This is a genomic window from Desulfobacterales bacterium (genome assembly GCA_029211065.1).
GTDB lineage: Bacteria > Desulfobacterota > Desulfobacteria > Desulfobacterales > JARGFK01 > JARGFK01.
The window spans coordinates 1-43,736 of the sequence record JARGFK010000030.1; the positions used below are offsets into that span (position 1 = coordinate 1).

At 53.0% G+C, this 43,736-nt stretch carries 35 protein-coding genes; 17 read left to right on the top strand and 18 right to left on the bottom strand.

The window, feature by feature from the left end; all coding sequences use genetic code 11:
• Positions 1-366 precede the first annotated feature (366 nt).
• From P1P89_08640 to P1P89_08650, 3 genes are read left to right on the top strand one after another with little or no spacing between them, the layout of a single operon-like run.
• Positions 367-792: a hypothetical protein gene (locus P1P89_08640; protein ID MDF1591564.1), complete on the top strand. Its 426-nt coding sequence runs from the start codon at positions 367-369 to the stop codon at positions 790-792.
• Positions 789-3,896: a type I restriction endonuclease subunit R gene (locus P1P89_08645; GenBank protein MDF1591565.1), complete on the top strand. Its 3,108-nt coding sequence runs from the start codon at positions 789-791 to the stop codon at positions 3,894-3,896. The genes P1P89_08640 and P1P89_08645 overlap by 4 nt, the downstream gene beginning before the upstream one ends.
• Positions 3,893-4,027, top strand: coding sequence for a hypothetical protein (locus tag P1P89_08650; GenBank protein MDF1591566.1), 135 nt, complete (start codon positions 3,893-3,895; stop codon positions 4,025-4,027). The genes P1P89_08645 and P1P89_08650 overlap by 4 nt, the downstream gene beginning before the upstream one ends.
• 287 nt (positions 4,028-4,314) lie before the next feature.
• Here P1P89_08650 and P1P89_08655 read toward each other — a convergent pair whose 3' ends face one another.
• From P1P89_08655 to acs, 10 genes are all read right to left on the bottom strand, one after another.
• Positions 4,315-5,172, bottom strand: a complete 858-nt coding sequence (locus tag P1P89_08655) for a peptidylprolyl isomerase (GenBank protein ID MDF1591567.1) — start codon at positions 5,170-5,172, stop codon at positions 4,315-4,317.
• A gap of 67 nt (positions 5,173-5,239) precedes the next feature.
• Positions 5,240-5,461 carry a hypothetical protein gene (locus P1P89_08660; protein ID MDF1591568.1) on the bottom strand — a complete coding sequence of 74 codons (222 nt, stop codon included), beginning with the start codon at positions 5,459-5,461 and terminating at the stop codon, positions 5,240-5,242.
• Between the two features lie 44 nt (positions 5,462-5,505).
• Positions 5,506-6,492 carry a hypothetical protein gene (locus tag P1P89_08665; protein ID MDF1591569.1) on the bottom strand — a complete coding sequence of 329 codons (987 nt, stop codon included), beginning with the start codon at positions 6,490-6,492 and terminating at the stop codon, positions 5,506-5,508.
• Between the two features lie 386 nt (positions 6,493-6,878).
• Positions 6,879-7,070 carry a ferredoxin gene (locus P1P89_08670; GenBank protein MDF1591570.1) on the bottom strand — a complete coding sequence of 64 codons (192 nt, stop codon included), beginning with the start codon at positions 7,068-7,070 and terminating at the stop codon, positions 6,879-6,881.
• Positions 7,071-7,101: 31 nt separating this feature from the next.
• Positions 7,102-7,464, bottom strand: coding sequence for a PAS domain-containing protein (locus P1P89_08675; GenBank protein MDF1591571.1), 363 nt, complete (start codon positions 7,462-7,464; stop codon positions 7,102-7,104).
• Between the two features lie 188 nt (positions 7,465-7,652).
• Positions 7,653-10,172 (bottom strand): hypothetical protein, encoded by a 2,520-nt coding sequence (locus tag P1P89_08680; protein ID MDF1591572.1) that lies wholly within the window; start codon positions 10,170-10,172, stop codon positions 7,653-7,655.
• A complete protein-coding gene (locus tag P1P89_08685; GenBank protein MDF1591573.1) occupies positions 10,172-11,365 on the bottom strand; it encodes a hypothetical protein in 1,194 nt (397 codons plus the stop codon). Before P1P89_08685 ends, P1P89_08680 begins: the two co-directional genes overlap by 1 nt.
• A 159-nt stretch (positions 11,366-11,524) precedes the next feature.
• On the bottom strand, positions 11,525-13,018 hold the full coding sequence (locus P1P89_08690) for a TM0106 family RecB-like putative nuclease (protein ID MDF1591574.1): 1,494 nt from the start codon (positions 13,016-13,018) through the stop codon (positions 11,525-11,527).
• Entirely contained in the window at positions 13,015-13,755 is a 741-nt protein-coding gene (locus tag P1P89_08695) for a dienelactone hydrolase family protein (GenBank protein MDF1591575.1), read from the bottom strand. Before P1P89_08695 ends, P1P89_08690 begins: the two co-directional genes overlap by 4 nt.
• A 28-nt stretch (positions 13,756-13,783) precedes the next feature.
• On the bottom strand, positions 13,784-15,769 hold the full coding sequence (gene acs / locus P1P89_08700) for an acetate--CoA ligase (protein MDF1591576.1): 1,986 nt from the start codon (positions 15,767-15,769) through the stop codon (positions 13,784-13,786).
• Positions 15,770-16,152: 383 nt separating this feature from the next.
• Between acs and P1P89_08705 the strand changes: the two genes are divergently transcribed.
• The 4 genes from P1P89_08705 to P1P89_08720 all read left to right on the top strand — a co-directional run bounded on the left by P1P89_08705 (position 16,153) and on the right by P1P89_08720 (position 20,755).
• Positions 16,153-16,680 (top strand): DUF192 domain-containing protein, encoded by a 528-nt coding sequence (locus tag P1P89_08705; protein MDF1591577.1) that lies wholly within the window; start codon positions 16,153-16,155, stop codon positions 16,678-16,680.
• Between the two features lie 8 nt (positions 16,681-16,688).
• Complete coding sequence (locus P1P89_08710) at positions 16,689-17,867, top strand: MFS transporter (protein ID MDF1591578.1); 1,179 nt, start codon at positions 16,689-16,691, stop codon at positions 17,865-17,867.
• Positions 17,868-18,114: 247 nt separating this feature from the next.
• The gene (locus P1P89_08715) at positions 18,115-18,858 is read left to right on the top strand and encodes a hypothetical protein (GenBank protein MDF1591579.1); all 744 of its coding nucleotides are present in this window, start codon (positions 18,115-18,117) and stop codon (positions 18,856-18,858) included.
• A gap of 85 nt (positions 18,859-18,943) precedes the next feature.
• Positions 18,944-20,755, top strand: coding sequence for a VWA domain-containing protein (locus P1P89_08720; protein MDF1591580.1), 1,812 nt, complete (start codon positions 18,944-18,946; stop codon positions 20,753-20,755).
• Positions 20,756-21,262: 507 nt separating this feature from the next.
• On the opposite strand, the gene P1P89_08725 is transcribed toward P1P89_08720, so the two are convergent.
• Positions 21,263-21,760 (bottom strand): response regulator, encoded by a 498-nt coding sequence (locus P1P89_08725; GenBank protein ID MDF1591581.1) that lies wholly within the window; start codon positions 21,758-21,760, stop codon positions 21,263-21,265.
• A 202-nt stretch (positions 21,761-21,962) separates the two neighbouring features.
• Here P1P89_08725 and P1P89_08730 point away from each other — a divergent pair, with 202 nt between their 5' ends.
• From P1P89_08730 to P1P89_08750, 5 genes are all read left to right on the top strand, one after another.
• The gene (locus tag P1P89_08730) at positions 21,963-22,901 is read left to right on the top strand and encodes a MoxR family ATPase (protein ID MDF1591582.1); all 939 of its coding nucleotides are present in this window, start codon (positions 21,963-21,965) and stop codon (positions 22,899-22,901) included.
• Between the two features lie 6 nt (positions 22,902-22,907).
• Positions 22,908-24,110, top strand: coding sequence for a DUF58 domain-containing protein (locus tag P1P89_08735; protein MDF1591583.1), 1,203 nt, complete (start codon positions 22,908-22,910; stop codon positions 24,108-24,110).
• Positions 24,110-25,255 (top strand): hypothetical protein, encoded by a 1,146-nt coding sequence (locus P1P89_08740; GenBank protein ID MDF1591584.1) that lies wholly within the window; start codon positions 24,110-24,112, stop codon positions 25,253-25,255. Before P1P89_08735 ends, P1P89_08740 begins: the two co-directional genes overlap by 1 nt.
• Positions 25,256-25,721: 466 nt before the next feature.
• Positions 25,722-26,594 carry an SDR family NAD(P)-dependent oxidoreductase gene (locus P1P89_08745; GenBank protein ID MDF1591585.1) on the top strand — a complete coding sequence of 291 codons (873 nt, stop codon included), beginning with the start codon at positions 25,722-25,724 and terminating at the stop codon, positions 26,592-26,594.
• Positions 26,591-27,481, top strand: coding sequence for a DMT family transporter (locus tag P1P89_08750; GenBank protein ID MDF1591586.1), 891 nt, complete (start codon positions 26,591-26,593; stop codon positions 27,479-27,481). The genes P1P89_08745 and P1P89_08750 overlap by 4 nt, the downstream gene beginning before the upstream one ends.
• On the opposite strand, the gene P1P89_08755 is transcribed toward P1P89_08750, so the two are convergent.
• Both P1P89_08755 and P1P89_08760 read right to left on the bottom strand, forming a co-directional pair.
• Positions 27,478-28,686: a PP2C family protein-serine/threonine phosphatase gene (locus tag P1P89_08755; protein MDF1591587.1), complete on the bottom strand. Its 1,209-nt coding sequence runs from the start codon at positions 28,684-28,686 to the stop codon at positions 27,478-27,480. The two genes, P1P89_08750 and P1P89_08755, sit on opposite strands and share 4 nt — an antisense overlap.
• A 232-nt stretch (positions 28,687-28,918) precedes the next feature.
• Positions 28,919-29,689 carry a metallophosphoesterase gene (locus P1P89_08760; GenBank protein ID MDF1591588.1) on the bottom strand — a complete coding sequence of 257 codons (771 nt, stop codon included), beginning with the start codon at positions 29,687-29,689 and terminating at the stop codon, positions 28,919-28,921.
• A gap of 184 nt (positions 29,690-29,873) precedes the next feature.
• On the opposite strand from P1P89_08760, the gene rhlB reads away from it, so the two are divergent.
• Complete coding sequence (gene rhlB / locus P1P89_08765; protein ID MDF1591589.1) at positions 29,874-31,400, top strand: ATP-dependent RNA helicase RhlB; 1,527 nt, start codon at positions 29,874-29,876, stop codon at positions 31,398-31,400.
• Positions 31,401-31,438: 38 nt separating this feature from the next.
• Here rhlB and P1P89_08770 read toward each other — a convergent pair whose 3' ends face one another.
• Together P1P89_08770 and P1P89_08775 are read right to left on the bottom strand one after the other, a co-directional pair.
• Entirely contained in the window at positions 31,439-32,173 is a 735-nt protein-coding gene (locus P1P89_08770; GenBank protein ID MDF1591590.1) for a hypothetical protein, read from the bottom strand.
• Complete coding sequence (locus P1P89_08775; GenBank protein MDF1591591.1) at positions 32,118-32,804, bottom strand: cyclic nucleotide-binding domain-containing protein; 687 nt, start codon at positions 32,802-32,804, stop codon at positions 32,118-32,120. The genes P1P89_08770 and P1P89_08775 overlap by 56 nt, the downstream gene beginning before the upstream one ends.
• A 385-nt stretch (positions 32,805-33,189) precedes the next feature.
• Here P1P89_08775 and P1P89_08780 point away from each other — a divergent pair, with 385 nt between their 5' ends.
• The 3 genes from P1P89_08780 to P1P89_08790 all read left to right on the top strand — a co-directional run bounded on the left by P1P89_08780 (position 33,190) and on the right by P1P89_08790 (position 38,177).
• Entirely contained in the window at positions 33,190-33,552 is a 363-nt protein-coding gene (locus tag P1P89_08780) for a hypothetical protein (GenBank protein ID MDF1591592.1), read from the top strand.
• 238 nt (positions 33,553-33,790) lie between these two features.
• Positions 33,791-37,453, top strand: coding sequence for an AsmA-like C-terminal domain-containing protein (locus P1P89_08785; protein ID MDF1591593.1), 3,663 nt, complete (start codon positions 33,791-33,793; stop codon positions 37,451-37,453).
• Between the two features lie 55 nt (positions 37,454-37,508).
• Positions 37,509-38,177 (top strand): SOS response-associated peptidase, encoded by a 669-nt coding sequence (locus P1P89_08790; protein ID MDF1591594.1) that lies wholly within the window; start codon positions 37,509-37,511, stop codon positions 38,175-38,177.
• Between the two features lie 217 nt (positions 38,178-38,394).
• On the opposite strand, the gene P1P89_08795 is transcribed toward P1P89_08790, so the two are convergent.
• The 3 genes from P1P89_08795 to P1P89_08805 all read right to left on the bottom strand — a co-directional run bounded on the left by P1P89_08795 (position 38,395) and on the right by P1P89_08805 (position 42,566).
• Positions 38,395-39,717 carry a DUF362 domain-containing protein gene (locus P1P89_08795; protein ID MDF1591595.1) on the bottom strand — a complete coding sequence of 441 codons (1,323 nt, stop codon included), beginning with the start codon at positions 39,715-39,717 and terminating at the stop codon, positions 38,395-38,397.
• Positions 39,718-39,926: 209 nt separating this feature from the next.
• A complete protein-coding gene (locus P1P89_08800; GenBank protein ID MDF1591596.1) occupies positions 39,927-41,237 on the bottom strand; it encodes a nucleotide sugar dehydrogenase in 1,311 nt (436 codons plus the stop codon).
• A gap of 453 nt (positions 41,238-41,690) precedes the next feature.
• Entirely contained in the window at positions 41,691-42,566 is an 876-nt protein-coding gene (locus tag P1P89_08805) for a radical SAM protein (GenBank protein MDF1591597.1), read from the bottom strand.
• Positions 42,567-42,777: 211 nt separating this feature from the next.
• Here P1P89_08805 and P1P89_08810 point away from each other — a divergent pair, with 211 nt between their 5' ends.
• Positions 42,778-43,302 (top strand): ATP-binding protein, encoded by a 525-nt coding sequence (locus tag P1P89_08810; GenBank protein MDF1591598.1) that lies wholly within the window; start codon positions 42,778-42,780, stop codon positions 43,300-43,302.
• The last annotated feature ends 434 nt before the right edge of the window (positions 43,303-43,736 follow it).

Below are 43,736 nucleotides of genomic sequence, written 5' to 3' on the forward strand. Positions count from 1 at the left end.
TGGCAATTCACTGCCGAGGATGCCAGGATAAAACTACGCCGCCTCTATCCGACAATTGATGGTTGACGAGACACTAGGGCAAAACTGGGTAATCGGCGAAGCAAGAAATGTCGGCTCAATCCATTCTGATATCTGGCAAGGACGGGCGGTCGATCTCGCAGGATCAAATTTGATTGCGGTTTACCCGACTGTAGGATGGTGGCGGGAAAGGAACCATCTGAATCGGTGGAATCGGCGATGCCGCTATGCATTGGTCGTATCTATTTATGCGCCGGAACAAGTGGTCGATATTTATACACCTGTTACAGTGCAAGTTGGTATTCCGGTCGCTATTCCAATACCCATAGTTCTTGGGCAAACTTCCCGATGAATCTGGTTGAGCAGATCGGCAGCGGCATCCAGCGCATTTTCGATATATGCCGGGAATATGGCGTGGCCAAACCGAAGTTTGAAATTTCAGAAGATTGGGTAACGGTGGTGTTTCCTCGTTTGCCCGGAAGAGTTATCCGGAAAGTCACCGACCAAGTCACCGACCAAGTTGCCGACCAAGTCACCGACCAAGTCCTGAAGCTGTTGAAAATACTTGAAGGGACTGAGGCTGGCAGCCTCTGGGTCATGGAGCAACTGAAGCTCTCCCATCGACCGACATTCAGAAAGAACTATCTTCATCCAGCGGTTGAATCTGGGCTGATAGAGATGACCATACCCGACAAACCGCGCAGCAGCAAGCAGCGCTATCGGCTGACGGCGAAGGGAAGGGATTTTCTTGAAAAACAGGGAGGAAACCAGTGAGTCCGGCGCTGTACACTGAAGACACCCTTGTGCAACAAACCACCGCTGAGTACCTGGAGCATCAATTAGGCTGGGAGTCTGTTTATGCCTACAACACCGAGACCTTCGGACCGGAGGGAACCCTCGGCCGAGGCGATGACCGGGAGGTAGTGCTCACCCGATATCTCTATTTAAAACTCATGGAATTTAACCCCGGCCTTCCAGACGATGCGTACCAGGAAGCCGTCCGTCAAATTACCTCTATCACTGCCGCCCAGACGCTGCTGACGACGAATCGGGAAAAGCACGAGCTGATAAAAGATGGCATCCAGGTTACCTTTCGCAACGACAAAGGCGAGCGCGTGCGGCAGCGCCTAAAGGTATTCGATTACGCCGATCCGACGAACAACCACTTTCTTTGCGTGCGGGAATTTTGGGTGCGGGGCGATCTTTACCGGCGGCGTGCGGATATTGTGGGGTTTGTCAATGGTTTGCCGCTGCTGTTCATGGAACTGAAGAATGTTAGCAAGGACATTCGCGCGGCTTACGAAAAGAATTTTAAAGATTACAAGGACACGGTTCCCCACCTGTTCCATCACAACGCCTTTGTGGTGCTGGCAAACGGCATGGATGCAAAGCTGGGTTCAGTGACCAGCCGGTTCGAACACTTTCACGAATGGAAGCGTCTGGCCGAAGATCAGCCCGGCGCAGTTGAAATGGAGACGCTGCTTAAGGGCGTTTGCGACAAGCGAAATTTTATGGACCTGGTGGAAAACCTTATCGTTTTTGATGATTCTTCGAGCGGACCCAAAAAAATTCTGGCGCGCAACCACCAGTTCCTGGGTGTAAACCGCGCCATCGAAGCAGTCGTGGATCGTAAGAACCGCCAGGGCAAGTTGGGCGTTTTCTGGCATACCCAAGGGGCAGGCAAGAGCTACTCCATGGTGTTCTTTACACGGAAAATCCACCGCAAGCTCGGCGGCAACTTCACCTTCCTGATCCTGACCGACCGTGAGGATCTGGATACCCAGATTTACAAAACTTTTGCCGGATGCGGCGTAGTGGACAATGACCGAGATCCCTGCCGGGCATCCAGCGGGAAACACCTAAACCGCCTGCTGGTCCAGCACAAGTCACATATTTTTTCGCTGATTCAAAAGTTCAATCAGGATGCAAACTCGGCTGCGGGCCACACTCTGCGTGATGACGTCATCGTCATCACCGACGAGGCGCACAGGACCCAGTATGGGACCCTGGCGCTGAACATGCGAAATATACTGCCAAATGCCAGCTACATCGGTTTTACGGGCACGCCGCTCTTCAAGGATGACGAGATAACACGGCGGGTGTTCGGAGAGTACATATCGACGTATGACTTTCAACGGGCGGTCGAGGACAAGGCCACCGTGCCGCTTTATTATGACTCGAGGGGTGAAAAGCTCGGTATAGTCATTGGTGATCTGAATGAGCGGGTCGCTGAGAAGATTGAGGAATTGGAGATTGAAGACATTAATGTGGCGCAGCGGCTGGAGCAGGAACTCAAGCGTGATTACCACGTCATCACCGCCGGTAAGCGGCTGGACCAGATTGCACGGGATTTTGTGCGGCACTATTCCAATGCTTGGGAGTTGGGGAAAACGATGCTGTTGTGCATTGACAAGATCACCTGTGTACGCATGTATCGGCTGATTGAGTTTTATTGGCAGGAACGCATCCGGGAGCTGGAGAAGGAATCAACCTCAGCCGCCGACGAGCAGGAAGAGTCATTCCTCCGTCGGCAGGTCGAATGGATGCGGGAGACACGCATGGCAGTGGTGATCAGCGAGGAACAGGGCGAGGTGGAAAAATTCCGCAAATGGGACCTGGAGATCGCCCCGCACCGTCGGTTGGTCAAAGATGGGATCGATCTGCCGGAATCCATGCGGCAGCAACCTCAGTTTCGAAACATGCAGCGCATGGCGCTGGATGATGCCTTCAAAGAAGAGCAACATCCCTTCCGGATCGCTATCGTATGTGCGATGTGGCTGACCGGCTTCGACGTCCCATGCCTGTCGACACTGTATTTAGATAAGCCTCTTAAAGCCCATACACTCATGCAGGCGATTGCCAGGGCAAATAGGGTCAACGAAGGAAAGAATAACGGACTTATCGTCGACTACTGCGGGATTCTCAAAAATTTGCGAAAAGCCCTTGGGACATTTGCCGGGCAGGGGGCGGGCGGACAAGGGGGCGAAATAGAACCGGCAAAGCCCGAAGAGGAACTGCTTGCCGACTTGGTTGAGGCCATTTCATTTATCAGAGCGTTCTTAAGGGATCGCGGGGCATCACTGGATGAAATCATTACAAAGACTGGTTTCGAACGCAATGGGGCAATTCTTTCCGCCAAGGAGGCAGCAAACGAAAATGATGAAACGCGCAAACGTTTTGAAGTGATGTGCAGGGAGGTATTTAAGAAATTCAAGGCATGTATCAACGTCAAAGAAATCAACGTTCATCGGGCGGAATACGATGCCATCAATGTCGTTTATAAGAGCTTGCAACAGGATCGTGAGAAGGCCGATATTACCGATATCATTCGCCAATTACACATGGTGGTTGATAAGGCTATTGTGGTGAATCCGGATACTGCGGCCGAGGGCCAGAAGCCTTTCGATATCAGCAGGATTGATTTTGACAGACTGCGGAGGGAGTTTGAACGCAGCAAGGCTAAGCAGACAACGATCCAGAACCTTAAGCAAGCCATCGAACAGAGGCTCAGGCGGTTGCTCGAACAGAACCCGTTGCGTACGGACTTCCAGCGGCATTATGAGGAGATCGTGGCTGAGTACAACCGCGAGAAAGATCGGGTCACCATCGAAAAGACTTTTGAGGAACTTTTTCGTTTTTCCAATGGGCTTGATGAAGAAGAGAGACGGGCAATGCGTGAAGGGCTTGATGAAGAGTCCCTGGCGATTTTTGATCTTCTGAAGAAGCCGGATCTGACTTCATCAGATATTAGACGCATCAAGGCTGTGGCTGTCGGGCTGCTTGAGAGGCTAAAAGCCGAGAAACTCAGAGTGGATCACTGGCGAGACAAAGAGTCGACCCGCGATGCTGTCCGGATTGCAATTAGGGATTTTTTGTGAGCGATGATACCGGTCTGCCCATTGATTCCTATAAGGAAAAAGAGGTCGATATCAAAGCTGAAGAGGTCTTTGTTCATGTATTTAGAGCTTATCCTACGGTGCCCTCACCTTTCTATGCAGCGGCAACATGACGATTTTACGAGATAGGAGGGACATTCCTTAATATGTTAATTGCCTGTTTTCAGCTGCCTCCATTTTGTGATATTTTTTACGTCTCACAACCGTGCCCAATCCTGTGATAAGAGAGTATTATTAGAAAATTTCCGGCAAGGGACCTCGGGGCAATGTTGAAAACTTGAACAAATTAAATTTCTGTTCAGTAAAAAAATAATCATTTAAACCCGGTTAAATAAAGAAAAAAAGATTTAACAGGGTGAACAGGATGAATTCGCTCCTGGCACCCGCTTCTTTATTCTATTCACTTCCGGTCCCCCAGGCCGTCTTCCCGCCGGTCCTTGCGAATGGAAAGTATGCGGACGGCCTTTTGCGGTTTGCTGTTTTCGTCAACCGGCATTTCAGCGATTTTATCGGCCACCTCCATCCCCTGAATCACCTTTCCGAACACCGTGTGTTTTCCGGCCAGCCAGGGCGTGTCGACCAGATTGATAAAGAACTGGGAGCCGTTCGAATTCGCACCTGTGTTGGCCATGGCGATCACCCCCCTCAGGGGCGGAGTCGATTTCAGTTTATCATTGTAACGATATCCCAGATTTTCGTAACAGTCTTTTAAGCTCAATTCAGATACTTTCTGCTGTATTTCCTGAATGCGATCCTGGAATTGCTGTTGGGATGTGATCCCCATTTTACGCGCCAGCGGCATCACTACAATTTGGGAGAAATCCTCCCGGCTCCGGACCAGTAGGGAAGGATGCACCGTCCCGTCGGGTTGAACCGCTTTAATTTTATCAAGTCCCAGGGCTGTTGCGTTTATTTCATCGTCAAACGTGTAGCCGGGCCCGCCGGTTCCGTCACCTTGGGGGCATCCCCCCTGAATCATGAAATCCTTGATGACGCGATGGAAAATCAGGTTGTCGTAGAAATGTTTTTTTACTTTTACCTTGGTTTTTGGATCGGTATACTCCTTGCGGCCTTCCGTCAGCGCGATGAAGTTTTTTACCGTCTCCGGCGCTTCCTTGGCAAACAGCTCAAGCAGAATATCGCCGCTGGATGTTTTGATTACGTAAACAGGATTTTTCTGATTCTCAGCGGCCGTCAATGGTGCAGCTACCGTTACATACAGGCATAGCAACAGGGCGAATAAAATAGTTTTTTTCATCTTTTGTCCTTTTTAAATGAGATCATAAAAAAATATTTTCGACATTACAGCTCACATCTTGTCAATGTCATTGCGGCTCTTTCAATCGATCGCCCTGCTGTTTATTGATGTCGCCGATATTTTTTTTCATCTGGTCCATCTGCTCTAAGCTTTTCTGTCCACTGAGTTCCTTGACCGTATCGTCCACCTTTTCACGGGTTTCGGTCCCTTCGCAGCCTGAAAAGGCCAGGAATGCAAGAAGGACAACGGTCAGACGCCGGTTTTTGAAGGTCTTTTTGATCCATGCCATGGTGTTTTCCTTTTTAATCAAGCAGGTTTCAGGTTTTACGCAGGCTATATTCTGGACCTTGCCAGGGTGGACGGTACGAAAATTTCATCGATGCCGAGTCTTCGTTCGGCCAAACCCTGACTATAATGATACCTCAGAAAAGTTTCCAGTGTTTTTCTGTTTGCTTCGATCCCGTAAGGCCAGAAATCCTTTCCCATCAGTTTCTGGGCCTCCCGGACAACACCGTCGATCCAGGGATAGGTGGCCATCGGCTCGTTTTCCTCCAAAAGCCGCTCAATAGCCAAATCCTTGGCTGCCTCAAAAGCTTTGAACAGGCTTGTCGGCAGCCAGGGGAGCGTATCGATTTTTTTCTTGTGCACGGCCAGAAGGTGCATGATGGGGAAGATCCCCGTGCGCTGGAAGTACGCCTGCTCCTTTTCGATAAAGTTTGGAAAAAGGCGCACGATGTCGGGATGCCCTTCGTTAAAACAGGTCGGTGCCCTGGGGCCGATCAGCGCGTCGATCTCACCGTCCGCCAGCATCCGGGAAAGGGTCTTATCCGGTCCGATGCGTTTAAGCTCGACCCCTTCAGGGGCTGCGAAAGATACTTTTTCCGTCCGGCTGGTTTCATAGATGCCGCCCGCCCGCCAGCGAATGTCGGAGGGCTTGATTCCGTATTCGTCCTCCAGAATGCCCCGGATCCACACCGATGCGGTGACCTGATATTCCGGCGATCCCACGAGCTTGCCTTTTAGATCTTCGGGTTTGCGGATACCGCTGCGTTTGTTGATATAAATGCCGTTGTGCCGGAACCGCCGCCCCGGGAAAACAGGAATCGCCATGTAAGGGCAGCTGTTGCGGGCGGACAGGGTGAGATAGTTGGAAAAGGAAAGCTCGGAGACGTCAAATTCTTCAAAATGCAGGGCGCGGTGAAACATTTCTTCCGGTTCCAGGTCGATAAAGGTGGCATTGCACCCTTCGATCTTCACCTTCCCGGTTACAAGCGGCTGAATGCGGTCATAGTTCCAACAGGCGATGGTAATCGATTGCATGACACGAATATCCTTGGCCGTTAAAAAGAGTTCGTGGGGTTAATGTTTGTGAGGATTATAGAAAATCACATGTGTCCATATACTTATACCGGGATGCGGAGTCAATGAAATTCTCATGAAAGCCGGCTCTATACGACGAGCAATTGACGGTACGCCGTCGCGTTGCAAGGCTTAAATTTCCATGCCTGGGACCGGTTGAGGATAACTTGGCGCAGACAGGCTAAAAAAAGGTAACTAATTGTAATAAAATAAATTATGATGAGCCAAGCGGTTGTCTTGGCGTAAAAAATAATGAATTTCCCCACATCCGGGTGGGCAGTACCGGGTTATAGGCGGCGTAATCGGCGACGTAAAAGCTATAAATCTATTTTAGTCCAAAAGCGTTTTCACTCGATAATTTCGATGGCATCTGCCCCGCACTCTTTGGCCGCCCGCCTCACGACTTCATGGTATTTTTCAGGAATGGGGTCCAGCTTGACGATGGAAAGAAGCTGGTCTTCGTCATACTCAAAAACCTCCGGACAGAGTAGATTGCAATTCCGATCTCCCATGCACTGTTCGGTGATGATGGCTTTCATTGAATCCTCCTTAATCTTTTAAAGTTTAGTATTATTCTTCCGGGTCAACCGTTTTTTTGAGCCGAACGGTCTGAACACACCCGAGGAACTCGCCCGCTTTTATCAAGGGCGTAACGGTCACAGAAATGACCTTGCCATAGGGCCGTGCTTCGTAATGGACCGGATCCGTCCGTCCGTTTTTGAAATCCCGCAACATCCGGTCCAGTTTTTCATTTGCGGGCGGCTGATGGTGTGTGTGGATATCCGTCCCGATATAGTCAGGCTTGCGGTTAAGGATTTTGGTTGAATGCCGGTTATAAAAGAGGAGCGTTCCGTCGGCATCGATAATGCTCACGGCAAGGTCCACATTGTCCAACGCAAGATAGGCCATCTCAATTAATGGGTTTGGTTTCATTTTGTCTCCCGTGTCCGGTTTATATTGTGGATAAGATAAACTTTTCCGCTGCCCGCCCGGACCGTGCAGGAAGTACGGTTGTATATTATGTCGGCCTCACCTGCCTCCACCCTGGGCGGTGTTGGAAAGATGTCCAGCAGTCTGCACCGGGACAGGCGCCGGTAGACGCGAAAACCCAATTACTGTTTCTACTGGATGGCCATGGTGACAGAATACCCCAGACCCTGGGGGGCGGTGCCACCATCTTCGATGGTTTCTTCCATCTGAACGGTTCTGTCCAGGGGTTCTGCGGTCTTGTCCGGGAATGCAACTTCCCCGGGAACTTTTTCTAAAACCTCAACTGTAACCCCTTCCAGCATTTGGGTGTGAACCACATCGAACATCATCTGAAGCAGCGTCATTACTGTAACTTGGGGAAATGGTGTCTGGAGCGTTTTAGAAAGCCCGGCCAGTTTTTCGGCCAGCCGTTTGCATGCCATCAACTCGTCCATCCGGCACACCAGGTCTCGAGAGTTTGCGCGGCCGTCATATCGGGCGCGGATGCGTTCAAGGTCCTGGGCAGGGCTTTTTTCAAGCAACCTGCGGTTATTGCCCTTGTTAAAGGCCGGGTTGGCATCGAGACACTGAATGATGCGGTCGTCGGCTTTTGAGCGTTCAAGGGCGATGTGCTCCGCGAGTCTTAGCTGAATAGGTTCAGGTATACCGACGACAACCGCTTCGAGCGGCCGTGCGCTCAACACCAGGCGCTGCTGAAATTCCGTGCCGGAACTTTCCCAGAAGCTGCGGCTGAACTGAATATAGGCCGGTTCCAGGTCGCCGTTTTGAGCGAGGGTCTGCATCACTGTGTTTATCAGCTTAGGGAATTCACGGGCGGTGCGCCCAAAGAGTCTTTCATCTGTGATGATTTCGTAAATGATGCCGATGATGGCGTACCAATCCTGCAGATGGAACACCAGCGGCAGGTCTTCATGAATCTGTTGCAGGAGATGGTTGGGAAAAAAGTGAGAAGGCGTTCCATAAAACGGCGTTCCGCCCAGCCGGGGCTGGGGAAGCGATGCGCGTGATTTGCGTTCATAGTCAACAGCGGTTTCCAGATCGATCAGGCCGATGCTGTAATTTTGGGCTGATGACAAAAATTGCGGATAATCGGCCGGGTTGCCGGCAACGAGGAGATTGTCGGGCTTCAGGTCCCGCATGGCCACCCGGTTTTCTCCCATCCAGGCCAGCAGCGCCAGCAGGTTGGCGGCCATGGCGCACATGATCGGCTGATTGCGGTCAAACAGCCGATCACTTGTATAGGAAAGGAGCAGTTGCCGATAGCGTCGACCGGTTGCAATGTGGGCTGAACGGAATTTGGCAAGATGGGTTTCAAGAGCTGGGCGCTTCCGATCGAGCCCGTCCGGCGGGGCAAGCGCGATTTCCCGCCCGGCCATGCGGCACAAATACAGGTTTTTTGTCTGCCATTCGGAAAGATCGACGGCGCCATCCGATCGCGGCCCGGCAGCGCCGATTTCCTCCTGGAAGGTCGTAAAGGCTTGGTGCAGGTCCGGCCATAGATCAGCGCCCGGTTTGCCATATTTTGCTTCAAACTGAATCTGATCGGTCAGAATGTCCGTGTCCGCCTGGACTTCATCCGCGATGAGGGTTTCAGTCCGATGAAAGTCCTTTGCCACGCGGCTTAAAAAGTAGGATTTGGCCAGATCCATGAAAAAGGCAAAGCTGTCGCCTACCTTGAGAAAGCGCTGGTTTGCCGGAGACTGGAGCAGCCAGCGGGTGTATCCGGCCTCGATATGATCGTCCGACAATTTGGCCGCTTCCGGTAAAGGGTGAATTTTCTTGAGGATAACGGATATGTTGGGGATGACGCATTCTTTCGGCACCAGCTTGCGCCTGATTTTGGCCTCGGCCTGGATGCGTTCGATATAATCTTGAAAGTCGGTAATGGGGACCGGCGGGATCTTGACCACCATATGCGTATCAAATATCACATAAAAGCACTGGCTTTTACTGCCGGTGTTTTCACCGATGGCGGCAATGGCCATGCGTCGCGACCGCCAGCTGCCGTCAATTTCGATTTTCAACTCATAAACGCCCCTGTTGTCGGAATCGCTTTCTTCAACAGATTCTATTTTTACCGGCGCGTCAGGGGGCGCGCCGATCGTTTCGCGATAAAGATCGAGAAAGAGCGTTGCCACATCCATAAAGCCGGCCAACTGAGGGAGGTGCCCGTCGGGCCTGGATTCAGCCTTAACGCCGGGTTTAACTTTTTTGACAAAAAACAGTCGTCCCCGTTTGATGCCGACGAACGCCAGGAGGCCGAAAATCAGAACACCGGCAATTTCCGGCAGCAGGGAGCCGATTCTGCCGGCAATGCCCCGCAGGACCGACGCCGGCCCGGACACCGAACCGGCGGACGTGGTTAACCATTTCAGTGTGTCATGAAAATGAGCCGTCAGCAAAGGTCTGTAGCAGCTCGGCGCCGCCCATGAACCCTGAACGATTTCATTTATATCCGTCAGCGCGACCCACCACTCCCGGCCGCCGCGCTGGTAAAGGATCTTGTCGTCGACATACCGGATGTTGTCGGCGATAATGGGGTTTCCTGCAAAGGGGATCATGATCTGTTTTTGGAGCCCGGCAAGCGTCCACCAGGCCACCAGGCCGATGACAACCGCTATTAATAGTCGCACTGTCCAGCGTTTCAACATTAAAATCCAAACCCGAAGGTTACACCATAAGTGAGGGTATTGTTTTCCGGTTCATAGACAAATAACCCGGTGGGCGCACCATAATAGGTCAAGATTGCATAATCGGACGGGCCCACATCCCAGTAGCGGAAAAAGGGTTCGATGTACCAGGATAATCTTGTAGAGATATGATTTCTGAACTGAAATGAAATCCTTACCCCAAAACCATCCCCGAAGCTTTGGGTGTTCTCGGGATCGTTGTATCCCGGATCTGCATCGCTGAGATGGCTGGTAACCCATCCTTTCCAGAAAAGATCATATTCCCCGCTAAAGCCCCACGACCATTTACTTGAAACAGGTCCGGTCAATTTGAATCCTATTGGCGTATAAAGGTATAGAATCTCGCGCGCGTAACCGCCGGAACCCTGAATCGTATCGTTCCAGTAACGCAGCCCAAATCCGAGAAAGGGCGTCACTTTATTTTTACCCTGGTAAATATTACCCCCGAGCAGGGTGCGAATTTCAAATAGGTAGTCGTCGGTATCCGCTTTGACCGGGGTGCCGCCCCAGGTGCTGCCATCATAATCGAGACTGCCGGCTGCGTATTCAAGGCTGCTGTCGATCATGACGGCTTTGTGGTTGTATGCATATCGTCCCATGATACCATACAGAAAGCCTTTTTCAGACATGAGCGATGGTTCTTCATACTCAAAACGGAAGACGACCGGAGCAATCTCAAAGCTGTGAGGTGATGATGATCCGCTTGATGGAGTCGCAGTGAAAGAAAGCTTTTCATTACCCGAGAGATGCTGCGGCAGAGACGCAATGTTTATTTTTACGAAATAGGTTTCAATTATTTTTCCATTTACATTTATAAATCGACTGATTTTATTGTCGCTCAGCCGCCAGATTGCATGTGCCCAAAAGGTTACGCCGGCGTTTATGAGCCACTCGTCGGCAGTCCAATGAGCATCCAATGGCCGGATGTTTTTAATGGTCGTTTGGTTGATAAACTTTTTCCAGGGTTCAAAAGCGGTATCTTTCAGTACACCCTTGTCGCCGTATACTTGGACAATGGATCCGTTTTCACTTTGCCAGAATCCGGCAAACGCGTTTTCATTGCCCCAGGCTTGATTGCGGTCAAACATAGACGTGCTTATCATGGTTGCAGATATAATGATGAAAAGGTAATGGATCAGTCTGTTTTTTCTCACAACTCCTCCCTTAAAGATGGAAAAGAAAAAAATGTTAATATATCACACCGCGCTCTTTAGCGGAAAGTTTCCGCCGGTTTGCAGAGACGAGTTACCTTTTTTATAATGATGGCTTCATATTAAAAAAAGCTCCGGTTGCCAGAAGCAGCTAAACAGCTTCTATCCGGTGCCCGGCACAACTTTCAGCTTCTTTATCTTATCCAGCAGCACCCGCATGGCCATGCAGTCGTCCTCGTTGTAAGCCAGTATCCGGTCGCGAACGCGCCCGTCACCGGTCTCGACCCAGCGGTGATACCATTCGATGGAAGCCGCGCCGGAAGGGTCGTTGTCACGCCAGGAAAACCCGCAGAACCTGGCCAGTGTTTTGATGGAATAATCAGATACAGGCCATTCCGTAAAGGGTTTAATGACATCCAGATACAGGTCCACCGTGCGGTCTTCGGGAAAAAGCAACTCGAGTTCTTTCCCTGATATGACCGTGGGATATTTCTGCTGGAGCCTGCGCCAGACAGTCCTTTCGTAGGGCGAATAATAGAAAATCGCGCAGGGTTGTTTTTGCCTGATATAGCCACAGGCTTCCTGAAAGGCCCGCACCTCTTCGGCCGGGGTGGGGGCCTGCATCAGGAAAGCGACATATTTTTCCGTTAGGGGGTTGCCGTTTTGCTGCTCCACAAAGCCGTGCAGGTAGCATATGTCCCGGAACGGATCGGTTTCAATGTCGAAAAAGAGGGCCATTTCCGTATTCGGCAACGCTATCGGCGCCTTTAGATACGGCGCTGCCGATTGGTCGCACAGCAGCCTGGCCCGTTCATGGAACGTTCGGAGCATATCCGGCCCAATGCGGGGGAATACGGTTTTAGCTCCCTGGATAAAGGGGGCCGGATCTTTTTCAGCCAGGTCGGCGACGCTTTTGAATCGGGTCGATAGGACATTCCGGCGCGAGCGGCCCAGTTCCGGGATCAGCGTGAGGTCGTCGGCTGTCTTGAGCGCTTTAACACACACGCCTTTCCAGGGGCATAATTTGCATACAGCGGCTAGGGCCGGGCGGGTGTCGCCGTTTTGCTGCAGGACGACCCGGACCGACGCCAGGGTGTATTCATAGATGTCCCACAGGCTGCGACGGGATGCGCGTCCGTTCTGGTCATCCAGTCTGTAAACGGTTTCCGCGCCGCTGATGTCCCAGATAAACGGCGTTCGGCCGTCACTTGCCCCCATTTTTTCAAGGATATCGGTATAGAGCGCCAGTTGCACGGCATAATGCTTCTTGGGGCGGCCGCCGTTTTCATCCTTTCCTTCAAGACCGGCGCCGCTTTTGATATCACCGGCCACGTAGCCGCCGTCGGCAAGCCGCAATAGATCGGGGTCGCCCAGCAGGTCAGCGGCGCTGATTCTTGCGCCGTAGATCAGCGGCGCTTTTTTTGCCATCAATTCCACTGTTTTTGCGGCCCTTTCGCGACCGGAAAGGGCCCGCAGGTTTTCAAACGGTGCCTGAAGGGATTCGATGACTTCGGCTTCAAACAAGTTGCCTTTTTCCCATAAAAGCTGGACAAACGGGCTGACCGGGTTTTTCAGGGCCGGGTCGCCGAACAGGTCCATGGTGACCCGGTGCGGGCACTGGATGTAATTGTAGAGCATGGAGGCGGTTATTTTCATTCCAGATACTTTTTAAACCAGCCAAATACTTTGTTCCAGCCGTCCACGGCCGCGTGGACCCGGTAACGGTCGCGGTCCACCGAGAAAAAGGCATGACCGGCGTTTTCGTAAGTGTGAAACTCGTAAGTCTTGTTAAAGCGTTTAAGCTCCTGCTCTATGCGGGCGACGTCCTGTGGTGAAGGCGACGTGTCTTCAGCCCCGAACAGACCCAGCAGGGGGCAGGCGAGGTTTTGGGTCATATCAATGGGGGCAACCGGTTGCCTTTCGGTCAGATCTTCGGGTTTGGCGACGATGCGTCCCCCATAACAACAGACCGCGGCATTGAAGCGCGGGATGTTGCAGGCCGTGAGATAGACCTGCCGGCCGCCGGAGCAAAATCCGATCACGCCGATGCGGCCGCTGTAATAGGGCTGGGCTTCAAGGTAGCGGGCGGCGGCATCCACGTCAGCGAGGCAGCGTTCGTCCGGGACCAGCCCGGCGGCCCGGACCCTGGCGCTGATTTCTTCGTCACTACCCGGGCCTTCGCGGTGGTGCAGGTGGGGGGCAATGCAGGCATAGCCGTGATAAGCGAATTTCCTGACGATTTCCTTGGTGGCTTCATCCCAGCCCGGCATGTGGTGAATGAGCACAACCCCCGGATAAGGCCCCCCTCCCAGCGGACGGGCCAGGTAAGCATCGATGAGGTCCCGGTTGTGGCCGTAAATGCCGATTGTTTCGGCGATCATCCCTTGGTACATCTTCGTTCCCTCCTTATTGTTGCAAGGTTTAATCGATGCGATCGGCGATTAACTGCTGGATAACGGCAGCATCTTCAAGGGTGCTGACATCGCCGAGGTCGTCCTGCTTCTTTTCGGCAATTTTCCTGAGGATGCGGCGCATGATTTTGCCGCTGCGCGTTTTCGGCAGCGCATTGGCAAACTGTAATTTGTCCGGAACGGCGATGGCGCCGATCTCGGTTCGGACTTTCTGCAGCAGTTCGGTTTTGAGTTCCTTGGTCGGCTCGACACCGAGATTAAGGGTTACAAAGGCGTAAATTCCCTGACCCTTGATTTCATGGGGCATTCCGGCAACGGCCGCTTCCGCGACTGCCGGATGAAGCACCAGGGCGCTTTCAACTTCAGCCGTGCTGATGCGGTGCCCGGATACGTTGATAACGTCATCGACCCGGCCCTGGAGAAAATAATAGCCTTCTTCATCCTGCAGACAGCCGTCGCCGGTAAAATACATGCCCGGATACGCGGCAAAGTAAGTATCCTGGTAGCGCTCATGATCCATGTAGATGGTCCGGGACAAGCCCGGCCAGGGCCGTTCGATGCAAAGATGCCCGACCGCTTTGGGCGCTACCGGCGCGGCCTCCTGATCGGCATTATCATCACCGGGGGGTACGATTTTGGGAATGATGCCCGGAAAGGGGAAGGTCGCAGAACCCGGCTTGGTGGGCCAGGCGCCCGGCAGCGGAGAAATCAGAATGCCGCCGGTTTCCGTCTGCCACCAGGTGTCCACGATGGGGCAGTTCTCTCTGCCGACATTGCGGTGGTACCACATCCAGGCTTCGGGGTTGATGGGCTCGCCGACCGTGCCCAGCAGCCTCAGGCTGGAGAGATCCCGCCCCCCTGGCCACTGTTCTCCCTGGCGTGACAGTGCCCGGATGGCGGTGGGGGCCGTGTAGCAGACGTTGATCTTATACCGTTCGATGAGTTCCCAGGCCCGATCCGGTTTCGGGTAGAGCGGGGTTCCCTCGTACATGAACGACGTGGTTCCGTTCAGCAGGGGGCCATAGACGATATAGCTGTGGCCGGTGACCCAGCCGATATCTGCCATGCACCAGTAAAGGGTTTCGGGCTGAAGGTCGAATATCCATTTCTGGGTGACATATACGTAGGTCATGTACCCGCCGGTGGTGTGAACTTGACCTTTGGGCCTTCCGGTGCTTCCGCTGGTGTAGAGAATAAAGAGGGTTTCCTCGGCCTCCATCTGTTCGCATTCGCAGAAATCTCCGATATCCGGGGCGTTCATCTCCTCATGCCACCAGGAGTCCCTGGGATTTTTCCAGTTGATCTGACCGCCGGTCCGTTTGACCACGATGGCGTGTTCGATGCTGGGGCAGTTTTCAAGCGCCCGGTCGACATTTTCTTTTAAATCGAATGTTTTCCCGGCCCGTATGGACTGGTCGATGGTGATCAGCAGGCGGGATTCACTCTCCTGGATCCGGTGCATCAGCGCTTCGGCCGAAAAACCGCCGAACACAATGCTGTGGGGAAGTCCCAGACGGGCGCAGGCCAGCATGGCAACCGGCAGCTGCCAGACCATCGGCAGGTATATCGTTACGCGGTCGCCTTTTTTCAGTCCCTTTTTCTTCAGTACATTGCTGAACCGGCAGACCTCCCGGTGCAGCGTCTGGTAAGTCAGAATCTTTGTGTCCTCCTCCGGCTCCCCCTGCCAGATGATGGCCGCCCGGTTGCGGGTGGGGGTGTCCAGGTGCCGGTCCAGACAGTTGTAGCAAACGTTGGTATAGCCGCCCTTGAACCATTCATGAAAGACCTTGCCCTTGCGGATGTCGAAGTTGTATTGAAGGATGTTTTCGGGTTGCCGGTACCAGAAAAGCTCTGCCGCGATTTCAGACCAGAAGTTTTCCGGTTCGGCAATGGAGCGTTTATAAACTTCCTGGTAGTGATCCAGGCTTTTGATCCATGCGGTTTTCGAAAAGGATTCGTCCGGGTAGAATTTTCCGTCTTTTTGATATACGCCCATTTTTTTCGATCCTCCTGTCATGTTTTTTATGCTGCAGGGTAAACTTGATTTTATAACAGAACGATACGGAGGACAGCGGCGGTTTGTCTGTGGCTATAAAAAAATATAAATTTTTCAAAAGCCGCCGGCTGTCAACGGTAGCATCCTGAAAAGACAAGAAATTTTTGAGGGCATTGACAGTACTGACTGAATATGGTGATGGATTTTCTTTACGGCGCAAGGTTTATTTTTATATGCGACAATGTGTTGTGTCAAGATTATTTTAAACAGGACAGGCAATTTCAATAGACTAATTGCGGTTGAAACTGTAAGAAACGATATGACATCAATCCGGGCCGGCAGGTATCAATATCCATATGAACCCCAGGGTAAAATACAATTTTATGGCGACGCAAAAAAACAATCAATCGGACACAGCGACTTCTTTTAAGTTAATGGCCGTGCTGTTTATTATTTTCTCTGTGGTGGCGCCGACGGATTCGGCCCATGGCTTTTCCGAAGCGCAAACTTCAGCCCGGTCCGGATCGGTTCGGCCGGATGGAAAGCTCGATTTCGTGGGTTTGGACGGGTCCAAAGAGGTTACCATTGTTATTGAAATTGCGGAAACTGCGGAAGAGCGTCGCAAAGGGTTGATGGGCAGAGCGTCATTACCCATGACAAACGGGATGCTGTTCATCTTTGAACAGGCGGAACTGCGCTATTTCTGGATGTACACCACACCGGTGTCTCTGGATATGATATTTGTTGATCCTGAAAAGCGAATCGTTCATATTGCCGAATCAACGCTGCCGATGTCCACAGGAACATACGGCTCTCAATTTCCGGCCCAATATGCCGTTGAAGTTCCGGCGGGGTTTGTAAAATTTTTCAAAATTAAAACAGGCATGCGCATCCAGTGGCAGCGCCGCTAGGTTTCGATATGAAGTATAAACATGTTGCATTGTTATCTATCGGGCACCTTGTGACGGACATCAATCAGGGGGCGCTGCCGGCGCTGCTCCCTTTTTTTATCGCCAAACACGATCTTTCATACGCGGCCGCGGCAGGGATCGTATTTGCCCTCAATATGGCGTCCACCATCATCCAGCCCCTGTTCGGACATGCCGCCGATCGTTTTTCGAAACCCTGGCTATTGCTGGTGGGGATGCTGCTGGCCGGTTCGGGGCTATCATTGACAGGTATTGCGCCGAACTATACCTGGATATTTGCACTGTCCATCGTCAGCGGCATCGGCATCGCCGCTTACCACCCCGAGGCCGCCCGCCTGGTTCATTTTACGGCAGGTGAACGGAAGGGAACGGCCATGAGCCTTTTCGGCATCGGCGGCACGCTGGGTTTTGCCATCGGTCCGATTTTAGCGACTGCAGCCATGCTTTACTGGGGGCTGAGGGGCACACTGGTCCTGTTTGTGCCGGTCAGCGTCATGGCGCTGGTTATGGCGACGCAGCTTTCCAAGTTGGCCCCCTCTGAACATTCCATCCGCTTTAAAAAAACAGCAGGAGGGACGGAAGATCTCCAGGATGCCTGGGCGCCTTTTATCCGATTGACACTTACCATCATCGGCCGGTCCGTTCTCTTTTACGGTTTAAATACATTTATTCCCCTTTATTGGATCCATGTGCTGCATGAATCGAAAGCGGCAGGGGGCATGGCGCTGGCCGCATATGCGGGTTGCGGGGTTCTGGGAAACCTGCTGGGGGGAAGCCTGGCCGATCGCATCGGTCAGAAAAAAGTCATTCTCTTCGGTTTCTTCGGCCTGGCCGTACTTTTTCCGATTTTCGTCTGGGTCGATAATGCCCGGATTGCGATGCTCCTTCTCATACCGATCAGTTTGACGCTGTTCGGCACCTACAGCCCCACCATTGTATTGGGCCAGAAGTATCTGCCCAATCGCATCGGGTTGTCGTCGGGGGTCACCATCGGCATTGCCATTGCCATCGGGGGCGGTGCTTCGCCGATCATCGGTAAAATCGCGGACCTTCACGGCATCCGCTTCGCCCTGGCATCCCTTGCGTTTCTGCCGGTCGTAACTGCGGCGATGTCCCTGACATTGCCGGAGCCGCAAAAGATGGATCAAGCAGGGAAAAAACGGCTATAGCGTTGAGTTAAAATGTCATATTTGAAATAAATGATTACCTGGCAGGACTTCTTTTCTGGTCTGAACCCAGCGAAATCGCTTCAGCACCTCAAAAAAGACAGGGCAGCTTAAATCGCAAGCCGCCCTGTCTTTTAACATATTCGCATTTATAATTAACCGGGGACATCGACACCCGGGTCGCATCCCAGGTGCGGGTCTTTATCTTCACATTCAAAATTCTTTTCGCGGGTGTTGAAAGGAGAGCAACATGAAACAATTGTGCGTGACGACGGCAATGGGAAAACGATTGATCGGCAAGGCGCTGGCAGTCCACCCCGAGGTTAAAACGGTTCTTCAAAAAGGGACCCTGGTCATCATTGCCGGAACGACCAACGGATATGTGGCCGAAGAGATTCTTGCCTCACTGGGTCAGGCCGAAGGGTTTACCCGTAAAGGGTTTCGCCGGGGGATTGCCATTGCGCCCGGAGCCAAACTGATCAAGGCGGAGTTTCCCGGAGACGTGGTTATCACGGACGGCCTTTGGCAGAAGGGGAAAACGATTTTTGACGTCGCCGATACGCTCAAGGCCGGGGATATGATCCTGAAAGGGGCCAATGCCTTTGACCAGCGCGGCCAGGCCGCCGTCCAGATCGGCCATCCCCAGGCCGGCACGATGCTCCCCACCATTTCGGCTGTGGTCGGTTGGCGGGTGCAGTTTATCATACCGGTGGGTCTGGAAAAGCGGGTGCTGGATGATGTGACCGCACTGTCCCGGCGGGTGAACGCACCGGACGTAACCGGACCGCGATTGCTGCCGATGCCGGGCAGGATTTTTACCGAACTGGATGCGATCCATTTGCTGACCCGGGCAACCGCAACCCTGATAGCTTCCGGCGGCGTCTATGGCGCGGAAGGCGCTTCCTGGCTCGGGATTGACGGGACGGGAGCGCAGATTGAAGATGCGGTTGGGCTGATCAAATCGATTTCCGACGAACCGCTGTGTGTCGTGTAGCACGCAGCTCTAAATATGGACGCTGTTTGGGATCGGATGCATTTGGGGGCGTCTAAAAGACAAAACCCTTAAAGGAGGTCCCATCATGACAAAAAAAATAACCTATTCAGTTGGTCTGGCTTTCAGTCTGGTTCTGGCTGTGATGATTTTGATGCCGAACTTTGTATCTTATCGAAAAGGACCGACAGAACAAAAGACAGTTGAAACAGTTCCGGCTGGAAAAATCACAGGTCCGACATTGGAAGCCGGTCGGGTATTCAAAGAAAAGGCTTTGGCCGACCATACAGCTGATGCCTTGTCTGAACGAAGCTACGCTCGGCCACGGCTGGAACTCGCCGAGGACTTTAACCGGCCGGCACCGGCGCAGCAGAGACCGACGGGCATGCCCAAACTTGCGCGGGAAGCTTTATCCGTTGAAAATGAAGAAAGCCTCCGACAGCCGGACCAGACCTACATAGGCCGTGATCGGTTTGAGACCCTCACGCCGAATCCTGTCAAGGTGGTCCGGGAAGAACCGGTTTCAACGTTTTCAATTGATGTGGATACGGCATCTTACGCTTTCGTCAGAAGGGCATTGAACAATGGGGAACTTCCCCAGAAAAACGCCGTGCGCATCGAAGAGCTGATCAATTATTTCAGTTATGATTACCCCTTGCCCAAGGACCGTTCAATTCCATTCAAAGCAACCGTCAGTGTTTTTCCTTCGCCATGGAATCCGGCGACCCGGCTGCTTCATATCGGCATCAAGGGGTTTGATGTGGCCCCGGAAAAAAAGCCGAGGGCCAATCTGGTTTTTCTGATTGACGTGTCGGGTTCCATGAACAGTCCGGACAAGCTGCCGCTTTTAAACAACGCTTTCCGGATGCTGGTCGAAACGCTGGATCCCAATGACAGCGTCGCCGTCGTCGTCTATGCCGGGGCCGCCGGAACGGTGCTGGAACCGACGTCCGTAAAAGAAAAGGGAAAGATCCTGGCGGTGTTCGATCGTATGACAGCCGGTGGATCCACGGCCGGGGGCGAAGGCATCCGCCAGGCATACGCCCTGGCCGAGGCGAATTTTGATCCGAAAGGGGTCAACCGGGTTATCCTTGCCACCGACGGGGATTTTAACGTGGGGATCCGCGATCCCGAGGAGTTAAAGGGCTTTGTGGAACGCAAGCGGCAAACCGGTGTTTTTCTGACGGTGCTGGGGTTCGGCAGGGGAAATTATAATGACGCCCTGATGCAAAAGCTGGCCCAGAACGGCAACGGCGTCGCCGCCTACATCGACACCCTCAACGAAGCCCGCAAGGTTCTGGTGGATGAGGCCCAGGCCAGCCTTTTTCCGATTGCCAAAGACGTCAAGATTCAGGTTGAATTCAACCCTGCCGCTGTGGCCGAGTATCGCCTGATCGGATATGAGACCCGGATGCTGCGGCGCGAAGATTTCAACGATGACCGCGTGGACGCCGGCGACATCGGGGCCGGTCACAGTGTCACCGCCATTTACGAGATTACGCCGCCCGGCAGCAGCGGTCGGTTGATCGATGACCTGCGCTATGGCAGCCGGCCTTCTGCCGGCGGGGATCGGACGGCAGGAAAGAATGTGGAGGTTGCTTTTCTGAAGATACGCTACAAGCTTCCCGATGCTGAAGAAAGCCGCCTGATCACGACACCCGTCAACCAGGACCGTGAGCATCAATCCCTGGACAGGGTCTCTGAAGACGTTCGCTTCTCAACTGCCGTTGCCGCATTCGGCCAGATCTTGCGCGGCGATTCGTATGTAAAAAGCTTTGGCTACAATGATGTGATCGCACTGGCTGAAGGGGCGCGTGGTAATGATCGCTTCGGCTATCGTGCCGAATTTCTGAACCTGGTGCGACTGGCCAAGACGGCCCGGGCCATGGGGGAGAAATAGGTGCCGGGGGTCAGGGCATGGTAAAGGAAGTGTTGACGAGAGACGAGGGAAGAGAGACGAGGGGCGAGAAACGAGAGAAAAGGGAATGGTAAAAGGCACAAGGCGCACGGTGCAAGGCCTGAAAGCAGTGAATAGTGACGAGTGACAAGTATAGCGGTTGTCAAAAAAACGTTCCGTTATCCAAACGTTCTTTTCTACAACCGCTTATACCGCAATTCATTGTTTCGGAACTTTATTATAGAAAGCGGTATAAACTGCTAAACAGCAGGGATACCGGAAAGAAAAAAAGGGGGCAACGTGCCGGGTAAAAGCACGTTGCTCCCTTTTTGATTTTAAGGAAAAGGATTGGCTGATTCTTACTACTCCGGCAATAAAACATCCCAATGGTTGTCATTCCGGCGAAAGCCGGAATCCAGGCAAATACTGGATGCCGGATCCAGTCCGGCATGACGAATTTGGTATTAATAATCGCCGATTTAAAAGATCAGGTTTCAACAAAAAGGGACATCATTCATCCGTGAAATATTCGCCGTACTGCTTTTTGAATTCCTTATATTTCTCCATCCAGTCCGGGCCGAATTGGTTGTCGAAAAATTTTTTGAGCTTGCCGTACCAGCCGCGATATTTGACGTTATTTTCGTGTGCTGTCAACAGATCGGCAACAAAAGTGGCGATTTCTGGCATTTTATCCTTGGGGATATAAGCCTTGGCGCCGCCTTTGATGGATTTTACAAAGTTGTCCGGGCTCAGGGCGTGGGCCGTGAACATGATCGCCGGAATCCCGTTTTTGTTGGCAATTTCAAGCAGGTCATATCCCTGTACGCCCATTATGTCCAGGACGGCGACATCGAACTTTTCCCGATTCAGGAGTTTCTCGGCACTTTCAAAATCAGACGCAGTATCAATCCGGCACATGTCCAGCAATTCAGACAGCGATTCCAAAACGTCCGGCTCATCATCAACAATCAAGATCCTTTTTCCGTTCAGTATATTCGTTGCGTTCATAATGCTTCCCCTTTGGTTATGGCCGGTTTAAGTGTTAGAATTGAGCTAAGTATAACTTCTGAAGGGAAGATGTCAAGATAGGGGCCATTAATTTCCAGAAGCTGGAATAAATATTGTTTTCAAACCGGATTCGTTTTATCTTCCCTTCGGAAATTTCGAGTTCAATTGTATCCTGAAACATAACCGAACAGGGGGTATCTTTTTGGATTTCAAGTTGTGTGAAAAAATTATCACCAATATGTCCAGGGTGATCGTGGGAAAATATGAATCTCTCGAACTGCTGATGGTGGGGATGCTGGCGGACGGGCATGTGCTGCTGGAAGATGTCCCCGGCATCGGCAAAACGCTCATCGCCAAATCGCTTGCCAAATGCATCGACGGCAGCTTTAAGCGGGTTCAGTTCACCCCCGATCTGCTGCCGTCGGATATTACGGGCTTTAACGTATACAATCAGCAGAGCTGCCAGTTTCAATTTCAGCCGGGACCGGTGATGACGAATATTTTGCTGGCCGATGAAATCAATCGCACCATCCCCCGAACCCAGGCCAGCCTGCTGGAGAGCATGGAGGAGCGGCAGGTGACCATTGACGGGCAGACTTTGCTCCTTCCGACGCCGTTTTTCGTGATCGCCACCCAAAACCCCATCGAGTTGGAAGGGACGTTTCCGCTGCCGGAAGCCCAGCTGGACCGATTCCTGTTGAAGCTGCGGGTGGGATATCCAAACCGGAACGAAGAAATCGCGATCCTTGAACGCTTCCAGGAAAAAGATCCGCTGCCGGAGCTGGATGCCGTGACAACGCCGGAGAGGTTCGCCGAGCTGCAGCAGGCACGCAAGAAAATAGGCGTTTCCGATGCGCTGCGGCAATATATCGCCGATCTTGTGGGAGCCACCCGCCGGCACGATGCGCTGCGGTTTGGCGCCAGCCCCCGCGGCAGCCTGGGGCTGATGCGCGCCGGCCAGGCGCTGGCCGGCATCAGGGGCCGGGCCTATGTCCTGCCGGACGATATCAAGCATCTGGCGATCCCGGTTTTGTCCCACCGCCTGATACTCAAAGACGCCGAACGGCTGCGGGGCGAAACACCGGAACGGTTTGTGGAGCAAATTCTGGAAGAGACACCGCTGCCCGCCCCAATGGAGTGATCCGAAATGACAGCAGGAACCGAAGACAAGCTCTCTTGCGCCTATACGTTGCCGTTGATTTTGGCGCTGGTGGGTTTGGTGCTGTTTATGGCTTTGCTGACCCGGCAGTTATCCCTGACATTTCTCTGCATTCTGGTTTTTACCATGGCAGCGGGGGCAAAAGCCTGGAGCCGTTTGAGCATCATTGGGATTCAAAGCGAGCTGAGAATCGACAAGAAAAAAATGTTTCCGGGCGAGACCCTGGCCCTCAGCATCGGGGTTGCGAACAACAAGATTTTGCCGGTATGGTTGCAGGTCCGGGTGGCCCTCAAGGGGGCGCTGCAAACCGCTTCCGGCCAAACGGCGCTGAGAAAAGACAGCGGGCTGTTGTGGTACCAGCGGGTAAGCTTTAACTGGCAGCTGACAGCGGTAAAAAGAGGGGTCCATCGCATCGGTCCGGTGGTCTTTGAGGTGGGGGATCTGCTGGGATTTTACCCGCAAATAGAACAGGCACCCGATTTTCATGATGTTATTGTCTACCCCCGCCTGGTGCAGCTGAACCCGATACGGTTGCCGCGGCGTGATTTTTTCGGAATTCCCGGGGTCAGGAGCCCCATCGAAGATCCCATTTACATCCATGGCACCCGTGATTACCAGTCTCGTCGTCCGGCCCGTTACATTCATTGGAAAGCCAGCGCCAGGCATAACCGCCTGATGGAAAAGGTTTGTGAACCCGCAGAACAGGAGAAGATACTGATGCTGGTTTGCACCGACCGGTTCAGCAGCGATCACACCGGAGAAGCCTTCGAACGGGCACTGGAAGTGGCCGCTTCTCTTGCGGTCCAGCTCGACCGCATGCGCTTTGTGGTGGGCCTGGCTTCAAACGGCCGTTTAAAGGGCGGCGGCAATGCTGCAGTGAAGATATCCCGAAACCCCGGCCATCTTTCAGATATTCTGGAAACAATGGCCAGGCTGGAACCGGTCCCGGCAGGGGAGATGGTAGACATATTACAGCGCGGGTTGACCCTGCCCTGGGGTGTTACAGCGGTATGTTTTACCTGCCGGCTCGATGGCGCAAGCCTGGCGTTGAATCAGTATTTTAACCGCCGCAACATACCCATGGTGATGATCGTCTGTGATCACACGGCCGACCTTACGGCCGCTGAAACAAAGACCAACGAAAAGATCTATCGGCTGGATGACATCCGGGTGAAAGGCCCTGCAATCTGATGAAACGAGTACCCGATGCTGTTTTTTGGACGGCTGCTGCCGGAATGGAGCTGAGTTGGGTATATGCCTGGGCCGCATTCATTATGGATGCCGTCACTAAACGGCCGTATCCGCTGACGGAGGCCGTCGCCATATTTGTCCTGGCGGCACTGGTGACCGTTTTTACCCGGGGTCGGGGCTGGCGGAACATTCAGATCCTGTCCATCCATGGCGCCGGACTGACGGCGTTCGCTTTCCGGGGCGTGCATCAATTATGGTATCGGCCCGAAAGCTTCTGGAGCCTGACCTGGCTGGGGGATTTTTTAGGCCGGACGCGGGACCCCATCGCCTGGTTCACCCTGGCGGCCCTTTGGGCCTGGATGATTGTTTTCTGGATCTGCGGAATGCGATACGTCCGGCGGTCAGCAGCTTATCCGGAAATATCTGTCCGATTTGATAAAGGGCTGACCTGGCTTTTTGCGCTCCTGATAATGAAGTTGTTTATGCGGACGCAGATAGGGATACCATCGGCCGAACCTGTTTCAGAAGCGCAGATTTTTCCGTTTTTCATTTTTGGCCTGCTGGCTGTGGCCCTGGCCCGCAACCGAAGCGGCAGTCAAAAGGGTTTTATGACCGGCTACCGCGGCATCGGCCTGATAATAAGCTTCAGCGCCGCCGTCTTCTTTTGCGGAACCGGGCTGGTGCTGCTTTTTATGCCGTACCTGCGGGCCGCCTCCGAAATCGGCTATGAAGTGCTCAAAGAGTCTGGAAAAGTTCTCGGTCCCATTCTGGTTAAAATTCTGATGTTCATCTTCGGGTATAAGTCCAACCAGCCCGCGATGCCGGAGATTATACCCCGGAAAAGTCCGGCAGAGCCGCTGCCTGAAATCGAACCAGCCTGGTGGACGGAACTTTTTTTAAACTCTATGTATGGATTTTTTGGGTGCTGCTGGTGCTGTTGGTCGTTTTCTTGGTCGGACTCGGGGCATGGTATTTGTGGCGCTGGCTTTTTGCAAGAACGCAGAAAGCAGCGCACGACAGCAGGGACACCAACCGTTTCCTGCAATGGCTGGAACACTGGATCGTCTATCTGCAATTGGTTTATGATAAGCTGTGCGGGCGGAAAAAGGGACACGAGGCGATCCGTCTTTACAGGGCACTTTTAAGATGGGGAAAGCGAAGCGGTTTTGCGAACCGGAACAGTGAGACGCCGCTGGAGTACGGGCGGCGCCTGAAACAGCAATTTAACGCAATGTCCGCGGAAATCGATCTGATCATATCCGGTTTCAATCTGTATGTCTATGGCGAGGTGGTTTGCGATGGACAGGAAGCGGCATTTGCGCGGCAAGCCTTGAAAAAATTGCAGAGCCCGATGTTGTGGCCAAAGCGGTTTAAGATGTGGTTTTTGAGTAGCGATTGAGAGAAGTCGAAAAGGGTCGGGGGATAAATAGTAACGAGTGACGAGGGACGATGGACGAGGGAAGGGCAAATGGCACCAGGCGCAGGGCTCAAGGCGAAAGCGAAAGCAGATGGTGAGCTTGCGGCTGGGTCGCAAGAGCAGGTGAGGGCAATGGACTTTTAGCTGAAACCTCTAAAAGGTTCCTTTTTCATAAGCCGTGTAGGGAGAATTTTATGAAGAAAATCGCAGTGCCGGACATCCGGCTGGACGGCCGGGTGGTGATTGTGACCGGGGCGGACCGGGGTCTTGGCCGGGGGATGTCACTGGGTCTCGCACGGGCCGGCGCAACGGTCATGCTCGCTTCTCCGGAAATGGAAGGGCTAAAGGCCGTTGCCGCTGAAATCGGATCGCTGGGCGCCGGCCGCGCCCTGGTCCAGGTTGTCGATATCACGGATTTTAGCTCCTGCCGGGCGCTGGTTCGCAAGACCCTGGCGCAGACCGGCCGTCTGGACGTTTTGGTCAACAACGCCCGCCGTCTTCACCGGGGGCCGGGGATTCCGTCGCACGGCAATTCACTGCCGGTTTTCGAGACAGACCCTGAAATATACCGGCAAACGGTGCAGGTCAATGTGATCGGCACCTTTTTCATGAGCCGTGCGGCTTTAGACCATTTCCGAGAACAGGGCAAGGGGAAAATCATCAACCTGACGACTTCGGCGCGCCACTTTTACCATCGGCACGATTCGCCCTACGGCGTCACCAAGGCGGCCCTGGAGGCTTCCACTCAGATCTGGGCCCGCGACCTTGAAGAGAGCGGTATTACGGTCAATTCGCTGTTGCCGGGGGGATCAACCGACTCCGATCCGGACCGCCCCCAAAAACCCGGGCAGGTGCTTTTGCCGGTAAGCATCATGTGTCCCCCGATCATCTGGCTGGCGTCTGAACTGTCGGACGGCGTGAACGGTTGCCGTTTTGTTGCCAAAAAATGGGACGCGTCTCTGCCGCCGGCCCGGGCCGCCGAAGCGGCCCGGGAAGAACCGGTATTTACCGGACAGCCCTTGGGCACCTTCCATTCAAAAATCAAAATGGAGCGATTTTCAAGATGATCGGTTCACTCTTTGCCCTGGCGGCGGCGGTTTTTTTTGCAAGCAACACGATTTTAATCCGGCGGGCGGTCCTGAAGGTCTCCGATGCAAGCCTGGGTACGCTGATCAGTGTACCCATGGGGGTGCCCCTGTTTTTTGTTGCGCTGGTCGTGACCGGTCAGACCGGGGACCTGTTCCGGTTCAGCTGGCAGGCCTATTTCTGGTTGTCTTTGGCCGGCATCCTTCATTTTGTAGTGGGCCGTTCACTGTATTACGGCTGCGTGCAGCTGGTGGGCGCCAACATCGCCGGCATTTTGCGCCGCATCAATATCCTGGTGTCGGTGGTTCTCGGCGTCACGCTGTTGAATGAACCCCTGTCATGGAACCTGGCCGCCGGGGTGGCATTGATCATTACCGGCATTACCCTGACCGGTTTGAGCTCCCAGACCTTTAAGAATGCCGATGGAAAAATTGCCCGCATCCCAATCAAGGCTGTTTTATTGGGATTCGGGTGCGGCCTGTCGTGGGGGATTTCTCCCATCTTTATCAAACTAGGGCTCAACGGGACGGGCGCGGCCATTTCGGGCGGTTTCATTTCTTTTTTGGCTGCAACCGTTTTGTTGGGAATGACGCTCATGGGGCGGCAAAGAAGGACCGCCGTCGACCAGTTGACGCCGAGGGCAGCCGGTTTGTTTTTCAGCGCCGGGCTCTTAAGCTTCAGCGCCAATCTGGTTCGCTACATTGCGTTGGGTCTGGCGCCGGCCAGTGTGGTTACGCCGCTGGTTGCGACCGAACCGATTTTTATGATGATTTTTTCATTCATATATAACCGGCAGCTGGAGATTTTCAGTCGACCGGTCATTTTCGGATCTATCCTCGTGGTGGCGGGTACGATCCTGCTGGTTTAGCCGGTATATTCGATGGCCAGAATGCTGATGTCGTCATCCGGTTTTTTCCCCTGGCCGAATTTTTTGACGGAATTGTAAACGGCATTTGCCAGGGCCGGGGCCGTTTCACCCTTATGGACCTTAAGGATTTTATAAAAGCGGTTTTTACCGTAAAGTTCCTCCGACGGATTGCAGATTTCCAATATGCCGTCGGTATACAGAACCACCCGGTCTCCCTGCTGCAACCACTTACGGGCCTGCCCGAAGGGTGCGCCCCGGCTGAGCCCGATAATGGGTCCGTGCTGGTTCAGGATTTCCATGGTTCTGTTTTTTCTCAATAGGACCGGCGGCGGATGCCCGGCGCAGCTGTAGGTCAGGCGGCCGTCGAACAGGTCGATGGTCATATAAATGATGGTGAAATAGCTGTCAAAGCGCTCGAACGGAAAAGCCCGGTTGATGCTGTTCAGCACATTCTCAGGCGGGACGAGGCCGGCATCGTCCGCGAGGACTCGGACGTTCTGGAGAAACTGGGATACGGCAACCGATATCAAGGCTGCGGAAACCCCATGGCCGCAAACATCCAGCATGTAAAAACCGATATGTTTTTCATCCGGGAAATGGATATTGAAGATGTCCCCGCCGATTCGCTCGCAGGGTTCAAATTTCCAGGCGACATGAATGTTGGGTATGCTGGGTGAGCTTTCCGGCAATAGGCTTTTCTGGATCCCGGCGGCTGCCTTCAGATTCAGATCAAGCAGGTTCTGTTTTTGCTGAAGTTCGATTTTCTGCTTTTCGATGTCGGTAATGTCGTAAATAATCACCAGGATCATCTTGCTGTTTTGAAAATCAATATGGCGGGTGCTGAACTCAAGGTATTTTTCCGTGGGTACGCCGTTGATATAAAAAATGCGTTCCAGCCGGACGTGATCCACAGGAATTTTTTCAGTCATTGTTTTAACAATCGATCGGCGCAGGATGCAGGTCGCACACATGGAGGTTTTTCCACAGGGGCGGTTTTCAGCTACCGAGTTGATGCAGCCCGTGACGTTGCCGAAAGACTGTTCCGCCACCTGTTTGTCGGATTGGTCGAACAACTCCAGAAAGAAATTGTTGAATTGATGAATCTGAAGATTTTCATCGGCAATCAAAACGGCAGAGTTGATGTTGTCCAGCAGCAGGTTTAAAAACGCGTTGGATTCTCTAAGGTCGCCCAGAGATGTCTTCATCTGTAAGAAACTCCATTTTCTTGATAATTAGGGGGATGGCTGCCTGATCTATTTACTTTTTTTCCGTATAATACGCACTAATTTAATTCAATACTTTGACTTAAGTCAACCATAGGGAAAAGGCCTCAGGCGGATGTCTGCAGGCGCCGCACCCGGGGGGCCGGATGGTTGTCCGCCAATTCAAACACCACATAGCGAAAGACCGGTTCCGGTCCGCTTTCCTGCCCCGGATTCAGACACAGGGATTGTCCGATACGGGTTTGAATCGAACCGGAGCGAAACGGAGATTCATGGATATGGCCGTGCAGCGAAACCGGAAGAAGCCCTTTTTCAGACCAGCTTTCGATAAAATGCCGGATGGCACGGCTGCCGACATGCAGGCGCTGCTTAAAATGTCCAGCGGGGTGTTGTGGGGAGGGCTGTGGGATACGAAGACAAAAGGTTTTTCGATCATCTCTGAAAGTCGGTCCAGGTCGCTTTCAATGGTATCCGTATCGTTTAAGTCAAGCTGTTTTGTTTCGATGCGGCCATTGCGGGAGATATAGCCATTTACAAGGATGCGGTTGCCCGGCTCATAGGGGGTTTCGTGGGTGTCCGGCTTTTCCCAGTCTTTTCTGACAAAAGGCGTCGGCGGTACATTCATATACCCGACAATATCCACCCGGGGGGTCAAGCAGTGTTTGCGCCCGTGCAGCAGATGGAACAGTTCGCCGTCATGGGCTTCTAAAATTTTCCGGGCGCCCCGCAGGTCGTCGTTTCCGAGGTCCAGGTAGATAGCGCATTTCGTTGTTTGCCTGAAAACCTTTAGCCTGGGGACGAGATCGGTTTTAAGATAATCGATCTGGATTTCCAGCAGTCTTTCCGGGGAAGGCATCGGCGGAAAGTGGGGTATCAGATCGCCTCCGATGATGAGACAATCAACGGCCTGTTTTAGGGCAATGTTGCAGGCAGCGCCTAAATACCTGGGGTCGACATGGATGTCCGAGGTAAACAGTATTTTCATTCCGTGATTATTCCCCTGAGGTTACCCTGGGATAACAAAGGTTACTTTAAATTCAATAAGATTCAGGCGCAAGTGATAAATTAAAATAAGGGCAAAAGCCAAAAAAAAGTGAGGGGTCGGCTGTCTGGAGATATTTTTGTTGATTAATCAAATAGATATGATAGGTTAACCAAAAACAGAACAAATGAACCTAAACAAAAGGAAAACAACACTGGAAAAAAACCACCCGGAAGAAAAAACCGCCGAGCCGGAAGCCAAGGAAAAGTCTTCCCGGCCTGATCGCAAAAGCCGTTACCGCCCACGCCGATCTGTTCGCAAGAAGGGAAAAAAAAGCAACGCAGCGTCAGATGCTCCGGCAGCACCCATAGGCCCGGTATTGGAAGATAACTGGGATATTACGCAGTTCGAGGTGCCGCCGGTTGAAGGCAAGTCCCGCTTTCACGATTTTAATCTTCCCGCAGCGCTGATGCATGCCATTTGCGATCTCGGTTTTCACTATTGCACCCCCATCCAGGCGGAGATCCTTCCCGGATGTCTGGCCGGTCGAGATGCAACCGGGCGGGCCCAGACCGGTACGGGTAAAACAGCCGTTTTCCTGATTACCGTGATTACCCGGATGCTGCTGAATCCCGACACGGAAAAGCGCGCGCCGGGGACTCCCCGGGTCTTGATCCTGGCGCCTACCCGTGAACTGGCGCTTCAGATTTCCGCCGAAGCCCGTGATCTCTCCAAGTATTGTAATTTTAAGATCATTTCCGTGTTCGGCGGCATGGATTATGAAAAGCAGCGAAAACAGCTCCACGCCGATCCGGTCGATATCATCGTAGCCACTCCCGGAAGACTGCTCGATTTCCAGGGGCGACGGGAAATTAACCTGAAAAAGATCGAAGTGCTGATCATCGATGAGGCCGACCGGATGCTCGATATGGGGTTTATTCCGGATGTCCGCAGGATCATTAACAGTACACCGGCGAAAGCCAAGCGTCAGACGCTTTTTTTCAGCGCGACGCTGACCGGGGAGATTGCCCGCTATGCTTCCCAATGGACCCACAACGCGGTGACCGTCGAGATCGAGCCGGAACAGGTCGCAGTGGATACCGTGGATCAGATTGTCTATAACGTGACCACCGCCGAAAAGTTTGCACTGCTCTACAACATCATCGATCGGGAGAAGCTGGAACGGGTGCTGGTTTTCTGCAACCGACGCGATGAAGTGCGGCGGCTGGCGGAAAAGCTGACGCGCTTTGGGATCAACTGTGCGGAGCTTTCAGGGGAAGTTACCCAGAAAAAGAGGATCCAACGCCTGGATGCATTCAAGTCCGGAAAAATCCGGGTGCTGGTGGCAACCGATGTGGCCGGGCGCGGCATTCATATCGAGGGCATGGATCATGTCATCAATTTTACATTGCCGCGTGATCCGGAAGATTACGTGCACCGGATCGGGCGGACCGGACGGGCCGGTGCGGCCGGCACCTCGGTGAGTTTCGCTGATGAACAGGACGGTTTTTACCTTCCCCCCATCGAGGCGTTTATCGGCCGGGGACTGAGCTGCATTGAACCGAAGGAAGATTGGCTCAAACTGCCGGAGTCGGTCCTTGCCAAAGAACGCGCCAGACCCCACCCCAAAAGAAGCGCAGCGTCGGACGCCCGGGGACAGGCGCAGCGGCGGTCCCGGCCCAAAAGAAAACGCCCTCGTCGGCGGCCGTCATAACAAATTAAAATCCCTTTATCTTGTAAGCTGCCGGTCTATCAATGGACCAATTTGACGGCAAGGGCTGCCAGAAAACCGACCAATGTGGAAAGTCCGACAATCGTTCCACCGCCCTGCTCAAAGGCTTCGGGCAGCATGGTTTCTGCGATCATGGTCAGCATGGCGCCGGCGGCGATTCCTTTGATGCTGAAAATAAAGTAAAGATGCCAGCCGCCGGGATCAGGTGGAAAGATCCAGGCTCCTGCAAAGGCGCCCATACCGGTCATGATGCACAGAGACATCCACATCCAGAAGATCTTGTTAATGGTTTGATTGTTGTTGCGCATGGTGACGGCGCTCGACATCGCTTCCGGCAAATTCGCCATGAACACACTGGCGATAAAAGCGAGGCTCATGGCTGTCTGCTCCTCTGCCGCAGTCACCACCAGCATACCGATAACCAGCGATTCCGGAATACCATCAAGGGCGATGCCGAGCCAGATTGAAAGGGCCGCGCCCTCCGCTTTATGATGTTCTTGGGCGGCGGCCCGGACGTCTTCTTCGGTTAAGGCGACGGAGACCTGTTCCATCTTTTTGACGGCTTCCTGCTCCCATTGTCGCGCCTCTTCCGGCTCTACCGCATCCTTTTTGCTGAGATCCAGAATTCTTTCATGGACAATGCCGCCGACTGCTTTCTGAAGCGCCGGAGAATTTTGCAGCAGGTAGTCGAAGTCGCTTTTAGACCTGCCAGACAGTGAGGGGCGTTTGCGCGGTAACGGTTGCGTTTCGGGCATGGCTGAAAAAAAGCGCCATTTTACCAAAGATATCGCCGGGTCCAAGGGTGGCGATGGGCAAGCTTTCCCCGACGGTTGAACGCGTGACATTTACCTTGCCTGAAACGATAAAATAGAGGCCGTCGCCACTGTCGTCTTCCTTGAAGATGATTTGGCCCTGCTTGAATGCCGCCTTTTTCAGATAAGGGATGAGTTTGATGATCTCTTCCGCTGGAAGTTGTCGCAACACTTTTACACGACTGAGGCCCCCAAAGAGCGCCCTGGCCTGTTGGCGCTTTTCCCTGGCGACGTGTTTCTTGATCAGGGCGCCTTTCCTGAGAAAAGCCCCCTTTTTGTTGAGGATCTGGTTGAGCAGTTCGAATAATAGACCGCCGCCGGCGGCGCCTGTCATTGTCATGATGACGATCCAGATATTTACGATGTTACCGTGCTCATCGCTGGCCACATGCAGGGCATGGCCGAAAAGTTCAGTGGTCAGTGCGAACAGCAGTGCGCCGGCGCCGAAAGCCATCAGCGCCGAAGTGATTTTTCGGTTGGGCCGGGTCCACAGACCCATTATCGCGCCCAGGGGAAGCGATACTGCGCTCAAGGTGCCCCAGAAAAAACCTGTCATGTATAAGTGCCAGTCCATCAAGTCCCCCTCAAAACATATCTAAGAAATTCAACATCGTCTTTAGGGCAGGCGAAAAGATCATAAATGATTCGGCGTTACCTTTTCAAGGGAAAAAGGTCGACCGTAGGATAGTCAACCGGAAGCTGCGTCCATACCGGTTGTCGGTGCAAAAAAATAGTGTCAGCGCCTGCATTTTTTTGTTGATTTCACGCTTAAACTGGAATATATCCTTGCTCCTTCTCCGATGCTACCAACTGCTATTACAGGATGCCTGGCTGTATGGCAACCTTCCTTCTCGGTTTGCTGGAGAGCCCTTCAATAGCGATCGCTATCCTGAAGGCAGGCCTTCTGCCCGGGCAATGGGCAAGTTAAAGACACCCCTAAACAGAGGAGCAAAACGACTATGAACTGGAAATTCTGGGAGAAAAAACAGGAAGCCACCACCCCCGGCGGGCCTGGTGTGGTGAAGATTCCCGGCCCCAAACGGATCCATGAATCCGTGGGAAGGTTTTTAGTGGTCCGGCTGCAGGCCGATCCGGACTGGGTGTGGAGTCTGAAGGAAGTCGAGCGCCAGCGGCCTGAGACCAAAACCGTTTTTGATGTGCGGGTGTTTGATGAAAGGATGTCGGGATCGAAAAATGTGGTCATTAAAAATTATGGATCACTGGACGCTCATCCCGATCTGATCCTTTACGAAGGCTGGTTTGACAAAAAAACCATGAAAGTCCAGATCGAAGATAAAAAGGCCACCCCGCGCGCAGCCTGATAACTTCGTTCGAATAGATTTCCAAAAGGGTCTTTTCGCATCGATTTCCTGCTTTTAGCAGGTCAGTCGGGTTGGCCGCTCTAATTTTGAAAAGCCGATGATATCAGAAAATCATTCTGATATCATTGGCTTTTTTATTATATTCCGTCACATGCGGCGGGATTTTAACTATTTCCCGCTCGTTTTACATATCCCGTTCCCTTGCCGGTGTGTCGTTATTTGTCAAGTCGATCGAAAAATGCTAATCGATAAAGTGATGAAACGATTTGCTAAAATAATGCGCTGGATGCTCGCCGCCGCGTTGGTCATAGCCGTCCTGCTGATCTTTATCCTTATCGCGCCCCGCCTGATAAATATCGACTCGGTTCGGGAAACCCTGATTTCCACCCTGTCTCAAAAGATCGGGGGGGAAGTTAAATTTCAAAAGATCCGCCTGTCGATCCTGCCCCGACCGCATGTTGCGGTCATCGAGGGCCGGCTGACCGTGCCGGAAACTTTCCAGGCCGATTGGACATCCCTGTCAATGTCTGCCCGGCTATTACCACTTTTTATCGGTAAAATCGACATCGGCGCCATTACAGTGGACCACCCCAAAATCACCATAATCGTTACCCGGAAAGCTGCAGAAACAGCCGATGGTAGGCAACAACCTATTGCTGCGGGCATCGCGGAAAAGATGAAAACCCTTATAGGGGTTGCGGCCGTTGTCGGTAAGGATCCGGCTGTTATCATCAAGGCGGGACGCCTGGACATACGCGTCAAGGACCATTTTGGCCTGGTTTTCAGCGACATGGATGGCCGGATAGACGCGCCGCCGGACCGCATCCATATCAGCCTTAAAACCCGGACGGATTTTTGCGAAAAAATTGAACTTCAGGCGGATAGCGACCTCAAAACATTTAACAGCCGGGGCCGGATCGCGTTGACGCATATCAGGCCGCAGCGCCTGCCGCCGAATCTTTTTGCGGCTGATGCCCCATGGATCGGGGAGTCCCTTATCAATCTGGGCCTTGATTTCAAAACAGATGGTTTTAAAACGGTTGAAGCGGTAATGCAGGGTTCACTGCCGCAACTGACGGTTCTGCAAGGCGGCAACCCGGTGGCGCTGCGCGCAAAGTCCTTCAAGGCGAGGCTTTATCAGGATGAGCGACAAGTGGCAATGTTTTTAACCGAAGGCATCTTTGAGCAACCCCAACTGACGTTGGCCGTAAAGTTTGTGCGCGATCATGAGAGCGGGCAGCTGGAGATGGCGCTTAAGGCGATTGATGTGGATGTTCCGTCAACCCGCCGGACGGTTCTGGCGCTGGCCGGGGATACAGCGGCAGTTAAAACGATCTTCGATATCGTCAGGGGCGGCAGGGTCTCCGCGCTCAGATTTAGTTCCCGCGGCCATTCATTAGGAGACCTTGGAAAGTTGGAAAATATGACCTTGTCCGGCAGTCTGCTGGGGGGGGATATTGTGGTTCCCGGGATCGGTTTAAATATTGAAGACGTCAGCGCGGAAGTTAAGATTCTAAACAGCATGCTGTCGGCCGAAGGGATCAAAGCCCGTTATGACAATACCGCAGTCCTTGACGGCAGCCTGGGCCTGGGGCTTTGGGGAGAAAAGGCGCCGTTTCAACTGGACATCGGATTAAACGCCGATCTCAGTCAGGTCCCGCCGATTCTGAAACAGGTGGTGAAAGACAAGCGGGTATTGATGGAAATCGACCGTATTGCCGTTATCAGCGGCCGGGCGAGCGGTCGACTGATTTTGGGTGAAACGCTGGCTGACATCTCCACAAAGGTGGAGGTTTCGGATTTCACACTGGCAGCCCGCGTTGCGCCGATGCCCACTGCACTGGTACTTCAGGGGGGCGATCTTTCATACGGCGGTACCGCGGTGACCGTTGGGCGTTTAGAGGTCAAGCTGAAAGGTTCCCGCTTGTTACTTGGAACAGTCGGGCTGGACTGGCAGCAGCAACCGTGGATCGACATTCAATCCGGTAGCGCCGATCTGCAGCTCGATGAGATCTACACCACCCTATCATATTTTGCTTCCCTGAGGGATACACTGAAAAGCATCAAATCCATAAACGGCATGGTAACGTTTTCCCGTCTTCAGTTGAGCGGACCGCTTTCCGACCCGTCTCTCTGGAATTTTCAGGCGGATGGAAGCGCCCGGAATGTTCAGGTGAAATCGGATTTGCTGCCGGCGCCTTTGTCCGTTCGTCGCGCTGGGTTCAAAGCGACTCCGCAAAGACTGACAATTTCAGAGGCAGAAACCGGCATGATGGATGCCGCCCTGACGGTGTCTGCCCGGCTGACGGATTATCGTAAGGGTATCCGCACGGCAGACCTGATGTTTGGCGGAACCGTCGGCGCAAAATCAAATGACTGGCTTCAGCAAAGGGTCAAAATGCCTTCACACTTGACCATTCGACCGCCGCTGCATTTCTCAAACGGTCGTCTGACCTGGCAGCGCAACGGACAGGCATCGTTCTCAGGCGACCTGACCATCCATAATGATTTGAAGGTGTCAACCGACATTGTCATGGAAACCGACATGATAAACATCAAAAAGTTTATTGTGCGGGATAAGGATTCAACTGCTGCTTTCACGGTCCGCCTGCGCGAAGGTAAAGAAATCGATTTCGGTTTTAAAGGAAACCTGCAGAAAACAACGGTTGATAAATTGCTGGCGGACAATCGGACCCTGGACGGCTGGATCAAGGGGGATCTTCGGCTGACCTACGCCACCGGGCGGCCCATGGATACCCTATTTGAAGGGACATTGTCTGCCAAAGATCTGATCCTTACGGAGCGGCTGGGCATCCCGTTAAAGGCAGAAAGTCTATCCGTCGCAGGTAGCAAGGGAAAATTTAATATTACCGCGGACATGCTCCTTGGGCAGGATAAACAGGTAAAGCTGGCGGGACAGGTGGACCATTCTCCCCGGGGGATACTGTTTGATTCGGCACTGACCGCCAGTGGAATTGTGCTGGACGATTTGGTAAAAGCGCTGGGCAAAGACGATAAACAAAAAGAGGCATCACAGGATAAATTCTGGGAGTTTCCGGTGGAAGGGGTGATAAAACTCGATTCGGCTTATATCACTTACGGAAAATATACCTGGCGCCCCTTGCGCGGGACTGTTTCATTGAAACCCGAGAAAATCGCCATTACCGTCAGCGAGGCAGTGTTGTGCGGCATTTCAACGCCGGGAACCCTCACTTTTCTGCCGCGCGAAATCCAGGTAGAATTGAAGCCCGCCGCCCGGGAGCAGGAAATAAAGACCAGTACTACCTGCCTGCTGGATAAGGACGCAATAGTTGAGGGCCGTTTTAGTCTGGGAGGCGAGATTACCGGACGCGGTCCCGGCCGTGAACTGCCGAAGGCGCTTGCGGGCAATCTGGAATACAGGACAGGGAAAGGGCGTATCTATTCCGGCAATACCTTTCGGACTATCAGGGAGATATTGGCGGTGCTGAATGTTACTGAAATCTTCCGGGGAAAACTCCCCGAGGTCAGCAAAGAAGGCTTTGGTTTTAATTCCATGAATGCCAGGCTGAAGATTCGGGATAATACGATAGTTATTGAGGAAGGCGCGATTGACGGGCTGACAATGAATATGGCCGCCAAAGGGGTTTTAAATCTTACTGACCAACGGGTGAATTTGACCGTTCTGGTGGCGCCGTTTAAAACCGTTGATGCAATCGTAAGCAGGATTCCGCTTTTGGGCGATATATTAGGCGGCTCGCTAATTTCGGTTCCGGTGAGCGTCAAAGGAGATCTGCAGAATCCTGAAATTACCATTCTGTCGCCCGCGGCCGTGGGGGAAGGCCTGTTAGGGATACTGAAACGGACGCTGGAACTGCCGGTGAAGGTGATCCAGCCGTTGATTCCGGAGGAGAAAAAATAAATTACAGTTTTGTTTACGCTCATTTAGGGTAGTACTTTTACCCGCACGAGGCGCCATGTGTGGTAGATTTGCCCAGTACAGTGGGTTGGACTCACTAAAAAAATCCTTTCAGATCGAAGAGATTACCTGCGTCGTTGCCCCCAGCTACAACATCGCCCCGCTGCAGCCGGTCCTAACGGTTATACGACATGACGGCAACCGTCTGGGTCAGCTCCATTGGGGTCTGGTTCCCTCCTGGGCCAAAGACAAATCAATGGCCGCAAAGCTCATCAATGCCCGGGCCGAGACGGTGGCGGACAAACCCAGCTTTCGCAACGCCTTTAAGCGTCACCGCTGCCTGATTTTAGCGGACGGGTTTTACGAATGGAAGGTTGACGGCCCGCAGAAGCAGCCCTGGTATTTTACCCTGCCTTCGGGAGACCCATTTGCCTTTGCCGGGTTGTGGGACACCTGGAAGGGGGAAGAAGAGGCTGCTTATCATTCCTGTACGATCATCACCACTGCCGCGGACGAATCGGTGCAGCCGGTCCACCACCGCATGCCGGTGATCCTGATGCCCGAAGCTCACGCCCAATGGCTGGACCCGCAAAACCGGGACAGCGCCCGGTTAAATGCGATCCTGAGCGAGGGGCGTGTGAAAGAACTGAAAAGCTATCCGGTTTCCAAACGGATGAATTCTGCTCGCAATAATGATCCTGCCTGTATCGAACCTCTAAAATATTAAAATTAAGACACTGTTTCTTATTTCTTCTAAGCTGATTTTACTCAACACTGCGTGCCCAATAGGACACTATGACTGAAGCGGATTTTCGGCCTACCCATTACAGTGAACCCAATTTCGTTCGCGGTTTGTATTGTCCGCAGAAAACTTTTCCCGGGCACGTGAAAGATCTTTTGTTCTGTCATTTTGTCAATTATCCTGAAAGCATCTGCCGTTTTGGTTAATCAACCCTGAAAAAAGACTCGTCAAATTCCGGTTTGTTTTCATAGCGACGCATATACATCCCCGGCATCTGATCGAGTTTCTCAAAGATGCCGGCGTCCACCGGGATGCCGGCCTGGTGCAGGGCTTTGACAATGGCTTTGGGTTGGGGCGGGCAGCCCTTGACGGCAATCATTTCGTTGATGTCGGTGTTGTCTTTATTGGCTGCGTAGATGCATTTGCCAATGAGGACGGTTTTTTTGCGGCCGGGGGTCGGCTGCATGACTTTCCCGGTGAGAATTTCCACATCGTCCCAGGGGGCCCCCTTCCAGGCAAAGGCAATGGACCCAAGGATGGCGCCGTTTACAATGGAACAGTAAGTGCACATGGTGAGGTCATATTTTTTGTAGGAAAGGCCCTGGATACCCATTTTATGCATGGGGACCGGCAGGCGGCCGTCATCGGTGTAGGGGAAATGGTGTTGATGGGGTTTGGCGACTTCGGCAAGGGGTTCGCCGGTTATTTCGATATCGGAAAGATCCAGGGGGCGCTGCCGGACGCCGGCGGCATGGACCAGGTAGGGAACCTGATCGGGCTCGTATCCCAGCACCTTGGCCCCCACGCAGTCGGCGGCGAATATGTCATTGGATGCAATCAGGATATTGCTGCGGTGCATGCGGCCGTCAAAGCCGGGGCCGCGTTCGGCGGTGTAGATGCCGTCCGCCAGGGTAAACAGCGGGGGCATGCGGTCGGCCAGTTTGGAAACCATAAAATGCAGATCCCGGCCCGGGTCTTCATTGTGGCATTTTTTGCGGGAGGGGATGTCGATGGCGCCTTTCAGATTTTTGATGCCCAGGCTGACCACGGTCTGGGCGTGGGTTTTCATGACCGGGAGGGTCACGACAAAGTCGCTGTCCAGAATATCGGTATTGAATTTGAGAACAACACCGTCTCCCAGGTCCACTTTTCTGAACGGCCGTTCAAAGACATTGACGATGCGAACCCCGTAGCGTTTTTTCAAGGCGTCATATCCCAGGGTTTTAAAGGCATGCGCCGCCGTCCGGGTATCCCTGGGGTCCATGACCACCGTTCCTTCACCGATGGTGATCTGCCCGGCGCCGTACTCCTTGAGGATTTCAACCATGTCCGCTACGACGCGCGAGGTGGTGATCACTCCCCACTTGGGAAAGGCGGTTGCCCGGGTCCAGAAGACGATATTGGGTTTGACAAATACCGAGGCGCCCGGGGGCATATTTTTAAGACCACCTGAAAGTATTACCGCCTGGCGGACCGACTCCCGCGGCTTTTCATACCGGACGATGGAAACAATGCTCTTTTGCATTAGGCCGTTTCTCCAGAGAGTAGTTTGAAGATGTGTTCTTCACTCAATTTGTTTAGAGAAAATCGAAGGAGTCCAGGATACAAGGGTTCAAGGGTTCAAGTGGCGGAATCATGATCTTCATAGCCTCCCGGCATCATAGTCTATTCCCATTTCACTCGAACCCTGGACCCCTGTCCCGCCTTGGCGGGATTGAACCCTTTTAAGTGAAACTACAGCCGCCAATAGATAACATTCTCCTTCCGCGCTTCCGCCGGGCTGAACATGCTTTTCAAGTCGATCAGCACCGGCATATCGCCGGCACACAGACCGGCGATTCTGGAGAGACCCATCTTTTTGTATGCGGTGTGCATGACCGCAACTACGACGGCATCGACTCCGTTGAGGCGGTCCATTTCACTGAGTTCCAGCCCGTAGTAGTGCCTGGCTTCGGCAGCATCGGCCAGGGGATCGTGGATCCTCACCTCGATGCCGTATTCTTCCAGCTCACGGATGAGATCCACCACCTTGGTGTTGCGCAGGTCGGGAACGTCTTCCTTAAAGGTGATTCCCAGAACGGCGATCTTGGCACCGTGCACACGCTTATTGGATTTGAAAAGGAGCTTGACCGCCCGCTGGGCCACATATTTGCCCATGCTGTCGTTGATCCGCCTGCCCGCCAGAATCATCTCCGGGTGGTACCCCAGGGATTCAGCTTTAAATGTCAGGTAGTAGGGGTCTACGCCGATGCAATGGCCCCCCACCAGGCCGGGCTTAAAAGGCAGAAAGTTCCACTTGGTTGCGGCCGCTTCCAACACTTCGGTGGTGTCGATACCCATTTTGTCGAAAATCATGGCCAGCTCGTTCATCAGGGCGATATTCAGGTCCCGTTGGGTGTTTTCAATGACCTTGGCGGCCTCCGCCACCCGGATCGACGATACCGGATGAATCCCGGCGGTAACTACCCGGCCGTATACCTGCTCCAGCAGCTGGAGGGTATCAGGGTCGGAGCCTGAGACGATCTTTTTAATTTTATCGAGGCTGTGGGCCTTGTCGCCCGGGTTGATGCGTTCGGGTGAATATCCCACCGTAAAATCGGTTCCGAAAGTCATGCCGGATTCAGCTGTCAGGATCGGGAGGCAGACCTCTTCGGTAACGCCGGGATAGACGGTGGACTCGTAAACAATGCAGGTCCCTTCGGCCATGTGTCGGCCGGTGATTTCCGATGCCAGGCGCAGCGGGCTCAGGTCCGGTATGCGGTATTCATCGATGGGGGTCGGGACTGCGATGACAATCAGCCGGCAGGATGAAAGCACCTTGGGATCGCTGCTGAAATTGATTTGAACTGATTTCAGCTCGTCTTCGGCAACTTCAAGGGTGCGGTCCCGGCCGGATTTGAGTTCCGCAATCCGGTCCGCCTTCAGATCAAAACCGGTGACACTGAAATGATGTGACAGATGGACGGCCAGGGGGAGTCCAACGTAGCCCAGCCCGACCACCGCCACTTTGTCCTTATGAGCGATCAGCGATTCGAATGTCAGCATAGCGTATTCTCCCGGGCGAGGCCTTTGCAAAACGCCCCCTTTTGCTCAATTTCGGCGTCAGGCTCAAATTTTAATCCTCGAAATACTTCATGTATTCCTGTGGCTAAAATATTCGCCTTCCTTGAACTTGAACAAAATTGAGCATTTTCCAAAGGTCTCGGTTTAATTTAAATTTTGCTTGTAAAAAAAATCAGATAATACTGAAACAGCTCTTGTAACTAGTTACGCTTTTTTACGATTTTAGCCGGGTTAAAGTCAATATACTTATTTCCGGTTCTTCTCCCGAATAGTTGGGAGAAAGGTGTCCAGGATTCGAGGGGTCAAGGAATCAAGTGTTTGATCTTTTATTGCTTCCAGCCCTGTTCATTCTTATGTCTTACTTGTCACTTGTCACTTGTCACTCATCACTCGTTACTGTTATTCCTCTCCAACCCCCCAGCTTTCAAGCTTATCTCACTGTATCCCCACAAAAAACGGCCTGAAACTGCTTTCATCCCGTTGCAGGGCGGCCTGAATCCGGGCGAGCAGTTCCGGTTTGTCATCCGGCAGTTTTCCCTCCAGGTTGATATAATTGGTGTAATGATCGCTGGTGAGGCAGGATCTTGCCGTAATGGCGCTGATGAGCCGGGCGGTTTCCGCCAGGACTTCATGGGGGCCGAGCATCTGAAATGAGCCGTCCTGAACCTGCGCCAGCAGCGGGGTGTCGATCTTGGGCACAAAGGTGCGCAGCCGGATAAAGTCGGGTTCGACGGCATTCAAGACCGCTGCCGTTTGATCGGCGTGGATGGCCGAGCGCTCTCTGCCGGCGATTCCCAGGATGACATAGAAACTCAGCTCCAGGCCTGCTGCCTTTACCCAGCGGCCGGCCTCAATCTGCTGGATGCTGTCGGTACCTTTTTTAATGCGCTTTAGGGTGACGTCGTCGCCGGATTCCAGACCGACATGGATGCGCGACAGACCGGCATCTTTTAAAGCCTTCAGGTCCGAAAGTCCTTTGCGCTGAATATACTGGGAAGAACCGTAGACGGTGATGCGTTTAAGCCCGGGAAAGGTCATACGGGCAAAGCGGCATATCTCCGCCAGCGTTTCCGTTTTCATGGCGATGGTATTCCCGGCCGGGAAAAACAGGGTGCGAACGCTTTCCCCGTGCGCTTTATGCGCTGCCAGAATATCTTCCTTGATTTCGGCGGCCGGGCGGATTTTAAAAGGCGGGCCTTTTTTATAGATCATGCAGAAGGTGCAGCGGTTGTGCGGGCAGCCAACCGTAGCCTGGATCAGCAGGGAATCGGCTTCGCTGGGGGGTCGGTATATGGGGCCTTCGTAGCGCATATAACCATGATTTGAATATTATTTCTTGTTAACCCGTATGGGATTGGTTATCAATATAAGAAAGGGTTCAAGGATTCAGGGGTTCAAGGGGTCAAGTGAAAAAAATGACGCTTTGGGGCCTGACCTTTGAGCCCTTATAGTATAAAAAACAGTATAGTTAAACCCATAATATTCTGTTTCGTAAATATTTTAACATATATCCATTATTGAGATGAAAAAAACTAATTGGCATGTCATAACCGGGGCGCCCTGTTCGGGTAAAACAGCCGTCATCCTTGAACTGGAGCGGCGCGGGTACGCGGTGGTTCAAGAAGTCGCCCGGGCTTATATCGACGCGGAAATCAATAAAGGCAAGGACCTGCGGCAGATCAAAGCCGACCTGCCGGCATTTGAGGGGCACATCTTAAAGACCAAGGCCCGGATTGAGTCCGGCCTGGACCCGGACGCCGTCGTTTTTCTGGACAGGGCCGTGCCGGACAGCGTCGCCTATTTTCAACTGGCAGGACTCGATCCGGCCGAACCCTTCGAGCACAGCCGCGCCATTTGTTACAAACAGATATTTTTATTTGAAAGGATCCAGTTTAAAACCGACGCGGTCCGTTCCGAGGACGACCGTATCGCAGCCGATCTCGACCGCCTGCTGGAAGCCGCCTACCGCAAACTGGGATACCACCCGATAAGAGTGCCCTTAATGCCGGTAGATGAGCGAGCCGATTATATCCTGAGTAAAATTTAGTTTTAATCTAAACCCTCCTCCCCTGGTGAAGGACCCTCGTCCCTACATGCACGCACTGGCATCCCCCTTTGCAAAGCTGATCATTGGACACACTTGACACAGGGGGTCTGAGGTGTTATATATGGTGTATGTATGTTTCTGGTCAACATTTTTCGCAATCCGTCCTGGATCGAATTCAAGAAACTGTGCAAACTGAACCATCCATTTCCCGGCTCAAGCTGTCGCGACGGGTTTGCCAATGGTTGGATTGGCGTTCCCCCAATGGTCGACTGCAAGAGATGAGTTGCCGGAAAGTGTTGACCAAACTCAACAACCTTGGTCTTTTGGACCTGCCGCGGATAGAGCGATCCTACGACTTTGAGCGTCCCGTGGACCATCCGATTGAGCTCAATGTTGCTGAAGTCTGCTGCACGTTGCAGGAGTTGGGTGATGTC

Bases quoted from the DNA above. Each gene is read 5' to 3' on its own strand.
- P1P89_08640 (MDF1591564.1), top strand. From the start codon at position 367: ATGAATCTGGTTGAGCAGATCGGCAGCGGCATCCAGCGCATTTTCGAT.
- P1P89_08655 (MDF1591567.1), bottom strand. From the start codon at position 5,172: ATGAAAAAAACTATTTTATTCGCCCTGTTGCTATGCCTGTATGTAACG.
- P1P89_08660 (MDF1591568.1), bottom strand. From the start codon at position 5,461: ATGGCATGGATCAAAAAGACCTTCAAAAACCGGCGTCTGACCGTTGTC.
- P1P89_08665 (MDF1591569.1), bottom strand. From the start codon at position 6,492: ATGCAATCGATTACCATCGCCTGTTGGAACTATGACCGCATTCAGCCG.
- P1P89_08670 (MDF1591570.1), bottom strand. From the start codon at position 7,070: ATGAAAGCCATCATCACCGAACAGTGCATGGGAGATCGGAATTGCAAT.
- P1P89_08675 (MDF1591571.1), bottom strand. From the start codon at position 7,464: ATGAAACCAAACCCATTAATTGAGATGGCCTATCTTGCGTTGGACAAT.
- P1P89_08680 (MDF1591572.1), bottom strand. From the start codon at position 10,172: ATGTTGAAACGCTGGACAGTGCGACTATTAATAGCGGTTGTCATCGGC.
- P1P89_08690 (MDF1591574.1), bottom strand. From the start codon at position 13,018: ATGAAAATAACCGCCTCCATGCTCTACAATTACATCCAGTGCCCGCAC.
- P1P89_08695 (MDF1591575.1), bottom strand. From the start codon at position 13,755: ATGTACCAAGGGATGATCGCCGAAACAATCGGCATTTACGGCCACAAC.
- acs (MDF1591576.1), bottom strand. From the start codon at position 15,769: ATGGGCGTATATCAAAAAGACGGAAAATTCTACCCGGACGAATCCTTT.
- P1P89_08705 (MDF1591577.1), top strand. From the start codon at position 16,153: ATGGCGACGCAAAAAAACAATCAATCGGACACAGCGACTTCTTTTAAG.
- P1P89_08710 (MDF1591578.1), top strand. From the start codon at position 16,689: ATGAAGTATAAACATGTTGCATTGTTATCTATCGGGCACCTTGTGACG.
- P1P89_08715 (MDF1591579.1), top strand. From the start codon at position 18,115: ATGAAACAATTGTGCGTGACGACGGCAATGGGAAAACGATTGATCGGC.
- P1P89_08720 (MDF1591580.1), top strand. From the start codon at position 18,944: ATGACAAAAAAAATAACCTATTCAGTTGGTCTGGCTTTCAGTCTGGTT.
- P1P89_08725 (MDF1591581.1), bottom strand. From the start codon at position 21,760: ATGAACGCAACGAATATACTGAACGGAAAAAGGATCTTGATTGTTGAT.
- P1P89_08735 (MDF1591583.1), top strand. From the start codon at position 22,908: ATGACAGCAGGAACCGAAGACAAGCTCTCTTGCGCCTATACGTTGCCG.
- P1P89_08740 (MDF1591584.1), top strand. From the start codon at position 24,110: ATGAAACGAGTACCCGATGCTGTTTTTTGGACGGCTGCTGCCGGAATG.
- P1P89_08745 (MDF1591585.1), top strand. From the start codon at position 25,722: ATGAAGAAAATCGCAGTGCCGGACATCCGGCTGGACGGCCGGGTGGTG.
- P1P89_08750 (MDF1591586.1), top strand. From the start codon at position 26,591: ATGATCGGTTCACTCTTTGCCCTGGCGGCGGCGGTTTTTTTTGCAAGC.
- P1P89_08755 (MDF1591587.1), bottom strand. From the start codon at position 28,686: ATGAAGACATCTCTGGGCGACCTTAGAGAATCCAACGCGTTTTTAAAC.
- P1P89_08760 (MDF1591588.1), bottom strand. From the start codon at position 29,689: ATGAAAATACTGTTTACCTCGGACATCCATGTCGACCCCAGGTATTTA.
- rhlB (MDF1591589.1), top strand. From the start codon at position 29,874: ATGAACCTAAACAAAAGGAAAACAACACTGGAAAAAAACCACCCGGAA.
- P1P89_08770 (MDF1591590.1), bottom strand. From the start codon at position 32,173: ATGCCCGAAACGCAACCGTTACCGCGCAAACGCCCCTCACTGTCTGGC.
- P1P89_08775 (MDF1591591.1), bottom strand. From the start codon at position 32,804: ATGGACTGGCACTTATACATGACAGGTTTTTTCTGGGGCACCTTGAGC.
- P1P89_08780 (MDF1591592.1), top strand. From the start codon at position 33,190: ATGAACTGGAAATTCTGGGAGAAAAAACAGGAAGCCACCACCCCCGGC.
- P1P89_08785 (MDF1591593.1), top strand. From the start codon at position 33,791: ATGCTAATCGATAAAGTGATGAAACGATTTGCTAAAATAATGCGCTGG.
- P1P89_08790 (MDF1591594.1), top strand. From the start codon at position 37,509: ATGTGTGGTAGATTTGCCCAGTACAGTGGGTTGGACTCACTAAAAAAA.
- P1P89_08795 (MDF1591595.1), bottom strand. From the start codon at position 39,717: ATGCAAAAGAGCATTGTTTCCATCGTCCGGTATGAAAAGCCGCGGGAG.
- P1P89_08800 (MDF1591596.1), bottom strand. From the start codon at position 41,237: ATGCTGACATTCGAATCGCTGATCGCTCATAAGGACAAAGTGGCGGTG.
- P1P89_08805 (MDF1591597.1), bottom strand. From the start codon at position 42,566: ATGCGCTACGAAGGCCCCATATACCGACCCCCCAGCGAAGCCGATTCC.
- P1P89_08810 (MDF1591598.1), top strand. From the start codon at position 42,778: ATGAAAAAAACTAATTGGCATGTCATAACCGGGGCGCCCTGTTCGGGT.